The following is a 40481-nucleotide window of genomic DNA, read 5'->3' as shown; positions in this document are numbered from 1 at the left end:
GAGCCGCGTGGCGGCGGGGCTCCGCGGTCCGCCCGGTCGCCGCGCGGCGCGGGTGCGCTGTCGTCCAGCCGGCAGGTCAGGGCGATCCGCTTGCGCGGGATGTCCACCTCGAGCACTTTCACCTTGACCACGTCACCGGCCTTGACCACATCGCGCGGGTCCTTGACGTAGCGGTCGGCCAGCGCCGAGATGTGGACCAGGCCGTCCTGGTGCACGCCGATGTCGATGAACGCCCCGAACGCGGCGACGTTGCTGACCACGCCTTCCAGGATCATCCCGACCTGGAGGTCCTTGATCTCCTCGACACCGTCGGCGAAGCGCGCGGCCTTGAACTCCGGACGCGGGTCGCGGCCGGGCTTCTCAAGCTCCTTCAGGATGTCGCGGATGGTCGGCACGCCAAAGCGCTCGTCGGTGTACTGCTCGGGCCGGATGCCGCGCAGGAAGCCGGCATCGCCGATCAGCTGCTTCACCTCGCGGCCGCAGTCGCGCACGATGCGCTCGACCACCGGGTAGGCCTCCGGATGCACCGACGAGGCGTCCAGCGGCTGGTCGCCGTCGGCGATGCGCAAGAAGCCGGCGCACTGCTCGAACGTCTTGTCGCCCAGGCGCGGCACCTTCAGCAGCTCCTTGCGGCTCTTGAATGCACCGTTGGCGTCGCGGTAGACCACGATGTTTTCGGCCACCGTCGCCGAGAGCCCCGACACCCGCGAGAGCAGGGCGGCCGACGCCGTGTTGACGTGCACGCCGACCGCGTTGACGCAGTCCTCCACCCGCGCGTCGAGCGCGCGCGCAAGCCGGTAGCCGTCGACGTCGTGCTGGTACTGGCCGACGCCGATCGCCTTGGGCTCGATCTTGACCAGTTCGGCCAGCGGGTCCTGCAGGCGACGGGCGATCGACACCGCGCCGCGCAGCGACACGTCCAGGCCCGGGAACTCCTTGGCCGCGAACTCGGACGCCGAATAGACCGATGCACCGGCCTCACTCACGACGATCTTCTGCAGTTTCAGCGCCGGCGCGAGCTTGATCAGGTCGCCGGCGAGCTTGTCGGTCTCGCGGCTGGCGGTGCCGTTGCCGATGGCGATCAGCTCGACCTCGTGCTTCCGGCACAGCGCGTGCAGCGTCTGCAGCGAGGCATCCCACTGGTTGCGCGGCTGGTGCGGGTAGATGGTATCGGTCGCGACCAGCTTGCCGGTGCGGTCCACCACGGCGACCTTGACGCCGGTGCGCAGGCCCGGGTCCAGCCCGAGTACCGCACGCGGACCGGCCGGTGCGGCCAGTAGCAGGTCCTTGAGGTTGTCGCCGAACACCGCGATCGCCTCGGCCTCGGCCTTTTCCCGGGCCTGTCCGAACAGGTCGAGCATCAGGTGCAGGTGCAGCTTGGCTTTCCACGCCAGCCGGCAGGCGTCCATCAGCCATTTGTCGGCCGGCCGGCCCGCATCGCGGATCCCCGCATGGTGGGCGACGCGGCCGGTCGCCTGCAGGTGGCCAGCCTCGGCGTCGGCACCGGGCTCCAGGTCGAGGAACAGGATCTCCTCGCGGCGGGCGCGGAACAGGGCGAGCAGGCGATGCGACGGGATCTTCGCCAGCGGCTCGGCATGGTCGAAGTAATCGCGGTACTTGGCGCCTTCGTTCTCCTTGCCTTCGGCGACCCGCGCGCGGATCCGGCCGACCTCGTGCAACCACTCGCGCAGCCCGCCCACCAGCGCGGCGTCCTCGCCCCAACGCTCCATGAGGATCGCGCGGGCGCCGTCGAGTGCGGCCTTGGCGTCTGCAAACCCCTTGTCGGCGTCGACGAAGCCGGCAGCGAACGACTCGGGGGCCAGCGTCGGGTCGGCCAGCAGGCCGTCGGCGAGTGGCTCCAGCCCCGCCTCGCGCGCGATCTGCGCCTTGGTGCGGCGCTTGGTCTTGTAGGGCAGGTAGAGATCCTCGAGCCGCGATTTGGTGTCGGCCGCCTCGACGTCCGCGCGCAGGGCGTCGGTCAGCTTGCCCTGTTCCTCGATGCTGGCCAGCACCGCGGCGCGGCGGTCTTCCAGCTCGCGCAGGTAGGTCAGGCGGGACTCCAGGTCGCGCAACTGGGTGTCGTCGAGGCCGCCGGTGACTTCCTTGCGGTAGCGGGCGATGAACGGCACCGTCGCGCCCTCGTCCAGCAGCGCGATGGCCGAGCGGGCCTGTTCAGGCCTGGCGCCGATCTCGTCGGCGATGGTGCGGGCGATCTGGTTCGCCAACGTGGCGGCGGCCGTCCGGGGCTGTGACGGGGAGGATTCATTCATTTCGGGAGTGCCTGTCGACGCGGCCGCGGGGGCCGTCGGGAAAGAGGCGATTGTGGCGTCGCCGACCGGGAGGGGGAACCCGTTGACAGCGCCACTTTCGAGGCTCCGGTACCCGGACCGGGCCATGCGTCCCTGTCCGTCGGGTGACGCCTGGACATCGCGGCCGCCGGGGCCGTCCGCCCGCGGGCGCCTGGGCGGTTTACTTCTCGACGAACGCGCGCTCGAACACGTACTGCCCGGGCACGCCGATCCGCGGGGCGGCGACAAAACCGCGCCCATCGAGCAGCGCGCGGAAGTCGGCCAGCATCTGCGGGCTGCCGCAGACCATCGCGCGGTCGTGCTCCGGGTCCAGCGGCTCGATGCCGAGGTGCTTCGTCATCGCGCCGGTCGCCATCATGTCGGTCATGCGCCCGCGCTGGTCGTGCCCGCGGTACTCGAACGGCTCGCGCGTCACCGCCGGGAAGTACAGCAGCTGGCGCGACACCATCTCGCCGAGGAACTCGTGCCGCGGCAGCTCGTTCTCGATGTAGTCGCGATAGGCCAGGTCCTGCGCGTGGCGCACGCCGTGGCACAGGATGACCCGCTCGAAGCGCTCGTAGGTTTCCGGGTCCTTGATGACCGACAGCCACGGCGCGAAGCCGGTGCCCGTGCCCAGCAGGTACAGATTGCGGCCCGGGTGGAGGTCGTGGATCAGCAGGGTGCCGGTGGGCTTGCGGCCGACCAGTACCGGGTCGCCCGGCTTGATGTGCTGCAGGCGGGAGGTGAGCGGGCCATCGGGCACCTTGATGCTGAAGAACTCCAGCTGCTCCTCCCAGTTGGCGCTGGCGATGGAGTACGCGCGCAAGAGCGGGCGCGTGCTTCCATCGGCCTGCTCCACCGGCAGCCCGATCATGACGAACTGGCCGTTGTCGAACCGGAAGCCGTCGTCGCGGGTGGTGGTGAAGCTGAAGTAGTCGTCCGTCCAGTGACGGACGTCGAGCACGGTTTCGGTGCCGAAGGCAGAGGACATTCTGGGAGGGGCAAGGCGTGGGAGCCCGCCATTTTAGCCGAGCGTCACCCGCCGGGCTTGCCGGCACCCGTCGCTGCGTCGACCGAGGCTTCCACCTGCTCCTTGACCTGCGTCGCCGCCTCGTCCGTCGCCGCCTCGCCCGGGGTCGGTCGGGCGCGGTCACGCTGCACCTCGGCGGTGATCGCGGGGATGCGCGCGCGGTCGATCAGGCCGAGCCCGGCTGCATGGTCGGCAATGGCCAGGCTGTCGCGACTGCGCAGCATCGGTACGGAAGTACCGGCGACCTTCTCGATGAAGCTGTCCACCTTTAGGTCGAGCGGGGACTCGGCGCCCGGGTCGACATCGCGGATGTAGATGGCCGCGATGCGGTCGCCGAACTCGCGCGCGGCTTCTGCGTACAGCTCGGCGTCGGCCTGGCCGGAGTCGCCCAGTAGCACCCAGCGCAGGGTCGGGAAGCGCTGGATCAGGGTGCGGGCGCGCTCGAGCTTGTGGCCGTGGCCTTCGGTCTTGATGAACTTGCCGGTGTCGGTGCCCAGGTCACGCAGGAAGATCGGCCCGCACGGGATCGCGTTGAGGTCCATGAAGTCCTCGAGCAGGTCGTACAGGTTCCACGGCGAGGACGACACGTAGAACACCGGGTGCCGGCCGCTGCGGTCGGCGCCTTCCTGCAGGGCCTGGTACAGCTGCGCTACGCCTTCCAGCGGTTTGCGGGTGCGGGCGTTGTGCAGGAACGTCAGTTGCGCCGCGGTCTTCCAGTCGGTGATGGAGCTCTGCAGCACGGTGTCGTCGATGTCGGAGATGATCCCGAAGCCGGCGTCGGCACGGACCTGCATTACCGGCTGTGCGGTGGCCAGGGTGCCGTCGGCGAGGGTTATCGTCGCGTTCTCCCAAAGCGCGTCGGTGGCGGGGGCCGCGCCGGAGGAGGGCTCGAGTGGGAGCGCCGCGGTGTAGTAGCCCTCGTGGTCGCTGACCGCATCCACCGATGCGCCGCGGAAGTGCGCCCGCAGGCCCACACCCGGGACCTCGTCGCTCTCGAAACGGCGGTAGGTGTTGAGCAGGTTGTCCCACCAGGTGTCGTCGTCCTCCGGTCCGCCCAGCGGCTTCTCGGCGAGTACGCGGCCGAACAGCTCGGCGCCGCGTTCGTCGGCGTAGCCGCGGTAGGCGGCGAGGTGGCGGGGTTGGCCGCGTCCCAGCCGGGCATCGAGCCGGCGCCACGCGACGTCCAGGTGGTCATCGGCGTCGATCACCCAGTGTTCCAGCTGATTGCGGATGGCAGCGGGCCAGCGGCGGGAGGTCGGGGTCCGATGCATGGTCGGTCAGCGCGGCGCGCGCTCCTCGTGGGGTTTCGCGCGCCGGTCGCTGAAAAGCGCGCTGAACACGATCGTGATGCCCAGTGCGGCGCCGATCAGGAACAGCACGAGCGCGATCGCCGGATAGCCGAACAGCTGTGGCCCGGCGTCAACCTTCATCATCAACGCCGAGGCAAGGATGAGCGCTGCAGTCACGACGCCGGCCGCGACCCGGTTGGCGATCTTCTGCAACGCCTCCAGGATCTGCGAGTCCTCGAATCCGCTGATGCGCACCTGCATGCGGTTGTCGGCGAGCAGGGAGAGCACGTCGGACAACTTTCGCGGCGCGTCGCGCAGCAGTCCGTGCAGTTCGATCATCTCCCCGGCGAGGTTGGCCGGCGAAAGCGACTTGCGCAGCCGCTCGCGCATGACATGGTCCAGGTGGTCCTCGACGATGCGCTTGACGTCCATCTCGGGGTCCAGCGCGTGGCAGACCGACTCAAGGCTCAGCAGCGTCTTGCCCAGCAGGCTGAGTTCGGGCGGCGTGCGCAGGCCGCAGGCGGTGGCGATGCGGGTGAGGTCCAGCACCAGCCGCCCCTCCGACAGCGTATGCATCTGCGCCGCGCCGCCGCCGGACTGGTGCGCGGCGTAACGCGAGACCAGCTGGCCGATCTCGCGCATGTAGCGCTCTTCGTCGAAGTCCTCCAGCCGGGTGCCCATCGAGATGGCCTCGCCGGCGACCTCCTCACCGCGCCCGTCGACCGCGGCGAACAGCAGCTTGAGCAGGTGGTCGCGCTGGCGCGGCGGCACGTGCGCCACCATCCCCAGGTCGAAGATCGCCAAGCGGCCGTCGGGCGTGACCAGGAGGTTGCCCGGATGCGGGTCGGCGTGGATCTCGCCGTACACGAACGTCTGGTCCAGGTAGCCGCGCATCAGTGCCTCGGCCAGGTTCTCCAGCGGTTCCTCGGCGCGGCGCATGCCACTGATGTCGGTGACCTTGGTGCCGGTGACCAGGTCCATGGTCAGCAAGCGGGTCCGGGTCAGGTCCCACACCGGCGCCGGGACCGTCAGCTCGGGGTAGGGTTCGAAATGGCGGGCGAAGCGGTCCAGGTTTTCCGCCTCGGTGCGGTAATCGAGTTCGGCCAGCAGGGTCTTGCGGAACTCGTGGACCCAGTCGCCGAAGCGCATGCGGCGGCCGAGGCGGGTGGAGTGGTCGACCCGGTCGGCGATCGACGCCAGCGCGTCGAGGTCGGCGCGGATCTGTTCGACCGCATGCGGCCGTTGCACCTTCACCGCGACCTCGCGGCCGTCCCGCAGGGTCGCCCGATGCACCTGTGCCAGCGAGGCGCAGCCCAACGGGGTCTCGTCGAAGGTTGCGTAGGCCTTGTTCAGTCGCACACCGAGTGCGTCCTCGACCGCCTGGCGGATGACCGGGAACTCCACGGGCGCGACGTCGTCCTGCATCCGCTCGAGGGCTGCCAGGTACTCGGGCGGCACCATGTCGGGCCGCGTCGACAACGCTTGGCCGATCTTGACGAACGTGGGGCCAAGCGCCTCCAGGTCGCTGACAAACTGCTCGGGGCGCCCTTCCGTCTGGGGCGGGATGCCGTGCTCGGCCGTGGCCGCGTCGAGGTCCAGCCCGCTGAAAACGCCCGCGTTCCGGTACTTGAGCAGGAACCGCAGGATCTTGGCCGTCCGCGCGAGCCCGCCCTCCGGCACGTACTCGCCCGCTTCCCGGGCCTGCGGTCCGTCCTGCAATCCCTGCGTGTCGCGGGCATCGTCCGCACCGGTGCCGGCGGCGGTCCCGGGGGCGGGCCCGGGGGCGGCGTGGCGGGCGTTTCCATCGTTGACGGGTCGGCTCATTTCAGTCTCCACGGGGGCCCACGGAGCCTAGCCCGCCGCGCGTCAACGCCACTTCACCGCAGTGCTTCGGCGTGCACTTCACGTCTGCAGCGGCACGATGCCGCCCATGGACGATGTCGCCGCCGGCACTGGCACGCTGTGGACGATCGGCCACTCCACCCGGGAGTGGACGGTGTTCACGGCGATGCTGTCCGACGCGGGCATCCAGGTGCTGGTCGACGTGCGCCGTTTCGCCGGTTCCCGCCGCAACCCGCAGTTCTCCGGCGAGACGATGGCGCGGACACTGCCGGAAGCCGGTTTCCGCTACCTGCCAATGCCCGACCTGGGCGGGCGGCGCAAGGCCGACCCCGACACCCGCAATACCGCATGGCGCAACGCGAGTTTCCGCGGCTATGCCGACTACATGGAAACCCCGCCGTGGCAGGCCGCCTGCGGCCGACTGGCGGAACTGGTCGCACGCGAGCGGGTGGCGATCATGTGCGCCGAAGCCTTGTGGTGGCAGTGCCACCGCGGGTTGATCGCCGACCGGTTCAAGGCCGACGGCTGGCAGGTGATGCACCTCACCGCACCCGGCCGGAGCGAGCCGCACCCGTACACCTCGGCCGCTCGCATCGTTGATGGCGAACTNCGACGGCTGGCAGGTGATGCACCTCACCGCACCCGGCCGGAGCGAGCCGCACCCGTACACCTCGGCCGCTCGCATCGTTGATGGCGAACTGGATTACTCGGCGCCGGAGCCCCCGCAGGCGTCGTTGTTCTGAGCGGCGTTGCGCCTCCCCCTGTAGGAGCGGCGTGAGCCGCGATCGGCTGTAGCGCGGGCGGGTCGATTTCAGATCGCGGCTCACGCCGCTCCTACAAGGGCTTGGCACGCGCGTCCGGTAGCCGAACCCGGCGAGCAGACGCGGCCCGCGCACGTGCGACGCTTCAATTGCGCCCCCCGCGCCGCCGTCGCGCCCGCCCTATGCCGTCCACCGTCCGGACGCAGGAGTGCTCTTTGATCGATCTTCCCCAGCTGCGCCAGGACTGGCTCGGCAACGTACGCGGCGACGTGCTGTCAGGCCTGGTGGTGGCCCTGGCGCTGATACCGGAGGCCATCGCGTTCTCCATCATTGCCGGGGTGGACCCGAAGGTCGGCCTGTACGCCTCGTTCTGCATCGCGGTCGTCATCGCCTTCACCGGCGGCCGGCCGGCGATGATTTCCGCGGCGACGGGGGCGATGGCGCTGGTCATGGTCGACCTGGTCGCCGACTACGGCCTGCAGTACCTGCTGGTGGCCACACTTTTCACCGGAGTGCTGCAGATCATTGCGGGCCTGCTGAAGCTTCCGGCACTGATGCGGTTCGTATCGCGCTCGGTGATCACCGGCTTCGTCAACGCGCTGGCGATCCTGATCTTCATGGCGCAGCTTCCGCAGCTGATCGGCGTGCCGTGGATGGTGTACCCCATGGTGGCCGGCGGGCTGGCGATCATCTACCTGTTCCCGCGCATCACCCGCGCGGTGCCGTCGCCGCTGGTCGCGATCGTGGTGCTGACCGTGCTGGCGCTCACCGCCGGCATCCGCGTGCCGACGGTTGGCGACATGGGCGAGCTGCCCGACGCGCTGCCGATGTTCCTGCTGCCCCAGGTGCCGCTAACGCTGGAAACCCTGCTGATCGTGCTGCCGGTATCCGGCACGCTGGCGGTGGTGGGCTTGCTGGAGTCGATGCTGACCGCGCAGATCGTCGACGACCTGACCGACACCCCCAGCGACAAGAACCGCGAAGCGCGGGGGCAGGGCATTGCCAACATCGCGTCGGGGCTGCTGGGTGGCATGGCCGGCTGCGCGATGATCGGCCAGTCGGTGATCAACGTGAAGTCCGGCGGGCGCGGCCGGCTCTCGACGCTGGTGGCCGGCGTGTTCCTGCTGGTGCTGGTGGTGTTTGCCGGGCCGTGGGTGGCGCGCATCCCGATGGCGGCGCTGGTGGCGGTGATGATCATGGTCTCGATCGGCACCTTCAGCTGGTCGTCCATCCGCGACCTGCGCAAGCACCCGCCCACGTCCAGCATCGTGATGATTGGCACCGTCGTGGTGACGGTACTGACGCATGACCTCGCCAAGGGCGTGCTGACCGGGGTGCTGCTGTCGGCGCTGTTTTTCGCGCGCAAGGTGGGGCAGGTGCTGCATGTCGCTTCGGTGTCGGCCGACGCGGGACGGGCACGCCACTACACCGTGACGGGGCAGGTGTTCTTCGCCTCCGGCCAGGATTTCATCAACCGCTTCGACTTCAGGGAAGCCGTCGATCGTGTTTTGATCGACGTCAGCGGCGCGCACTTCTGGGATTTGACTGCGGTAGGTGCGCTCGACAAGGTGGTCATGAAGTTCCGCCGCGAAGGCGCGCAGGTGGAGATCGTTGGTCTCAACGAGGCCAGCGCGACGCTGGTCAGCCGACTGGGCGTGCACGACAAGCCCGGTGCCGAACGCCTCATGGGCGATGCCGGCAACCACTGAGGAGTCCGTGATGAGCGCAGTTCCCGGCAGTTCCCCGCACATCCACGCCGGCGGCCGCGTTCTGGCGGCGATCGACGCTTCCGCCTACACCGAGAGCATTTGTCGACACGCTGCCTGGGCCGCGACGCGGCTGGGCGCGCCGCTTGAGATTGTCCACGTCATCGACCCGACGGAGCAGACCGCACCCGTCGATCTCAGCGGCAACCTGGCGCTGGGCGAGCAGGAGACCCTGTTGTTGCAGCTCAGCGCGCTCGACGAGGAGCGTTCGAAGTTGTCACGGGAGCGTGGCCGCCTGCTGTTGCAGCAGGCCCAGCAGTTCGCCGCCAGCGCCGGCGCCGATGCCGTGGTCCGGATGCGACACGGCGGGGTGTCCGACACCCTGCTGGAGTTGGAAAACGACGTGCGCCTGTTCGTGGTCGGAAAGCGCGGCGAGCATGCCGACTTTGCCCGTGGCCACCTGGGCAGCGAGGTGGAGCGCATCGTTCGCTCGGTGCACCGGCCGCTGCTGGTCGCTTCGCGCGAGTTCCGGCCGATCAAGCGCGCGCTGATCGCCTTCGACGGCAGCGCCACCACGCGCAAGGCCGTTGAGATGGTGACTGCCAGCCCGCTGTTTCGTGGACTGCAGGTCCATGTGGTGACGGTGGGGAAGGGCGACCCCGGCGCCAGCGCGGCCGGGCTGGACTGGGCCCGCGGGACATTGGCCGATGCCGGTTTCGACGTGACCGCCCGCGCGATCGCGGGCGAACCCGAGGACGCCATCGCCGCCTACGTGCGCGACGAGGCCGTGGACCTGCTGGTGATGGGGGCCTACGGCCACTCGCGCATCCGGCGCCTGATCGTCGGCAGCACCACCACCGAGATGTTGCGCAACTGCCAGATCCCGGTGCTGTTGCTGCGCTGAGGGCAGGACCTACTTCTTCCGCGCCTTGTCACCCGCCTGCGTGTTGGCGACGTGTCGTTCGGGCGCTTCCGATTCGGTGCCCGCGCGCCCAACCCGAACCGCATCGTCCGACAACGGATCACTGATCCGGCCGGAACTCGAAAACGCGCTGCCGACCTGGTTCTGGCCGCTGCGCACGCCTTCTCCGGGCGGCCCGAACGACGACGAACCGTTGTCGACCCGGATGCGGTTCTCGATCTCGCGCACACCGCGCACCTCGTCGGCGATGTCCTCGGCCAGGTGCTTCATGCGGCGCTCCGGCACCTCGCCGGTCAGTGTCACCACGCCATCCTCCACGATCAGCAGGATCTCGGTCGCATCCAGGGCCTCATGCTCCGTCATGCGGTCGATCAGCTCGTCGACGATGCTCGCGTCGGGGCGGGTGTAGTTGCGCGGGCCTCGCCCGCTGTGGCTCACGCCACGCGAATGCCGGCTGGTGTTGGCATACTCCGACCCGCCGCGTCCGTGCCCGCTCTGCGCGTGCCGGCCCTGGTCCTCGCCGTAGCCGCCCTGGTTGAAGTCGGCGTTGGGGAACTGGTGGGTGAAGTCGCCCCAACCGCCCTGGCCTTCGTAACCGAACGAGTCGTTCTGGCCCGACGGCGCACCCCAGCGGCGGTTGGTCGCCGATGGCATGTCGCGGTATTGCCGCTGGCGCGGGTCGAAATCCTGGTCGCGGCGCGGGCCGCTCGGGTTGCCTCGGTTCATCGGGGGGAACTCCGCTGACGGGGAGTTCCAACGCTAGACCCGGCATCGTTAGCGCGGCGGCAATGATGCGTTTGCCGGCCGCACCACGGCCGCAGGCTCAGCGGTACCCGGCCGCCTGCAGCTCGAACAACTCGGCATAGCGCCCGCCGGCGGCCATCAGCTCGGCGTGGGTGCCGCTGGCCTCCAGGCGGCCGTCCGCCAGCACCAGGATTCGGTCGGCCATCCGTACGCTGCTGAACCGGTGGCTGATGAGCACCGCGGTGCGCTGGTCGGAGAGCTCCTTGAAGCGCTGGAACACCTCGAACTCGCTGCGCGCATCCAGGGCCGCGGTCGGCTCATCAAGGATCATCACCTGGGCGTCGCGCATGTACGCGCGGGCGATCGCGATCTTCTGCCACTGGCCGCCCGACAGGTCCACGCCGGTCTTGAAGCGGCGGCCGATCAGCTGGTCATAACCCATCGGCAGGCTTTCGATCACGCCGTCCGCCATGGCCCGGCGTGCGGCCTCGCGGATGCGCACCTCGTTGTCCATGGCATCGATCTGGCCGACGCCGATGTTCTCGCCGGCGGTCAGGTGGTAGCGCACGAAGTCCTGGAAAATCACGCCGATGTTGGCGCGCAGGTCGTCGAGGTCGTAGTCGCGCAGGTCCCGGCCATCCAGCAGGATGCGGCCCTCGTCAGGGTCGTAGAGGCGGGCCAGCAGCTTGACCAGCGTGGTCTTGCCGGCGCCGTTCTCGCCCACGAGCGCCAGCACCTCGCCCGCGCGCAGCTCGAAGTCGAGTCCGCGCAATGCCCACTTCTCGGCGTCGGGATAGCGGAAGCCGACGTTCTCGAACACGAAGCCCTGGCGGATCGGCTTTGGTACGGGCAGCGCGTCCGCGGGGGAGACGATCTCCGGTTCGATCTCGAAGAACGAGAACAGGTCCTCCAGGTAGAGCGCCTGCCCGGCGACCTGCGAGAACCCGACCAGCAGTCCTTCCAGTAACTGGCGCAGGCGCCGGAAGCTCGACGCCAGGAAGGTCAGGTCACCGATCGTGAAGTCGCCGCTGACCGTGCGCCAGGCGATGTACGCGTACGCGATGTAGTAGCCCAGCGTGCCGAGCGCCGCCAGCAGCGTGCCCCAGAACGCGCGTCGCCGCGCCAGCGCACGGTTGGCGCGGAAGAACCCGTCGGCCAGTACCCGGTAGCGTTCGATCAGGTACTTGTGGAGGTTGAAGATCTTCACCTCCTTGGCCGTCTCGACGCTGGCGCCCATCTGCCGCACGTACTCCAGCTGGCGCCGTTCGGGTGTCCAGGCGAAGTTGAGCGAATATCCCAGCGCGTTGAAGTGCGACTCGCCGACAAAGGCCGGGATCAGCGCGATCGCCAACAGCAGGATCAGCCAGGGCGCGTAGACCAGCAGGCCGATCGCGAAGCTGACCACCGTGATCGCATCCTGCACCTGGCCGAACAGCTGGCTCATCAGGTTCATCCGGCCCATCGTCTGCCGGCGAGCGCGGTCCAGCTTGTCCTGCAGGTCGGGGTCCTCGAAGTCCTCAAGGTCGAGCGTCGCCGCATGCTGCATCAGCCGGATGCTGGTCGCGTTGGTGAACAGCTCCGACAGCAGCGAGTCGCCGTAGCTCACCAGCCGGCCCAGCAGGTCCGACACGATCGCCAGGGCGAACTCCAGCGCCAGCAGCCACAGCAAGGTGTCGAGCACGCCCGCGCGCCATGCCGCCTCCAGCGTGTCGAAATCGACCCCGACGCCGACCAGCCGCACCGCCTCGTCGATGATCAGCTTGCCGATGTAGAGCGTGGCGATCGGCAGGAACGCGCGCACCACCCGCAGCCCGAGCGTGGCGATGGTGAGGGCAGGGCTGGTGGCCCAGATCTGGCGCAGGAACGGCGGCAGGTTGCGCAGCGCGTTGAAGCGGTCGCGCAGGCTCGGCTTTGCCTGCGGTCCGGTGGGGGAATGCGTGGAAGCGGGTGAAGACGGCATGGATCGATTCTGCCCAGTCAACTTGATGAACGCATGAACGCCAATGATTTCCTGTCGTGTAGCTCACCAGTGCGTAACCGCACCGATGCTTATCTGGCCCTGCAACCCCGCCGGCGTGCCGGCAACTCCCTCCCCCCAAAGGAGATACACCGTGAAAGACCGTCAGAACCAGGACAACCAGAGCCAGAACCAGAATCGCACCCAGGGCCAGAACCAGGGCCAGCAGGCGCAGGGCCAGCAGGCGCAGGGCCAGAACCAGGGCCAGCGCACCACCAACCAGGCCCAGGGTGGCAACCAGCAGGGTCAGCAGGGCCAGCAGCAGGGCAAGCAGAGCCCGGGCCAGGACCGCAACCAGCAGTAACCCGATGTTCTTCTCCCAGGAGCAATACGCCCCGGCTGGTTGCCGGGGCGTTTCCTTATGAGCTCGGTGATGAGCGCAAAGACCGCGGTCTACCTGTTGCCCGCGGCGGGTCGCGCCGGCGCGCGCGACCACACGGCATCGACCCGGCATGATCTTGCCCAACGGCTGGCCGCACTGCTGGGCCACGAGTTTCGTGGCGAGTACGGCCCGACCGCTCCGTTGCCCGGGGGACCTTGCTATTTCATTCCGGCCGACACCCTGTGCGCTGCCGAGGCCGAAGCGCTGGGTATCCACGGCGAGCACGACCTGTTCGGTGGCGTCGTGCCGCACCCGTTTCTTACGACCAAGACGATCAGCCATCCCGCCATCGGCCCTGACGCACGCGTGCCGGAGGGCTGGTCGCACGCCCTGTGGCAACACATGGGTGATGCGGTGTTGCCTGGCTTCTCTGCATTCACGCCGGCCGACGTGCGCGAGGCCGGCCGGCGGCTACTGGGCCGCGGCCCGGTGCGGTTGAAGCTGGCAAACGGGATTGGTGGTAGCGGGCAGAGCACCGCGGCTGACACTGCGGAGTTGGACGCCGCGATCGCCGCCCTGGACCCGGGAGATGTGCACCGCCATGGCGTCGTGGTTGAGTTGAACCTCGACGCGCCAGTGACCTACAGCATCGGCTGCGTCACCGTCGGCGATTGGCAGATCGCCTACCACGGCACCCAGCAGACCACGGTCGACCACCGTGGCAACGAGGTGTACGGCGGTTCCGACCTGGACGTGGTACGGGGTGGCTTCGATGCACTGCTCCGGCTCGACCTGACAGCCGCCCAGCGGCTCGCGGTCGAGTACGCGATGCGCTACGACGCCGCCGTGAGCCGCGCCTATCCGGGCTTCTTCGCCTCGCGGCGGAACTACGACGTCGCCTCCGGCACTGACCGCACTGGTGGGGACCAGTGCGGGGTGCTCGAGCAGTCGTGGCGCATTGGCGGCGCCAGTCCGGCCGAGATCGCCGCGTTGGATGCATTCAACCGTGATCCGGCGTTGCACCGGGTGCGCGTCCACTGCTGCGAGCGTTACGGCGACCAGCCGCCGCCGACGGGTGCCACCGTGCATTACCGCGGTGATGACGGGCAGGCCGACATGCTCTGCAAGTACAGCCTGGTCACGGAGCGCCGCGCCGCATGAGCATCCGCCTGGACACCGTCGATATTCCGGTCGCGCGCCAAAAGCTGGAGGGCACCGTGCTGTCGCCCACCACGCAGTTCCCGGGCGTGCTGTTCGTTCACGGCTGGGGTGGCAAGCAGGAGCACGACCTCAGCCGTGCGCGCGAGGTTGCCGGCCTTGGTGCGGTGTGCCTCACCTTCGACCTGCGTGGCCACGAGCGCAATGCAGGCCAATGGGAGACGGTCAACCGCGAAGAGAACCTGGCCGACCTGTGCGCGGCCTACGACTGGCTGGCGGCCGAACCCAACGTGGACCCGGGCGCGATCGCGGTGGTCGGCATCAGCTACGGCGGTTACCTCGCGTCGATCCTGACGACCCACCGCGACGTGCGCTGGCTGGCGCTGCGGTCCCCGGCGTTGTACCCCGATGAGGGCTGGGAGCTGCCCAAGCGCAAATTGCACGAGCAGAACGACCTGGACGCCTACCGTCGCAGCCGCATCCACTGGCGCGACAACCGGGCGCTGGCGGCTGCGGCCGGGTTCCGCGGCGACGTGCTGGTGGTGGAGGCCGGCAACGACGAGGTCATCCCGCACCAGGTCATCGAGAATTTCGTCGCGGCCTTCCAGCAACCCCGTTCGCTGACCGCACGCAGGCTGACCGGCGCCGACCACGCGCTGACCGAGAAAAGTTTCCAGAGCGACTACAACGCCGTGCTCGTGAAGTGGCTGACCGAAATGATCGTCGGTGCCCGCGCGGGCGACGCGGCGTCGGAGGTCGAGCGCCACAAGCAGGCGACCTCCGGACACGAAAGCGCGCGGCATTGACCGCGCCCGGCGTTGCAGGCGCGCCGCTGCCCGCCTGCCACACATTGCAGGAGAACCGAGCCATGACCCACCACACGGCAGAACACCACGACCCGGCGATGAACGAGTGCATCGACAACTGCACCCGCTGCCATGCGATCTGCCTGGAAACCATCAACTACTGCCTTGGCAAGGGCGGTCGCCATGCGGAGCCACAACACATCGGCCTGATGGGCGTGTGCGCCGACATCTGTGCCACCAGCGCCGATGCGATGCTGCGCGGGGTATCCGCCCACACCGCTACCTGCGGCGCCTGCGCCGAGATCTGCCGCCAGTGCGCCGAATCCTGCGCGGCGATGGGCGACGACCCGGAGATGCAGCGCTGCGCAGACATGTGCCGCCGCTGCGCGGGCAGCTGCCAGCGGATGGCCTCCGGCGCCTGACGGCTTCCAATGCCCGGACCGGGGGGCGCCGGTAGAATGGGCGGGTTTTCCGCCATCCAGTGCCCGCCGTGAACCTTTCCGCCCGTCCCGCCGCGTTCCCGTCCACCCGCCAGCCGGTCTCGATCCGCCAGGCCGACCTGATCCAGTCGGTGGCCGATGCGTTGCAGTACATCAGCTACTACCACCCGGTGGACTACATCAAGAGCCTTGCCGCCGCTTACGAGCGCGAGGAGTCGCCGGCGGCGAAGGACGCGATCGCGCAGATCCTGATCAACTCCAGGATGTGCGCCGAAGGGCACCGGCCGATCTGCCAGGACACCGGTATCGTCACCGTGTTCCTCGAGATCGGCATGGACGTGCGCTGGGACGACGCGACCATGAGCGTTGAGGACATGGTCCACGAGGGTGTGCGCCGCGCCTACGCGCATCCCGACAACAAGCTGCGCGCGTCGGTCCTGGCCGACCCGGCCGGCAAGCGCGTCAACACGAAGGACAACACGCCGGGCGTGGTCAACGTCAAGGTGGTGCCGGGCAACACGGTTGACGTGATCGTGGCGGCCAAGGGCGGCGGCTCGGAGGCCAAGTCGAAGTTCGCGATGCTCAACCCGTCCGACTCGATCGTCGACTGGGTGCTCAAGACCGTGCCGACCATGGGCGCCGGCTGGTGCCCGCCGGGCATGCTCGGCATCGGCATCGGCGGCACCGCCGAGAAGGCGATGCTGCTGGCGAAGGAATCGCTGATGGAGCCGATCGACATCACCGAGCTGCAGGCGCGGGGGCCGTCCAACCGCGCCGAGGAGCTGCGGCTGGAGCTGTACGACAAGGTCAATGCGCTCGGCATCGGTGCGCAGGGCCTGGGCGGCCTGACCACGGTGCTCGACATCAAGGTCAAGGACTACCCGACCCACGCGGCCAACCTGCCGGTGGCACTCATCCCCAACTGCGCGGCGACGCGCCATGCGCACTTCACCCTCGACGGCAGTGGCCCGGTGATGCTGGATCCGCCCTCGCTGGCGGACTGGCCCGAGCTGACCTACAGCCCGCAGAACGCGCGCCGGGTGGACCTGGACGCGGTGACCCGCGAGGACGTTGCCAGCTGGAAGCCGGGCGAGGTACTGCTGCTCAACGGCAAGCTGCTGACCGGTCGCGACGCCGCGCACAAGCGCATCGTCGGGATGCTGGACGCGGGGGAGCCACTGCCGGTCGACCTGCGCGGGCGCTTCATCTATTACGTTGGCCCGGTCGACCCGGTCCGTGACGAGGTCGTCGGCCCGGCCGGCCCGACCACGGCGACGCGCATGGACAAGTTCACCGGCCAGGTGCTGGCGCAGACTGGCCTGCTGGGCATGGTCGGCAAGGCCGAGCGCGGCCCGGTCGCGCGCGAGGCGATCCGCGAGCACCAGTCGGCCTACCTGATGGCGGTCGGCGGCGCGGCGTACCTGGTGTCGAAGGCGATCAAGGCCGCGCGCGTGGTGGCGTTCGAGGACCTCGGCATGGAGGCGATCTACGAGTTCACCGTGCAGGACATGCCGGTGACGGTCGCGGTCGACAGCACCGGTGCATCGGTGCATGAAAGCGGCCCGCGCGAGTGGCAGGCCCGGATCGGAAAGATCCCGGTGGTCGTGGCCTGAGGAGCAACCCCGTCACTCCGCGGTAGGAGCGATGTAAGTCGCGATCTGTACATCGCCCCGGAGTTTGGCGGGTCGCGCGTCGCTCCTGCGAGAGTTCCTACAGCCGCGCCACCAGCGCATTGAGCTTCCCGCGCGTGGCCTCCTGCTCCAGGTAGCCGGTTGCCAGCGTCTCCAGGGCGGCGATGTTGGTGGCGCTGGTGTCGTCGAGGTCGTCCAGGCCGACCAGCAGCTCGGCCTGCATCCGGCAGTAGGCGTCTCCCACGAGTTGCCGGGCGATGTAATCAACCGAGTCGGCGTTGCCGTCGAACAGCACGTCAATGATCGGCACCGCCCACTCCAGCGCGCCCCATTCGCGCGCGGACTGCAGCGGGATCGGGCGGTTGCGCTCGCCGGTACCGATCGACAGCACCACGAGGTTGCCGCAGTGGCTGATCTGGCGGTCGTGCCGCAGCGCCTCGGCGATCGCGCAGGCGGTCGGGTTGTTGGCGACGATGCCGCCGTCGATCAGTGACGACGCGCGGCCCCCGATGGTCATGCCGTGCGCCGGGAAGTAGGTCGGCGCCGCGGTTGAGGCGCGGCAGATCTCCCACACGGGCAGGTCACGGTGCTCGGGATGGAAGCTCTTGAAAACCACCGGCTTGCGCGCCAGCGTGTCGTAGGCGGTGATGACGGTGGGCACCGGCAGCTGGCCGAAGGTGGTGTTGCCGAAGACCTCGCGCAGCACCTTTTCCAGGCCCTTGCCGTCGTACCGGGGTGCCGACGGGCCGGCGGTAAACAGCCGGGTCGCGCGCGACCAGAGCCGGCCGGTCATGCCGGGGAAGATTTCGTGGCGGCGCGCCTTGTAGAGCTCGCCCATGGCGTCGGGCGAAAGGCCCACGCCGAGCCCGCAGGCGATGATCGCGCCGGTCGAGCTGCCGGAGACGAGGTCGAAGTTCTTCAGCAGCCCGGGCTTGCCGGCCTGGGCCAGCACGTCCTCGACCCCGCCCAGCCAGATGCAGCTGACCAGCCCGCGGATGCCGCCGCCGTCGAGCGATAGGATGCGTCGTGCCTGCATGGCGTGGTTCCTCCTTCGGGTAGACGGCTGCAGCCTAGCGCAGCGACGTCACACCTATTGAGACGCCTGCCGCGTCAGAACCACTCCAGCAGCGACACGCCCAGCCCGATGTGCGTGGCACGGTGGTCGTAGTCGATCAGGCTCTCTCCGTAGCCGTCGAACACCTGCACGTGGCCGCGTAGGGTGCGTGTCAGCGGGAAGCCCCAGTCGAACTGCACCGCGCCGCGCGAGTCGTCCCCGCCGCGCAACGAGTGGCGTGCGGTCAGTGCGAACTCGTGGCCGTTACGCACGTGGACGAGGGTGGCGTCGCCGCGGCCGATGTAGTTCTCGATGCCCGGGTTCTCGTCCTCGTCACTGTCCGACAAACGCCACCACGGGCGCAGCGTCAGCGCCCAGTCGTCGCGGTCCAGCCCGATGTTGACCATCACCCGGTTCCAGCTGCGCGACAGCGGGTCGGCCCGGCCGTTGGACTGGTGGTTGATGCCGATCGCGGCCATCCGCCCGCGCCAGCCGGCGATGCTGTAGCCGGTGCGGAACACCAGCAGCACCTCGGGCTCGTAGTTGGACTCGCGGAAGGGCCGCGACGCGTCGCCGCCGTTGTAGACCTGCCACCGCGAACTCTGGGTGTAGCCCATCCAGATGTCGCCGTTGTCGCCGAACAGGTTCTCTACCGCCTTGGTCTTGAAGCTCAGCTGGAACTTCGCCTCGGTGTCCTTGAGCGACTGGGAGACCGGCGGTGCGTCCGGGGTCGAACTGGTGGGCAGTTCGTTCGGGTTGTCCGTCCACACCGCCGGAAGCAGGTACACCGGCTTGTAGGCGCGGAAGTTGAAGATGCCCAGCTTGGAGTCGTGCGCCAGTTCCCAGCGGCTGTCCAGCAGGCTGCCCTTGCCGGCGTTGGCGATGCGCGCCTCGAGCGAAGCGAGCACCGGCTCGGCGCTGTAGAGGTCGCTTGGGACGCGCCGCTCGTCGTCGGGCTCGGGGAAGGCGTCCGATTCCAGGCGCTCGTACTTGGCGATCGTCGCCTTGGTCTCCTTGGCGCGGATCGCCGCCGCATCGGCGGTCGCCGGGCTGTCGCTGGCCCGCCGGTGGACGGCGTCGTAGCAGGCCAGACGTTCGACATCGATCTCCATCCGGCTGCAGGCTTCGGCCGTGGGCAACGCGGTGGTGCCGTCCTGCGCGGCGGCCAGCGGTACGGCGAGCGCCAATGCGGCTGCAAGGATCGCCACCGCTGGACGGCGGCTGCAGGGCAAAGGCGCGCGGGGGATGCGGCGGTCGGTCGCAGGGCTCATTCCAGGGTTCCGCGGAGGGGTTTCAGATGAGGTTATCGCCGGACAGCGCCCGCTGCTCGGCGGCAAGCTGGGCGTCGATGTCCCGGTTGACCGAAGTGTCGCAGTCGGCCGGGTCGTTCTCGACGGAGGAGGGCACGCGCGGTGCGGTGCCGGTGTCCGGCAACTGGTGGACGAACTGGACCGAGCGCGGCCCTTCGATGCCCGCTTCGGCCAGTGCCGACTTGACCTGGCGAATCGCCTCGCTGCGCGCGCGGCCCAGGTCGGTGCTGCGCTGGTCGACCCAGCCGAAGAACTGAAGGTCGATGCCGACACCCTCGTATCCGCGGACCTGCCACGAAGGCCCGGGGTCCGCCAGCACGCCCGGAACGGCGGCGACGCGCGCCAGCCCGAGCTCGCCCGCGTCGCCAACCGACTCGCCGGTGTCGATCGGGATCACGAAATCGAAGCGGCGGTTCGGGTTGCGGGTGAAGTTGAGCACCACCGACTTGAACACCAGCGCATTGGGCAGGCTGAGGTGGTTGCCCTCCATGGTGACCATGATGGTCGCGCGCGAGGTCAGCGCCGCCACCTTGCCCTCGAAGCCTTCGATCCGCAGGTGCTCGCCCGGCGCGAACGGCCGGCGCAGGCTCAGCAGCACGCCGGCGACGTAGTTCTCGGCGATGTCCTTGAACGCGAAGCCCAGCACCAGCCCGAGTACGCCGGCCGAGCCCAGCACGGCACCGACCAGTGCGGTCGCGCCCAGCAGGTCGAGCGCGATCAGTACGCCGATGAGCAGCACGATCCACTGCACCAGCCGTCGCACCAGTCCGTCCAGGTAGGGGTTGTCCTCGCCGAGCCGGTTCACCCGTGCACGCCGACCGAGCCAGCGGCCCACCCACCAGGCCAGGCCGACGATGGCCAGGGCGACCGCCAGCAGTGGCGTTGCCGCGAGCAGGCGCACCAGCTTGCCCGTCACCTGGCGCACCGCGGCATCGAAGCGGTCCGAAAGCCGTGTACTCAGTTCGACCTGGTTCTCGACGGCCTCGACACCGGGCTGCTGGCTGGCGATCTGTGCGGCCAGCACGCGGTCCTCGACGTCGATGACCTGGCCCTCGAGCCGGGCCACGCCGTCGCGGACGGTGACGGTCACGCCTTCCAGTCCATCGATGCGCTGCAGGCGCCGTGCCAGCGACTGGCTGGCAGCGAGTTCGGTGGATGTCTCGACCGTGGACACCACGTCGTCGACCGTGCCCGGGGTGGCCGGCGCAGGCGGTGCGGCGGCCGCGGCGAACGGCGGCGCGGCCATCACCAGGGAGAGCGCCAGCGCCGCTACGATCTTCAACGGTTCCATCAGGTCTCCTACAGTTGCGACTTGATCGGCAGCAGCACGCGCTCGGCGAGCTTCTCCTTCCACGGGCGCTGCTGCCACATCTCCAGCGTATAGCGCTTGGTCGGCTTGAGGTCCTGCTCGAACGTGCGCGTCATTTCCTCGGCGAATGCGTGGTCGTAGACGTTGAGGCTGGCCTCGTCGTTCAAGCGGAAGGAGCGGATGTCGAAGTTGGTCGAGCCGACCGAGACCAGTTCCTGGTCGATGATCAACAGCTTGGTGTGCAGCATCGTTGGCTGGTACTCATAGACCTCGGCCCCAGCGCGCAGCAGCGGTCCCCAGCTGGCCTTGGAGGCCACCCGGACCGCGCTGGAGTCGATGTACTTGCCCGGCAGCAGGATGCGGATGCGGACCCCGCGTTCCAGCGCGGCCAGCAGCGCACCCATGATCAGCTCGTCGGGCACGAAGTACGACGCGGCCAGGTCGATGGAATGCTCGGCCGCGGCGATGGACATCAGGTACATCAGGTGCATGCTCTCGCTGCCGCCGGCCGGGGAAGCGATGAACAGGTGCGCGTCGGCATCACCCGCCGGTTGCAGCGGCGGGAAGTACTTCGGTCCGTTGAGCACCTCGCCGGTGGTCTTGATCCAGTTGTCGTTGAAGGCGGCCTGGATCTGCGCCACCGCCGGGCCTTCGATCCGGAAGTGCATGTCGCGCCAGTGCTCGGGGTCCTGCGCCTTGCCGGTCCACAGGTCGGCGATGCCCACGCCGCCGGTGAACCCGATCCGCCCGTCCACCACCAGCAGCTTGCGGTGGGTGCGATTGTTCATGCGACTCAGGTTGTACCAGTGGAGCGGACGGTAACGCTCGACCTCGACCCCGGCGTCTTCCATCTGGTCCAGCAGCGACTGGTCCATTTTGATGCTGCCGACCCAGTCGATCGTGACGTGGACCGGGATGCCGGCGCGGGCGCGCTCGGCCAGCGCCGCGGTGAACTCCTCGCCGATCTCCCCGGACCAGTAGATGTAGGTCTCGAAGGTGATCGACACCTGCGCGCCGCGGATCGCCTCGAGCATCGCGGGGAAGATCTCCACGCCGTTGTCGAGCGCGGTGATCCGGTTCCCGGGCATCACCGACGGCCCCATCATCACCGACATCTCGCGGCGGAACTGGGGGTCGGAGATCGCGTAGTGATGCTCGATCTTGCGTTCGAGTTCCTTCTCGGGGGTGGCGAAGTTGAGTGCCAGTACCACCAGCAGTGCGGTCGCAAGGACCGTGAACACGATAATTGCGGTCATGCGCTTGCGGCTCCAGCGTGGCATGGGCTTCCCCCGTTCAGACGGCGTACTCTGGGCTGAAGGTGAACAGCGCGACGTGAAATCGCGGTCAGCCGTCCCGGCGCATCCCGTTTAGACGAACCAGGCGAACGCGAACAGCCCGAGCATCGCGAACGCCAGCCCGATCTTCAACACGGTCCCGACCAGGATCCCAAGCCAGGTCCCTACGCCGACTCGGGTCGCCTTGCCCACCTTCCGCCCGTGGATGAGCTCGCCCGCCAACGCGCCGACGAAGGGGCCGGCGATCAGGCCGATCGGACCGAAGAACAACCCCGCGAAGGTGCCTATGACCGCGCCGACCACCGCCAGCCGGCTGGCGCCGACCCGCTTGGCGCCCATCGCGGTAGCCAGGAAGTCGATCCCGAGGGACAGCAGCGTCAGCGCTCCCAGCAGCACCAGCATCCCGACACCCACCTGTTCGAAACCGCCGGCCCAGGCCGCCAGCAGCATGCCGCCGAATACCAGCGGAAGGCCGGGCAGGGCGGGCAGCACGGTGCCGGCCACGCCGACCAGGATCAGCACGGCGGCAATCACGTAGTACAGGGTCTGCATGTCCATCGGGTTTCCTTGGGCGGTTCGTGCGCAGCCTAGCCGGCAATGCCACGCATACGAAGAGCCCGGCATTACGCCGGGCTCGGTGGTCGCTGGTGTGCGAGGTGGATCAGCGGACCCAGGCCCGTCCGTTGTAGACGCGCACGTAGGTGCCGACACGGATGCCGCCCAGGTCGTCCTGGGTCACGGTGGTGGTACGGCCGTCATCCATGCGCACATACACGTTGTAGCGGTCACCCTGGACGCGGTTCTGGATGGCGTTGCCGGCGACCGCGCCGGCCACTGCGCCCGCAACGGTCGCGGTGTTCTGGCGACCCTTGCTTTCGTCATCGGCGAGCTCGCGCCCGGCGGCGGCGCCCACCAGGCCGCCGAGGACGGCACCGGTGGCATTGGGCACGTTGCTGCCGCCACCGACCTGTTCGATCCGGGTGACGGTGCCGCAGTCGTAGCACGAGGCGGTGGTGCCATAGCCCGGCGACGAGGTGCCGTAGCCGGAGTTGCTGTAGCCCGGGGTGGCGCAACCGGCAAGCGCCAGGGAGGCGGACGCGGCCACGCCGAGCAGACGAAGACTCTTCGTATTCATTTGGATCTCCTGCATGGAGGGGCGGTGGCGTGTCGCCACGCGCCAACGCTAGGCGCGCCGTCGTGAATACGTGATCAACCCGTCGGGAGTCGTTCAGCCTCCGGACGGGCGATCGCGTGCCGCTACGTCAGCCGCGGAAGTCCTGGTGGCACGCCTTGCAGGCCTGTCCGATCGCGCCAGCGGTCTCGCCAAGGGCGACGCAGTCGCCCGGCGGCGACGCCATCGCGGTGTCCAGCGCACCGCGCAACTGGCTGGAGGCCTTGGTGAACCGCTCGTCGTCGCGCAGGTCGGGGAATGCCGGGTCGATATCGTTCGCCATCACCCGCAGCGCCTGCAGGTGCGGCAGGCTGTCGGTCGTGGCGCAGCGGTTCTGCTCCACCGCGTCCCGCAACTTGCCCAGGTGCCAGCCCTGCACGTGCATCACCGCGCCGGGGAACGGATCGGACCGCGCCTGGATGGCGCGCATCGCCATGACCGTGCATACCGCGCCGATCACCAGGCCGAGCAGCAGCAGGGCGATGTACTTGGCGCCATTGCCGTGGGTGTCGGGGCGGGTGGTCCGTGGTTCACTCATGGCGGGGCTCCGTGGGGTTGAATGCGCACGGATATATAGCACGCAGGTCGCGGCGCGACGCGCCGTGTCCCGGTGGGACGTCCCATTACAATGTCGCGATGGATGCACCCGAGCTCGACCCCGCACTTCGGGAACGCTTTTCCGGTATCGACCGCCTCTATGGCGCCGGTACCCTCGCGCGCCTGGCCGGCAGCCGCGTGGCCGTGGTCGGCATGGGAGGCGTGGGGTCGTGGGTGGTCGAAGCGCTCGTGCGCAGCGGAGTGGGGCACCTGACGCTGATCGACGCCGACGACATCTGCGTGTCCAACAGCAACCGGCAGTTGCCGGCGCACACGGGGCAGTTCGGCCGTGCCAAGGTCGAGGCGATGGCCGAACGCTGCCGCGCGATCAATCCGATCGTGCAGGTGGTGGCCGTACCGGTCTTCCTGGTGTCGTCCAACATCGAAGCGCTGCTCGACGACGGGTTCGATCTGGTGCTCGACGCCTGCGACAGCTTCCGCAGCAAGGTAGAGCTGATCGCCTGGTGCCGACGCCGCAAGCTTCCCTTGGTGGTGTGCGGTTCGGCCGGTGGCCGTATCGACCCGACCATGGTGCGCGTACGCGACCTGTCGCGTACCGAGCACGACGCGATGCTGGCACTAATCCGCAAGAAGCTGCGCAGCGAGTTCAATTTCCCCAAGAGCCCAAAGCGCTACTTCGGTGTGCCCGCGGTGTACTCCCTCGAAAACGTGCGCTATCCGCAGGCCGACGGCACCGTGTGTGGCATCCGTCCGGCCGTCGATGGCGATGCGGCCCTCAAGCTCGACTGCGGTAGCGGACTGGGCGCAGCCACGCACATCACCGGCGCCTTCGCGTTCGCAATGGTAGGGCGTGCGCTGCAGATGCTACTGAAGGACTAGGGCGGCCTGACCGGGCCGCGCCTGTGAGTTGCCTCAGGGCTTTGGAGCTTCGGGCAGGCGGAACAGCCGTTCGGCGTTTGCGGTGGTGGCTGACGCCACGATCTCCGGTGCGACCCCGCGCAACGCGGCGATCGTTTGGAGCACGGTGGTCAGACGGGAAGGCTCGTTGCGTTGGCCCCGGTTCATCGCGTCGGGCTGGTCGGGCGCGTCGGTTTCCAGCAGCAGCCATTCGATCGGCACCTCCGCCGCCAGGCTGCGTAGCCGACGCGCGCGTTCGTAGGTGACCGGCCCGCCGAGCCCGAGCAGGAACCCGTTGTCGGCGAGCTGCTCGGCCTGCTGGCGGCTGCCCGAGAAGCTGTGCACCACGCCCCGGAGCCCACCAATCCGGCGGATCGCCGCCAACACGGCATCCACCGCGAGCCGCGCATGGACGATCACCGGGAGGTCGAAATCACGCGCCAGCCTCAGTTGCGCGTCGAAGTACTGCAACTGCGTGTCGTGGTCGAGTCCCTCGACAAAATGGTCCAGCCCGCATTCGCCGACGGCCACCGGGCGCTCCCGCTCAAGCCAACGACGCAGCTCGGAGAGGTGGACCTCGCGATGGGATGCCAGGAACATCGGGTGCAGGCCGTACGCCGGATGGAGCCCGGTATCCTCCGAACAGACCGCCTTGAGCTTGGGCCAGCCGGCAGCGTCGATCGCCGGAACCACCTGGCGGAGCACGCCCGCGGCCCGGGCGCGGGCGATCACCCGCGCGCGATCCGGATCGAACCCGGCGGTGTCGAGGTGGCAGTGGGTGTCGACCAGCATGGGTGCCGGGTGCCGCGGGCGACTCAGCGCCGGCGCGCGTCGCCGTCGATCACGTCTCGCTCGGCTTTCGCCGAATCCGGGTCCTTGCGCTTCTTCCAGTTGGCCAGCAGCAGCGTGCCGAGCCCGAGCAGCAGCTCGTCGACGAACGGCACCATGTCCGGCACCAGCATGTCGAGGACGAACAGCGCCGCGGCCACCATGAACAGACGCGGGTAACTCAACTTGCCGAGGAAACGCATCAGCGGGGCGAGCAGCAGGGTGCGCATGGCGGGATTCCCATGTGGAACGACGTAATTGCAACGTCGATCACGCTAGCACGCGCATTTGTTTATGGCGCGAACAGGAAATTGTTAAAGAATTGGCAACCCGTTCAGGTGGGCGGTGGTGCAATGCGCCCACCACACCGACGGGTCCACGAACGACCCTTGCAGGAGGCTCTCAATGAACAAGAATCTGATCGCAGTTGCCCTGGCTTCGCTGCTTGTCGGTGGCGTCGCCGTCGCGGCCTACCAGAGCTTCCAGGGCGATGCGCCCGACAACGCGCTTGCCAACCCGGACGCCCCGGCGTTCGTCGGCGCCGAAGGCGACTTCGCCACCGACGGCAGCATCCAGGGCATCGAATACGCCGATGTCGTCGAAGTCGAGCCGGTGACCGAGAAGCGCGAGCTGTTCGCGACCGTGGTCAGCAGCGACCCGGTGCGTTCGACCAGTACCACCTCCACGCCGCGCCAGGTCTGCGAGGACGTGGTGGTGCAGGAACGGCTGCCCGAGCGCGACGGTAACGTCGGCGGCACCGTCGCCGGTGCGGTGATCGGTGGCCTGATCGGCAACCAGGTGGGCGGCGGCAACGGCAAGAAGGTCGCGACCGCGGCCGGCGCCGTGGCCGGCGGCTACGTCGGCAACCGGGTGGACCGCAACCATGTGGGCGGCCGGGTTGTGGAGCGCGTCGAGACCAACTGCCGCACCGTCACCGACACCTCCGAGTCCTCGACCGTGGTCGGCTACGACGTGACCTATCGCAACGCCGACGGCACCACCGGCACCATGCGCAGCAACAGCAAGCCGGCGGACCGCATTTCGCTCGGTACCAAGGACCAGGTGGTCGGTTACGACGTGACCTACCGCTACGACGGCCAGGAGCAGACCGTGCGCATGGACGACGAGCCGGGCGAGCGCCTGCCGGTCATCGACGGCGAGGTGGTAGTGCAGACCGCTGCCGCTGCGAGCGCCACCACGAAGGGCTGATCCAGGCCTGCCGTGCAGTACCCCGCGGGGCCGGAGCAATCCGGCCCCGCTTCGTTTGGGGCCGGCACCACGCCGGCGCGTGCCTTCGCCGCGGGGCGGCCCGTACAATGGCCGCTTTCCCGACTCCGAGCGCACCATGGCCCTTCACCCCTACGACCTGTACGACGTCCGTTCCCTGCTCAGCGAAGAGGAGCAGGCGGTGCAGGACACGGTGGCGCGGTTCACCGATGAGCGCGTGCTGCCGATCATTGGCGACGCATTCGACCAGGGCCGGTTTCCGAAGGAGCTGGTCGCCGAGATCGCCGAACTCGGCCTGCTCGGCTCGACCCTGCCGGAGCAGTACGGCGGCGGCGGGCTCAACTCGGTCAGCTACGGCCTGATCTGCCAGGAGCTCGAGCGCGGCGACAGCGGCATCCGCAGCTTCGTGAGCGTGCAGTCCTCGCTGTGCATGTACCCGATTTTCGCCTACGGCACCGAGGAGCAGCGCATGCGTTGGCTGCCCGACATGGCCGCCGGCAAGGTGATCGGCTGTTTCGGCCTGACCGAGCCGCACGGCGGCTCCGACCCGGCCAACATGAAGACCCATGCCAGGAAGGACGGCGACGACTGGGTGCTCAACGGCGCCAAGATGTGGATCACCAACGGCAACCTCGCCGACATCGCGATCGTCTGGGCGCAGACCGACGACGGCATCCAGGGGTTTGTCGTCGAGAAGGGCATGACCGGCTTCGCTGCGCAGGAGATCAAGCACAAGATGTCGCTGCGCGCGTCGGTCACCTCGTCGCTCTTCTTCGACAACGTGCGCGTGCCCGAGGCCAACCGCCTGCCGAACGTGAAGGGCCTCAAGGGTCCGCTCGGCTGCCTCACACAGGCGCGCTACGGCATCACGTGGGGCCCGATCGGGGCGGCCATCGCGTGCCTGGACGAGGCGCTCAACTACAGCAAGGAGCGGATCCTGTTCGACCGTCCGCTTGCCGCCAACCAGGCCGCTCAGCTGCGGCTGGCCGACATGGCGCGCCGGATTACGTCCGCGCAACTGCTGTCGCTGCAGCTGGGCCGCCTGAAGGATGCCGGCAAGATGGCGCCGACGCAGGTCTCGCTCGCCAAGTGGAACAACTGCCGGATGGCGATCGACATCGCCCGCGACTGCCGCGACCTGCTGGGCGGTGCCGGCATCACCACCGAGCACGCCGCGATCCGCCACGCGCTCAATCTCGAGTCGGTGATCACCTACGAGGGCACCGAGACGGTGCATCAGCTGGTGGTCGGCCGCGAGCTGACCGGCATCAACGCGTTCTGATCCTGCCGATACCGACGGAGCACCGTGATGGCTGCGAACCCGCTTGGCCCCACGCTTGAAACAGAACGCCTGATCCTGCGTCCGCCGGTCCTCGAGGACTTCGAGGGCGTGGCCGAGCTGCTGGCCGACGAGGAGGCCGCGCGGCACATCGGCGGCCACATGCCGCGCGAGGCGGCGTGGCGGAGGTTCCTGCAGATGCCGGGCGCCTGGGCGATGCAGGGGTTCGCGATGTTCTCGGTGGTCGACAAGGCCAGCGGTCGCTGGCTCGGCCGGGCCGGACCGTGGCAGCCGGAGGGTTGGCCCGGGACCGAGGTCGGCTGGTCGTTCCTGCGCTCGGCGTGGGGCAAGGGTTACGCGCGCGAAGCGGCGATAGCCGCGATCGACTGGTCGTTCGACCATCTCGGCTGGACCGAGGTGATCCACTCGATCGCGCCCGCCAACACGGCCTCGCAGGCGCTTGCCGCCCGCCTCGGCTCGGTCAACCGCGGTCCCGGCCGGTTGCCACCGCCGCACCAGGATTCGCCGGTGGATATCTGGGGACAGAGCCGTGAAGAGTGGCGCGCCCGGCGCGCGTCGCTTTAGCACGGCCTCGTTGCATCGCGTGGGGCGTCGTCCTGCGTTCGATTCACTTCGCGGCTGAAGCCGCTCCTACAGCACGCATCCATGTCAAACATCGCCCAGCCCATTCCCACCCGCATGCGTGGCCTCAACCGCGCCGAGATCTGCGACGTCAACTTCAGTGAGTTCGTGCGCGGGTGGGACGGTCGCGTCGACGCGGCGCCCGCCGCGGGCGAGGCGATCCTCGAGGGCAGTGCGCTGGATGCGCAGGGCTTCCGCGAGCTGTTCGAGTCGCAGCTGGTCAGCCGCCACCTGGACCTGATGGCGCGCGTGCTGCGTGTGCAGAACAAGGTCTTCTACACGATCGGCTCGTCCGGGCACGAGGGCAACGCGATGGTCGCGCGCGCCACCCGGCACACCGATCCGGCGTTCCTGCATTACCGCAGCGGCGGGTTCATGGCCGAGCGGTTCCGCAAACTGCCCGGAATGGATCCGGCGATGGATTCTGCGCTGTCATTCGCTGCCAGCAAGGACGACCCGGCCAGTGGTGGCCGGCACAAGGTCTGGGGCAGCAAGCCGTTGTGGGTGTTGCCGCAGACTTCGACCATCGCGTCCCACCTGCCGAAGGCGCTTGGCACGGCGATCGCGATCGAGGCCGGGCGTCGCCTCGGCCACGCGCTGCCGATTCCCGACGACAGCATCGCGATCTGCTCCTTCGGTGACGCCTCGAGCAACCATGCGACCGCCCAGACCGCCTTCAATGCCGCGGCGTGGACGGCTTACCAGAAGCTGCCCGCGCCGGTGCTGTTCGTCTGCGAGGACAACGGCATCGGCATTTCCGTTAAGACCCCGAACGGCTGGATCGCGCGCAATTTCTCGCAGCGCCCCGACCTGGATTACTTCTACGCCGACGGGTTGGACCTGGCGAACGGCTATGGCGACGTCCAGCGCGCGGTCGAACACTGCCGCCGCACCCGCCGCCCCACCTTCCTGCACCTGCGCACGACCCGGATCATGGGCCACGCCGGGACAGACTTCGAGATCGAGTGGCGCTCCATCGAGGAGTTGTGCGCCGTCGAGGCCAGCGATCCGCTGCTGCGTTCGGCGTCGATCGCCCTCGAGTCGGGCTTGATGTCAAAGGACGAGGTGCTCGCGCTGTACGAAGCCACCCGCAAGCGCTGCTTCGCCGCCGCCGAAGCCGCCGACCGCACGCCCAAGCTGGACCGGCTCGACGAGGTGATCGCACCGCTTGCGCCGTATACGCCGGCGGCCGTCCGTGCCGAGGCCGAGCGAGCCGACTTTGCCGGGCGGCGCCTCGAGGTGTTCGGCAGCGAAGAGAAACTCCCCGAGCACCAGCCTCCCAGGCACCTGGCGATCCAGATCAACAACGCGCTGCACGACACCTTTGCCAAGTACCCCGAGGCATTGCTGTTCGGCGAGGACGTGGCGCAGAAGGGTGGCGTCTACACCGTCACGAAGGGCCTGCAGAAGGCGTTCGGCCCGCGGCGGGTGTTCAACACGCTGCTCGACGAGACGATGATCCTCGGCATGGCGCAGGGGTTCGCCAATGTCGGCCTGCTACCGATCCCCGAGATCCAGTACCTCGCGTACTTCCACAACGCCTGCGACCAGATCCGCGGCGAGGCGGCGAGCCTCCAGTTCTTCAGCAACGACCAGTACCGCAACCCGATGGTCGTGCGTATCGCCGGACTGGGTTACCAGCGCGGCTTTGGCGGCCACTTCCACAACGACAATTCGATCACCGCGCTGCGCGACATCCCCGGCCTGGTGGTCGGTTGCCCGTCGCGCGGCGACGACGCGGTCACCATGCTGCGCACGCTTACCGCGCTGTCCAAGGTCGACGGTCGGGTCAGTGTGTTCCTGGAACCGATCGCGCTGTACATGACCAAGGACCTGCACGAACCGGGCGACGGCGGCTGGTTGACCACGTACCCGGCACCGGGCGAGGCGATGACGCTGGGCGAGGGTAGGGCGTACCTGCCCGCGGACGGAGACGGGGATGACCTGGTGATCCTCACCTACGGCAACGGCGTGCCGATGAGTCTCCGCGCGGCGCGCACGATCGAGCAGCGCCATGGCTGGAAGGCGAAAGTGGTCGACCTGCGCTGGCTGGTGCCGCTCAACGACGCCTACATCGTCGAGCAGGCACGCAATGCGAAGCGGATCATCGTGGTCGATGAAGGGCGGCACAGCGCCGGCGTCGGCGAGGGTGTGATCACCGCGATCGCCGAAGGCGGGTTCGCCGCGCGCCCGTTCCAGCGCGTGGTGGGTACCGATACCTACACGCCGCTGGCCGGAGCCGCGTTCCTGGTGATCCCGGGTGAACAGGACATCGTCGATGCCGCCGACCGGCTCGCGGCGGGTCAGGGCGGTTAAGCCGGCCCGAAGCGATCAGCGGGCCAGGCCCTCGCGCAGCGGGCGTTCGCCTACCGGACTGTCTCCAACCGACAGCGGCGTCGCCTCGCGGTCCAGCGGCATCACCGCCAGTGACAGGTGGCGGCCGTCCTGTCCCGCACTGGCCACCACGGTGCCGACCGCCCGTGCATCGCCAGTGACTTCTGCGCCCGGTGCGATGGCGCGGTCTGATTCAAGCAGTGCGAGCCCCCGCTTGGCCTTCCCGAGGAAGTGCGTGCGGGCGACGATCTCCTGCCCCGGATAGCAGCCCTTCTTGACGCTGAAACCGCGAATCCGTTCCAGCGAGAGTTGTTGCGGTGTCCACTGGCCGGACTGGTCCGGTCCCAACCGGGGAAGGCCGTGCTCGAGGTCGAACATCCGCCAACGTTGCAAGGCGGCATCGTCCACTGCGGGTGCCGGGCAGCCCACGCGCAGCAGGCGCGGCATCTCGGGTGTGCCGAGGTCGAACTCGGCCACGCCGTCGTGCTCGACAAACCTGTTCCGTTCCGCCCGCTCCGGCTTCGCGAAGGCTCCGCCGACAACCAGGTCGTCGCGCACGGTCACGGCCACCTTGCTGCGGAACACGAACCGGCGAAGCGCTTCGGCCAGCCCGCTCGGATCGAGGTCGGGCAGCAAGAGCCAGATCCGGTCATCCGACCACTTCGCCAGCGCAAACAGCGCGACCGTGCGCCCCTTCGGTGTCAGCCAGCCGCTCCACTGCCAGTGCCCGGGCTGCAAGCCGTTGAGATCGTTGATGAACTGGGCCTGCGCGAAGGTTGTCGCGTCGCGTCCGGCCAGCTCCACCACGTGCAGGTCCGGCATCGCAAAAAGCGCGCCAGGCAATGGCTGAAGCTTGTCATGCATGGGGTCGGGATTTAAGCTTGGACGCTGTGATGATAGGCCAAACCACTCCAGAACCTGCTTCGCCGACGGACTCCGACGTGCCTTCTCAGGCAGTGGAGAACAAGCCGGACGAGGTCGCGACGGAGTACGGTGGTCGCGACGGCCCCGAGCCCACCCGCTACGGCGACTGGGAAAAGAACGGTCGCTGCATCGATTTCTGATCGTCACCCGCAAGCGTCTCCCGATCCACTTCCGCCACGCGGCACAGCCGCCCAGCCGAGACAGCCATCGCATGGCCAACCAGCAACGCGTCAGCGACCGCCCCCGGGCGCGGCCACTCTCTCCGCACCTGCAGGTCTACAGCTGGCAGGTGCAGATGGTCACCTCGATCCTGCACCGCGGCACCGGCATCGTGCTGGTGCTGGGCAGCCTGCTGGTCGCCTGGGGCCTGGTTGCCCTGGCCGCGGGTCCGGTGCAGTGGGCGGACTTCGCCGAGTGCGTGCGTTCGCCACTCGGCTTCCTGGTGATGTTCGGCTGGAGCTGGTCACTCGCTTACCACCTGATCAACGGCATCCGCCACCTCGCACAGGACGCCGGCTACGCGTACGAGATCAGCAGCTTCGTGCGCAACAGCTGGATCTCGATCTTCGGCAGCCTGGTGCTCACCGCGATCATCTGGCTGCTGGCCATGACCCAGTGGGGGAACGCATGAGCATCCAGAATCCCGGCCGCCACACGCCCAACCTGCGCCACCCGCTCAAGCGCGCCCGGGGCCTGGGCTCGGCGAAGGACGGTACGCACCATTTCGCGATCCAGCGCATCACCGCGATCGCGCTGGTCTTCCTGACGATCTATGTCGCGTGGCTGGTGCTGTCGCTGGTCGGCGACGACTTCGCCACCGTCCGCGCCACCGTCGCACGGCCGTGGAACGCGACGCTGCTGGTGGCCTTCCTGATCGCGTCCTTCTGGCACGCGAAGCTGGGCCTGCAGGTGATCATCGAGGACTACGTCCACACCCCGTGGCTGGCGGCGACGTCGCAGCTCTCGGTCATTTTCGTCTGCGTACTCGCGGCCATTGCCAGCGTGCTCGCCGTCATCCGCATCGCGCTCGGGGGCTGATCCGCAATGCCTGCTGCATACAAGATCCAGGAACACAAGTTCGACATGATCGTGGTCGGTGCCGGTGGCGCCGGGCTGCGGGCCACCTTCGGGCTGGCCCAGAAGGGCCTCAAGACCGCCTGCATCACGAAGGTGTTCCCGACCCGGTCGCATACGGTCGCCGCACAGGGCGGCGTGGCCGCGGCGCTCGGCAACATGGGCGAGGACGATTGGCGCTACCACTTCTTCGATACCGTCAAGGGTTCGGACTGGCTGGGCGACCAGGACGCGATCGAGTACATGTGCCGCGAAGCCATCCCCGCGATCATCGAGCTCGAGCACCAGGGCGTGCCGTTCTCGCGCACCGAGGATGGCCGCATCTACCAGCGTCCGTTCGGTGGCATGACCACCAAGTTCGGCGAAGGTCCGCCGGCACAGCGCACCTGCGCGGCCGCCGACCGTACCGGCCACGCGATCCTGCACACCCTGTACCAGCAGTCGCTGGCGCATGACGCGCAGTTTTTCGTCGAGTACTTCGCACTCGACCTGATCATGGACGCTGACGGCGCCTGCCGCGGCGTGCTTGCGCTCGAGCTCGAGACCGGCACGCTGCACCTGTTCCGTGCCCAGGGCACGGTGCTTGCGACCGGCGGCTACGGACGCGCGTACTTCAGCGCGACCTCGGCCCACACCTGCACCGGCGATGGCGGCGGCATGGTGCTGCGCGCCGGCCTGGCACTGCAGGACATGGAGTTCGTGCAGTTCCACCCGACCGGCATCTACGGCGCCGGCTGCCTGATCACCGAGGGCGTGCGCGGCGAAGGCGGCATCCTGCGCAACGCCAACGGCGAGCGGTTCATGGAGCGCTACGCGCCGAGCGTCAAGGACCTCGCGCCGCGCGACATGGTCAGCCGTTCGATGACCATGGAGATCCGCGAGGGCCGCGGCGTCGGCGAGCACAAGGACCACATCCTGCTCGACCTGACCCACCTGGGTCCCGAGGTCATCCACGAGAAGCTGCCCGGCATCGCCGAGTCGGCCCGCATCTTCGCCAACGTCGACGTCGAGAAGCAGCCGATCCCGGTGATTCCGACCGTCCACTACAACATGGGCGGCATCCCGACCAATTACCACGGTGAAGTGGTGCAGTTGCGGGACGGCAACCCCGACGCGGTGGTGCCCGGCCTCTACGCGATTGGCGAGGCCGCCTGCGTGTCGGTGCATGGCGCCAACCGCCTGGGCTCGAACTCGCTGCTCGACCTGGTCGTGTTCGGCCGCGCGGTGGCCAACCGCTGCGCCGAGACGATCACGCCGGACGGCGCACACCCGACGCTTGCCGGCGACGCCTGCGACGAAGCGCTGTCCCGGCTGGACCGGCTGCGCAACGCCAACGGTGGCACCCCGACCGCGGTCATCCGCGACAAGATGCAGCGCACCATGCAGGCCGACGCGGCGGTGTTCCGCACCGGCGAGACGCTTGGCGAGGGCGTGGCGAAGATCCGCGAGATCCACGCGTCGTTCGCCGACGTCAAGGTTTCCGACCGCTCGCTGATCTGGAACTCCGACCTGGTGGAGACCTACGAGTTGTCCAACCTGCTCGGACAGGCGCTCGGCACGATCGTGTCCGCCGCCAACCGTACCGAATCGCGCGGCGCCCACGCCCGCGAGGACTACCCGGAGCGCGACGACGTCAACTGGCTCAAGCACACCCTGTGCTGGGTCGGCGAGGACGGCGGGACGAAGATCGATTACCGCCCGGTCCACATGCACACGCTGAGCGGCGACGTCGACGTCATCCCGCCCAAGAAGCGCGTGTACTGATCCGGCAGCAGGAAAACCGAAATGGCCGAATTCGCTCTCCCGAAGAACTCGCAGATCCAGCAGGGCCGTCATTGGCCGGCCGACGGTGCGAAGAACCCGCGCACCTTCAAGGTCTACCGCTGGAACCCCGACGACGGCATGAACCCGCGCGTAGACACCTACGAGGTGGACATGGCGGCCTGCGGTCCGATGGTCCTGGACGCGCTGATCAAGATCAAGAACGAGATCGATCCGACGCTGACCTTCCGCCGTTCCTGCCGCGAGGGTATCTGCGGTTCGTGCGCGATGAACATCGACGGTACCAACACGCTGGCTTGCACCAAGGCGATCGACGACTGCGGCAAGGCCGAGGTGCCGATCTACCCGCTGCCGCACATGGAAGTGGTGAAAGACCTGGTCCCGGACCTGACCCATTTCTACGCGCAGTACGCCTCGATCAAGCCGTGGCTGCGCACGCAGAGCGCGACGCCGTCCGACCGGGAGCGCCTGCAGTCCCCCGAGGACCGCAAGAAGCTCGACGGCCTGTACGAGTGCATCCTCTGCGCGTGCTGCTCGACCTCGTGCCCGAGCTACTGGTGGAACGGCGACCGCTACCTCGGTCCCGCCATCCTGCTGCAGGCCTACCGCTGGATCGTCGACAGCCGTGACGAGGACACGGGTGCGCGACTGGACGATCTCGAGGATCCGTTCAAGCTGTACCGTTGCCACACCATCATGAACTGCGCGCGCACCTGCCCGAAGGGCCTGAACCCGGCCAAGGCGATTGGCGAGATCAAGAAATTGATGCTCGCGCGCCGGACCTGACCGGCGCAGTAGCGTGCAGCACCCGATGACCGACGAGGACAAGGCGGAGCTGCGACGGCTCCGCTGGAAGTCCCGCCGTGGCATGCGCGAGCTGGACCAGTTGTTCGGGCGTTACCTCGACCGCCTGTGGTGGCAGGACCCGCCGGCCAGCCGCGGGATTTTCCTACAGCTGCTGGATTGCGAGGACGATAAGCTCTGGCACTGGTTCATGGGTCACGACACCCCCGCCGATGCCGAGCTTGCCGCACTGGTCCACCGAATCCGGGCGCTACCTCCCGCCGAATGACGTGGGCGCCACCTTCCGGTGGAAGCCCTCGCGCTGGCTGGTCGTGGGCCTCATCCTGCTCGGGCTGCTGGCCGCGCTGTCACTGGGCGCATCCGACCTCGACATCGTCTTCGCAGGCCCGGTTGCGGCGGCCGCTGCCACGTATGGGTCATTGCTGGCGTGGCGCGAGGCGAACCGGCCGGCCCGGACGCTGGTCATCGACGGCAATGGAGAGCCGATGATCGACGGCGTGCCGGTGGATGGCCTGCGGATCGCGTGGCGCGGCGCACTGGCCTTTGCCCGCTGGTCCAGCCCGACAGGCGCCGTCGAACGCTTGGTCTGGTGGCCTGACACGTTGCCCGCAGACCGGCGTCGTGAACTCCGGATGGCCATGCCGGTCGAAACCTCTCCGCGCGTGGCGTGTTAGGTGGCACCATACCGGGCTATGTTCAAACCCATCCCAGTCGCCATCGGCCTGCGCTACCTGCGCGCCAAGCGCCGCAATGGCTTTATCTCCTTCATCTCGCTTGCTTCCATACTCGGCATCGCGCTGGGCGTGGCGGCGCTGATCACCACTCTGGCGGTGATGACCGGCTTCCAGCGCGAGATCCGTGACCGCATGCTGCAGATGGCCGCCCACGCCACCGTCAGTGCCTACGGCGAACCGATTACCGACTGGCAGCGCGCGGTCGACCTGGCGCTGGCCGACGAGCGCGTCGCCGGGGCGGCACCGTACGTGGAGAAGGAGGCGCTGCTCAATGGCGCGCGGCAGCAGCCCGCGTTCGTGCGCGGCGTCATTCCTGCCGATGAGCGGACCGTCTCCGTGCTGGGCGACAAGATGGTGCAGGGCGAACTGGAGTCGCTCGAACCCGGCGGCTTCAACATCATCGTCGGACGAGAGCTCGCGGCGTGGCTGGGCGTCGGCATCGGCGACGACGTGGTGATGATGCTGGCCGATGCCCGCGGCTCGCCGATCGGGGCGTTGCCGCAGTTCAAGCGCTTCATCGTCAGCGGCGTGTTCGAGGTCGGCTACAACGAGTACGACCGGAGCATGGCTTTCGTCCACATGGAGGATCTGCAGCGGGTGCTCCGCATGGGTGAGGGCGTCACCGGCGTACGCCTGAAACTTCATGACATGAACCTTGCCTGGAACGTTGCCCGCGACCTGGCCATCGAGCTGGACGGGCCGTACCAGGTCAGCGACTGGACCACCGACAACGCCAACATGTTCCGGGCGCTGCGGATGGAGAAGACGATGATGGCGATCCTGCTGTCGCTGATCATCGCCATGGGTGCCTTCAACCTGGTGTCGTCGCAAGTGATGCTGGTTACCGACAAGCAGGCCGACATCGCCATACTGCGCACGCTCGGTCTGAGTCCGCGCGGGGTGATGACGGTGTTCGTGGTGCAGGGCAGCCTGATCGGCGTGATCGGCACGGTCCTGGGCGTGGTCGGCGGCATCCTGCTGACGCTCAACCTCGAATCGATCCTGTTCGCGATCGAGAAGGTCTTCGGCATGACCCTGTTGCCCGAGGACGTCTATTACATCACCGGCTTGCCGACCGAACTGAAGGGGAGCGACGTGGTCGCAATCGCCGCGGTGGCACTGGCGATGGCGCTCGTCGCGACGATCTACCCGGCCTGGCGGGCGGCACGGACCCCGCCGGCGGAGGCGCTGCGCTATGAGTAAGCCGATGGATGGGCGGGAAACGGTACTGAGCTGCGACAGTCTGGGTATGGTGTACGCCGAGGGGAAGATGCGCACGCCGGTGTTCGACGGGCTCCACCTCGACGTCCACAAGGGCGAGACGGTCGCGATCCTCGGCGCATCGGGCGCCGGCAAGAGCACGTTGCTGCACCTGCTCGGCGGACTGGATACGCCAACCTCGGGCGAGGTGTTGGTGGCGGGCAAGAAGATGAGCGCCCTGTCCGACACCGCCCGTGGCGCGCTGCGCAACAAGGCGCTGGGGTTCGTCTACCAGTTCCACCACCTGCTGCCCGAGTTCACCGCAATCGAGAACGTCATGCTGCCGGTCCTGCTCAACGGCACCGGCGTCACCGAGGCGGAGTCGCGCGCACGCGGGCTGCTGGAGTCCGTCGGGCTCGGGCATCGCCTTGGCCACAAGCCAGGTGAGCTTTCGGGTGGCGAGCGCCAGCGCGCGGCCGTGGCGCGGGCCCTGGTCAACCAGCCGGCCTGCGTACTCGGCGACGAGCCGACCGGCAACCTCGACGAGAAGACCGCTGCGACGGTGTTCGACCTGATGCTCGAGTTGAACCGCGAGCAGCACACCAGCCTGGTGCTGGTCACCCACGACCGCCGGCTCGCACGCCGGCTCGACCGCGTGCTCGAACTGCACGAGGGCAAGCTGCGCGAGCTGGCACCGGAAGAAGTCTAGACAGGGATGTAAACCATGGACGAAGCGGCAAGGATGCCGCCTGACCCCACTGCACCCACACGCATTGCCCGGACCTGGCCGACGACAGCGGCCGTACCTCCGTTCGGGATCGTGGTGGCGATCGGGTTGCTCTGCGGAGTCGCTGGCTGCCTGAGGCTGCCGGCATTGCCTCCTGAGTGGACGCTCGTGGTGCTGTTGTCGCTGGGACTTGCTGGCTGGTGGCGCCTGCGTCGACTGCGATGGCTGTGCGCGGCACTGGTGGGACTCGGGCTCGCCGGGTTGCATGCGGCATACGCGCTGTCGGTGCAGCTGCCACACGACTGGGAGCAGCGCGAGGTTCGGGTCGCCGGGCGGGTCGTGCAGTTGCCCGAGCACCAGGACCGGCGGACGACGTTCTCGTTCCGGGTCGACGGCGGGGCGGATCAACCGACGGAGCTCCAGGGACGGCTGCTACAGCTGGCCTGGTACGACGACTTCGACGGCACCCCGACCGGTCGCGACCGCCTGCACGCCGGCCAGCGCTGGGAGTTCTCCGTCCGTTTGAGGGCGCCCCGCGGCCTGCGGAATCCGGGACGGTTCGACAGCGAGAAGCACGCACTCGCCGATCGGCTTACGGCCCGCGGCCACGTGCGCGAGCAGCACGGCGCCGTGCTGCTCGGACCGGCACGCGGCGTGGATGCCTGGCGCGAGCGCATGTCGGGTCGCATCGCCGACGCGGTGCCTTCTGCGGCTTCGCGGTTCGTGCGGGCGCTCGCGCTCGGTGACACGCGCGGCTTGTCCGACGATGACTGGCTGGTCCTCCGGGCCAACGGACTGACCCACCTGATCGCGATTTCCGGGTTCCACGTGGGCCTGGTGGCCGGCTTCGCGGCGCTGCTCGCGTCGGCCGTCTGGTGGCTGCTGCCTGCACTGGGCCGGCGGTGGCCTCGACCGGTCGCGATGGCGGTGGCCGGCTTGGCGGGTGCGCTGGGGTACGCGACGGTCTCCGGCTTTGCGTTGCCCACGTTACGCACTGTCCTGATGATCGCGGTGGTCGCCGGCGTCCGCGCCAGCCGTCGGTCCACATCCATGTTCGAGGCGCTGGCCCTGGCCGCGATCGCCATCCTGCTGTTCGACCCGCTGGCGATCCTCGGGGCAGGGTTCTGGCTCAGCTTTTTCGGCGTGGCCTGGTTGCTGTGGTGCCTGCCCGATACCGGGCGACGCCCGGTACGCGACCTGCTGTCGGCCCAGGGGGTTGCCACGGTGGGACTGCTCCCGCTGGGCGTGGCGCTGTTCGGCGAGGCGTCGCTGGCCGGCCCGCTGGCCAACCTGGTGGCGGTGCCCTGGTGGAGCCTGGTGGTGGTCCCGCTGTCGCTGCTCGGTACGTTGCTGGACGCGTTGCAACCCGGTTGGGGCGGCTGGGCCTGGCGGCTCGCGGCCTGGTGCTTCGAACTCAGCTGGCCGCTGTTCGAACGCTTCTCGGACAGTGGATTGGCGCTGTGGTGGTTGCCGGAACCCCGCTGGTTCGCGTTGCCGCTGGCGATGCTGGGGGCGTTCTGGCTGCTGTTGCCCCGTGGCCTGCCAGGACGCCCGCTGGCACTGATGCTCTGGTTACCGCTGCTCTGGCCGGACCGCAACCTGCCGTCGCACGGCGAGGCCGAGCTCCAGGTGCTGGACGTCGGGCAGGGGATGTCGATCCTCGTCCGAACCGCCCGCCACGCGCTTCTGTACGACATGGGCCCGGCCACGCCCGGCTACGATGCCGGCGCGCGCGTGGTGTTGCCGGCGCTCCGTGCGGCCGGCGTGCGCCGGCTGGATCGCGCGGTGGCCAGCCACGGGGACAGCGACCATGCGGGCGGGTTCGGTGCTGTGGTCGCGGCGATCCCCGTGGGTCGGGCTGAAGCCCCGGACGGCGCACCCGTGGAGGGCACCCAGCCGTGTGTCGCCGGAACCGGGTGGGAGTGGGACGGCGTGGCGTTCAGATATCTCCATCCGACCCCGCATTTCCCGTACCTGGGAAACGAGGCGAGCTGCGTTCTGCGGGTCTCCACGCCGCACGGCAGCGCGCTGCTGACCGGCGACATCGGCAAAGTGATCGAGCGCGGTCTGGTACGGCGGGCCGACGAAGATCGCGCGGACGCCATTCGCGCCGAGGTGGTGCTCGTTGCCCACCACGGAAGCGGCAGCGCTTCCGACCCGATGTTCGTCGAAGCCACGGGCGCGCGCCACGCGCTCGTCTCCAACGGGCACGGCAACCGCTTCGGCCACCCGCGGGCGGACGTGGTGTCCCGCTGGGAGGACGCGGGGGCAAGCGTGCTGACGACCGCCGAGGGCGGCGCGCTGTCGGTCCGGCTGGCACCGGGCGGTCCACGGGTCGAAACGCGACGCGCCGCACATCCGCGGCTGTGGGATGCC

The 40481-nt window shown here is 68.6% G+C and carries 39 protein-coding genes; 23 read left to right on the top strand and 16 right to left on the bottom strand.

Annotated elements, in window-relative coordinates; all coding sequences use genetic code 11:
* From ACKVMH_RS05940 to ACKVMH_RS05925, 4 genes are all read right to left on the bottom strand, one after another.
* On the bottom strand, positions 1-2270 hold a 2270-nt coding region (locus ACKVMH_RS05940), incomplete at its 3' end, for a Tex family protein (RefSeq protein ID WP_412699611.1).
* A gap of 199 nt (positions 2271-2469) precedes the next feature.
* Positions 2470-3279, bottom strand: a complete 810-nt coding sequence (locus tag ACKVMH_RS05935; RefSeq protein WP_412699610.1) for a ferredoxin--NADP reductase — start codon at positions 3277-3279, stop codon at positions 2470-2472.
* Between the two features lie 44 nt (positions 3280-3323).
* Positions 3324-4526 (bottom strand): App1 family protein, encoded by a 1203-nt coding sequence (locus ACKVMH_RS05930; protein WP_412699609.1) that lies wholly within the window; start codon positions 4524-4526, stop codon positions 3324-3326.
* Between the two features lie 69 nt (positions 4527-4595).
* On the bottom strand, positions 4596-6431 hold the full coding sequence (locus ACKVMH_RS05925) for an ABC1 kinase family protein (RefSeq protein WP_412699608.1): 1836 nt from the start codon (positions 6429-6431) through the stop codon (positions 4596-4598).
* Between the two features lie 97 nt (positions 6432-6528).
* On the opposite strand from ACKVMH_RS05925, the gene ACKVMH_RS05920 reads away from it, so the two are divergent.
* The 3 genes from ACKVMH_RS05920 to ACKVMH_RS05910 all read left to right on the top strand — a co-directional run bounded on the left by ACKVMH_RS05920 (position 6529) and on the right by ACKVMH_RS05910 (position 9820).
* On the top strand, positions 6529-7140 hold the full coding sequence (locus ACKVMH_RS05920) for a DUF488 domain-containing protein (protein WP_412699607.1): 612 nt from the start codon (positions 6529-6531) through the stop codon (positions 7138-7140).
* Between the two features lie 285 nt (positions 7141-7425).
* Complete coding sequence (locus tag ACKVMH_RS05915; protein ID WP_459167101.1) at positions 7426-8919, top strand: SulP family inorganic anion transporter; 1494 nt, start codon at positions 7426-7428, stop codon at positions 8917-8919.
* Positions 8920-8929: 10 nt separating this feature from the next.
* The gene (locus ACKVMH_RS05910; RefSeq protein WP_412699606.1) at positions 8930-9820 is read left to right on the top strand and encodes a universal stress protein; all 891 of its coding nucleotides are present in this window, start codon (positions 8930-8932) and stop codon (positions 9818-9820) included.
* A 9-nt stretch (positions 9821-9829) separates the two neighbouring features.
* Here ACKVMH_RS05910 and ACKVMH_RS05905 read toward each other — a convergent pair whose 3' ends face one another.
* Together ACKVMH_RS05905 and ACKVMH_RS05900 are read right to left on the bottom strand one after the other, a co-directional pair.
* Positions 9830-10564 carry a BON domain-containing protein gene (locus ACKVMH_RS05905; protein WP_412699605.1) on the bottom strand — a complete coding sequence of 245 codons (735 nt, stop codon included), beginning with the start codon at positions 10562-10564 and terminating at the stop codon, positions 9830-9832.
* A gap of 97 nt (positions 10565-10661) precedes the next feature.
* Positions 10662-12542, bottom strand: a complete 1881-nt coding sequence (locus tag ACKVMH_RS05900; protein ID WP_215220166.1) for an ABC transporter ATP-binding protein — start codon at positions 12540-12542, stop codon at positions 10662-10664.
* 151 nt (positions 12543-12693) lie between these two features.
* Between ACKVMH_RS05900 and ACKVMH_RS05895 the strand changes: the two genes are divergently transcribed.
* The 5 genes from ACKVMH_RS05895 to ACKVMH_RS05875 all read left to right on the top strand — a co-directional run bounded on the left by ACKVMH_RS05895 (position 12694) and on the right by ACKVMH_RS05875 (position 16938).
* A complete protein-coding gene (locus ACKVMH_RS05895) occupies positions 12694-12903 on the top strand; it encodes a hypothetical protein (protein ID WP_412699604.1) in 210 nt (69 codons plus the stop codon).
* Between the two features lie 69 nt (positions 12904-12972).
* Positions 12973-14082, top strand: coding sequence for a DUF3182 family protein (locus ACKVMH_RS05890; protein WP_412699603.1), 1110 nt, complete (start codon positions 12973-12975; stop codon positions 14080-14082).
* A complete protein-coding gene (locus tag ACKVMH_RS05885) occupies positions 14079-14885 on the top strand; it encodes an alpha/beta hydrolase family protein (protein ID WP_412699602.1) in 807 nt (268 codons plus the stop codon). Before ACKVMH_RS05890 ends, ACKVMH_RS05885 begins: the two co-directional genes overlap by 4 nt.
* A 62-nt stretch (positions 14886-14947) precedes the next feature.
* Positions 14948-15307 carry a four-helix bundle copper-binding protein gene (locus tag ACKVMH_RS05880; RefSeq protein WP_412699601.1) on the top strand — a complete coding sequence of 120 codons (360 nt, stop codon included), beginning with the start codon at positions 14948-14950 and terminating at the stop codon, positions 15305-15307.
* A gap of 68 nt (positions 15308-15375) precedes the next feature.
* Positions 15376-16938, top strand: a complete 1563-nt coding sequence (locus tag ACKVMH_RS05875; protein ID WP_215220170.1) for a fumarate hydratase — start codon at positions 15376-15378, stop codon at positions 16936-16938.
* Between the two features lie 97 nt (positions 16939-17035).
* On the opposite strand, the gene ACKVMH_RS05870 is transcribed toward ACKVMH_RS05875, so the two are convergent.
* The 7 genes from ACKVMH_RS05870 to ACKVMH_RS05840 all read right to left on the bottom strand — a co-directional run bounded on the left by ACKVMH_RS05870 (position 17036) and on the right by ACKVMH_RS05840 (position 23633).
* Positions 17036-17992: a patatin-like phospholipase family protein gene (locus ACKVMH_RS05870; RefSeq protein WP_412699600.1), complete on the bottom strand. Its 957-nt coding sequence runs from the start codon at positions 17990-17992 to the stop codon at positions 17036-17038.
* 74 nt (positions 17993-18066) lie between these two features.
* On the bottom strand, positions 18067-19281 hold the full coding sequence (locus tag ACKVMH_RS05865; protein WP_412699599.1) for a phospholipase A: 1215 nt from the start codon (positions 19279-19281) through the stop codon (positions 18067-18069).
* A gap of 22 nt (positions 19282-19303) precedes the next feature.
* On the bottom strand, positions 19304-20611 hold the full coding sequence (locus ACKVMH_RS05860; RefSeq protein ID WP_412699598.1) for a mechanosensitive ion channel domain-containing protein: 1308 nt from the start codon (positions 20609-20611) through the stop codon (positions 19304-19306).
* Positions 20612-20619: 8 nt separating this feature from the next.
* Positions 20620-21885, bottom strand: a complete 1266-nt coding sequence (locus tag ACKVMH_RS05855) for a phospholipase D-like domain-containing protein (RefSeq protein WP_412699597.1) — start codon at positions 21883-21885, stop codon at positions 20620-20622.
* A gap of 111 nt (positions 21886-21996) precedes the next feature.
* Positions 21997-22482, bottom strand: a complete 486-nt coding sequence (locus tag ACKVMH_RS05850) for a DUF456 domain-containing protein (RefSeq protein WP_412699596.1) — start codon at positions 22480-22482, stop codon at positions 21997-21999.
* Between the two features lie 103 nt (positions 22483-22585).
* Positions 22586-23059: a glycine zipper 2TM domain-containing protein gene (locus ACKVMH_RS05845; protein ID WP_215220176.1), complete on the bottom strand. Its 474-nt coding sequence runs from the start codon at positions 23057-23059 to the stop codon at positions 22586-22588.
* Between the two features lie 127 nt (positions 23060-23186).
* Positions 23187-23633 carry a cytochrome c gene (locus ACKVMH_RS05840; RefSeq protein ID WP_215220177.1) on the bottom strand — a complete coding sequence of 149 codons (447 nt, stop codon included), beginning with the start codon at positions 23631-23633 and terminating at the stop codon, positions 23187-23189.
* A 98-nt stretch (positions 23634-23731) separates the two neighbouring features.
* Here ACKVMH_RS05840 and ACKVMH_RS05835 point away from each other — a divergent pair, with 98 nt between their 5' ends.
* Positions 23732-24532 carry a tRNA threonylcarbamoyladenosine dehydratase gene (locus tag ACKVMH_RS05835; RefSeq protein ID WP_215220178.1) on the top strand — a complete coding sequence of 267 codons (801 nt, stop codon included), beginning with the start codon at positions 23732-23734 and terminating at the stop codon, positions 24530-24532.
* Between the two features lie 33 nt (positions 24533-24565).
* On the opposite strand, the gene ACKVMH_RS05830 is transcribed toward ACKVMH_RS05835, so the two are convergent.
* Together ACKVMH_RS05830 and ACKVMH_RS05825 are read right to left on the bottom strand one after the other, a co-directional pair.
* Positions 24566-25342: a TatD family hydrolase gene (locus tag ACKVMH_RS05830; RefSeq protein ID WP_412699595.1), complete on the bottom strand. Its 777-nt coding sequence runs from the start codon at positions 25340-25342 to the stop codon at positions 24566-24568.
* Between the two features lie 23 nt (positions 25343-25365).
* Entirely contained in the window at positions 25366-25608 is a 243-nt protein-coding gene (locus ACKVMH_RS05825; RefSeq protein ID WP_412699594.1) for a DUF6116 family protein, read from the bottom strand.
* Between the two features lie 175 nt (positions 25609-25783).
* On the opposite strand from ACKVMH_RS05825, the gene ACKVMH_RS05820 reads away from it, so the two are divergent.
* The 4 genes from ACKVMH_RS05820 (at position 25784) to ACKVMH_RS05805 (ending at position 30842) form a co-directional block, all read left to right on the top strand.
* A complete protein-coding gene (locus ACKVMH_RS05820) occupies positions 25784-26587 on the top strand; it encodes a glycine zipper 2TM domain-containing protein (RefSeq protein WP_412699593.1) in 804 nt (267 codons plus the stop codon).
* A 136-nt stretch (positions 26588-26723) separates the two neighbouring features.
* Positions 26724-27887, top strand: coding sequence for an acyl-CoA dehydrogenase family protein (locus ACKVMH_RS05815; protein ID WP_412699592.1), 1164 nt, complete (start codon positions 26724-26726; stop codon positions 27885-27887).
* A gap of 27 nt (positions 27888-27914) precedes the next feature.
* On the top strand, positions 27915-28469 hold the full coding sequence (locus ACKVMH_RS05810) for a GNAT family N-acetyltransferase (protein WP_412699591.1): 555 nt from the start codon (positions 27915-27917) through the stop codon (positions 28467-28469).
* A gap of 81 nt (positions 28470-28550) precedes the next feature.
* The gene (locus ACKVMH_RS05805; RefSeq protein ID WP_412699590.1) at positions 28551-30842 is read left to right on the top strand and encodes a thiamine pyrophosphate-dependent enzyme; all 2292 of its coding nucleotides are present in this window, start codon (positions 28551-28553) and stop codon (positions 30840-30842) included.
* 15 nt (positions 30843-30857) lie between these two features.
* Here ACKVMH_RS05805 and ygfZ read toward each other — a convergent pair whose 3' ends face one another.
* Positions 30858-31667 carry a CAF17-like 4Fe-4S cluster assembly/insertion protein YgfZ gene (gene ygfZ / locus ACKVMH_RS05800; protein WP_412699589.1) on the bottom strand — a complete coding sequence of 270 codons (810 nt, stop codon included), beginning with the start codon at positions 31665-31667 and terminating at the stop codon, positions 30858-30860.
* A gap of 35 nt (positions 31668-31702) precedes the next feature.
* On the opposite strand from ygfZ, the gene ACKVMH_RS05795 reads away from it, so the two are divergent.
* The 10 genes from ACKVMH_RS05795 to ACKVMH_RS05750 form a co-directional block, all read left to right on the top strand.
* Positions 31703-31924, top strand: coding sequence for a DUF1674 domain-containing protein (locus ACKVMH_RS05795; RefSeq protein WP_412699588.1), 222 nt, complete (start codon positions 31703-31705; stop codon positions 31922-31924).
* 71 nt (positions 31925-31995) lie between these two features.
* Complete coding sequence (gene sdhC / locus ACKVMH_RS05790) at positions 31996-32415, top strand: succinate dehydrogenase, cytochrome b556 subunit (protein ID WP_215220185.1); 420 nt, start codon at positions 31996-31998, stop codon at positions 32413-32415.
* Positions 32412-32822: a succinate dehydrogenase, hydrophobic membrane anchor protein gene (sdhD, locus tag ACKVMH_RS05785; RefSeq protein ID WP_412699587.1), complete on the top strand. Its 411-nt coding sequence runs from the start codon at positions 32412-32414 to the stop codon at positions 32820-32822. The genes sdhC and sdhD overlap by 4 nt, the downstream gene beginning before the upstream one ends.
* Positions 32823-32828: 6 nt before the next feature.
* A complete protein-coding gene (gene sdhA, locus ACKVMH_RS05780) occupies positions 32829-34622 on the top strand; it encodes a succinate dehydrogenase flavoprotein subunit (RefSeq protein ID WP_215220187.1) in 1794 nt (597 codons plus the stop codon).
* 21 nt (positions 34623-34643) lie between these two features.
* A complete protein-coding gene (locus ACKVMH_RS05775) occupies positions 34644-35426 on the top strand; it encodes a succinate dehydrogenase iron-sulfur subunit (protein WP_215220188.1) in 783 nt (260 codons plus the stop codon).
* Between the two features lie 25 nt (positions 35427-35451).
* A complete protein-coding gene (locus tag ACKVMH_RS05770) occupies positions 35452-35712 on the top strand; it encodes an FAD assembly factor SdhE (protein WP_412699586.1) in 261 nt (86 codons plus the stop codon).
* A 1-nt stretch (position 35713) separates the two neighbouring features.
* On the top strand, positions 35714-36118 hold the full coding sequence (locus ACKVMH_RS05765) for a hypothetical protein (RefSeq protein WP_412699585.1): 405 nt from the start codon (positions 35714-35716) through the stop codon (positions 36116-36118).
* An 18-nt stretch (positions 36119-36136) separates the two neighbouring features.
* A complete protein-coding gene (locus tag ACKVMH_RS05760) occupies positions 36137-37381 on the top strand; it encodes a lipoprotein-releasing ABC transporter permease subunit (RefSeq protein ID WP_215220191.1) in 1245 nt (414 codons plus the stop codon).
* Positions 37374-38087, top strand: coding sequence for a lipoprotein-releasing ABC transporter ATP-binding protein LolD (lolD, locus tag ACKVMH_RS05755; protein WP_412699584.1), 714 nt, complete (start codon positions 37374-37376; stop codon positions 38085-38087). Before ACKVMH_RS05760 ends, lolD begins: the two co-directional genes overlap by 8 nt.
* Before the next feature lie 33 nt (positions 38088-38120).
* A partial coding sequence (locus ACKVMH_RS05750) for a DNA internalization-related competence protein ComEC/Rec2 (protein WP_412699612.1) occupies positions 38121-40481 on the top strand: 2361 nt, incomplete at its 3' end.

Source organism: Lysobacter zhanggongensis, assembly GCF_046638635.1.
Lineage (GTDB): Bacteria > Pseudomonadota > Gammaproteobacteria > Xanthomonadales > Xanthomonadaceae > Novilysobacter > Novilysobacter luteus.
This window is presented reverse-complemented; position numbering and strand designations above follow the sequence as displayed.

Excerpts from the sequence above, each read along its gene's own strand:
- ACKVMH_RS05935 (WP_412699610.1), bottom strand. The coding sequence starts at position 3,279 with ATGTCCTCTGCCTTCGGCACCGAAACCGTGCTCGACGTCCGTCACTGG.
- ACKVMH_RS05925 (WP_412699608.1), bottom strand. The coding sequence starts at position 6,431 with ATGAGCCGACCCGTCAACGATGGAAACGCCCGCCACGCCGCCCCCGGG.
- ACKVMH_RS05910 (WP_412699606.1), top strand. The coding sequence starts at position 8,930 with ATGAGCGCAGTTCCCGGCAGTTCCCCGCACATCCACGCCGGCGGCCGC.
- ACKVMH_RS05905 (WP_412699605.1), bottom strand. The coding sequence starts at position 10,564 with ATGAACCGAGGCAACCCGAGCGGCCCGCGCCGCGACCAGGATTTCGAC.
- ACKVMH_RS05900 (WP_215220166.1), bottom strand. The coding sequence starts at position 12,542 with ATGCCGTCTTCACCCGCTTCCACGCATTCCCCCACCGGACCGCAGGCA.
- ACKVMH_RS05890 (WP_412699603.1), top strand. The coding sequence starts at position 12,973 with ATGAGCGCAAAGACCGCGGTCTACCTGTTGCCCGCGGCGGGTCGCGCC.
- ACKVMH_RS05885 (WP_412699602.1), top strand. The coding sequence starts at position 14,079 with ATGAGCATCCGCCTGGACACCGTCGATATTCCGGTCGCGCGCCAAAAG.
- ACKVMH_RS05880 (WP_412699601.1), top strand. The coding sequence starts at position 14,948 with ATGACCCACCACACGGCAGAACACCACGACCCGGCGATGAACGAGTGC.
- ACKVMH_RS05870 (WP_412699600.1), bottom strand. The coding sequence starts at position 17,992 with ATGCAGGCACGACGCATCCTATCGCTCGACGGCGGCGGCATCCGCGGG.
- ACKVMH_RS05865 (WP_412699599.1), bottom strand. The coding sequence starts at position 19,281 with ATGAGCCCTGCGACCGACCGCCGCATCCCCCGCGCGCCTTTGCCCTGC.
- ACKVMH_RS05860 (WP_412699598.1), bottom strand. The coding sequence starts at position 20,611 with ATGGAACCGTTGAAGATCGTAGCGGCGCTGGCGCTCTCCCTGGTGATG.
- ACKVMH_RS05855 (WP_412699597.1), bottom strand. The coding sequence starts at position 21,885 with ATGACCGCAATTATCGTGTTCACGGTCCTTGCGACCGCACTGCTGGTG.
- ACKVMH_RS05850 (WP_412699596.1), bottom strand. The coding sequence starts at position 22,482 with ATGGACATGCAGACCCTGTACTACGTGATTGCCGCCGTGCTGATCCTG.
- ACKVMH_RS05845 (WP_215220176.1), bottom strand. The coding sequence starts at position 23,059 with ATGAATACGAAGAGTCTTCGTCTGCTCGGCGTGGCCGCGTCCGCCTCC.
- ACKVMH_RS05840 (WP_215220177.1), bottom strand. The coding sequence starts at position 23,633 with ATGAGTGAACCACGGACCACCCGCCCCGACACCCACGGCAATGGCGCC.
- ACKVMH_RS05835 (WP_215220178.1), top strand. The coding sequence starts at position 23,732 with ATGGATGCACCCGAGCTCGACCCCGCACTTCGGGAACGCTTTTCCGGT.
- ACKVMH_RS05830 (WP_412699595.1), bottom strand. The coding sequence starts at position 25,342 with ATGCTGGTCGACACCCACTGCCACCTCGACACCGCCGGGTTCGATCCG.
- ACKVMH_RS05825 (WP_412699594.1), bottom strand. The coding sequence starts at position 25,608 with ATGCGCACCCTGCTGCTCGCCCCGCTGATGCGTTTCCTCGGCAAGTTG.
- ACKVMH_RS05820 (WP_412699593.1), top strand. The coding sequence starts at position 25,784 with ATGAACAAGAATCTGATCGCAGTTGCCCTGGCTTCGCTGCTTGTCGGT.
- ACKVMH_RS05815 (WP_412699592.1), top strand. The coding sequence starts at position 26,724 with ATGGCCCTTCACCCCTACGACCTGTACGACGTCCGTTCCCTGCTCAGC.
- ACKVMH_RS05810 (WP_412699591.1), top strand. The coding sequence starts at position 27,915 with ATGGCTGCGAACCCGCTTGGCCCCACGCTTGAAACAGAACGCCTGATC.
- ACKVMH_RS05805 (WP_412699590.1), top strand. The coding sequence starts at position 28,551 with ATGTCAAACATCGCCCAGCCCATTCCCACCCGCATGCGTGGCCTCAAC.
- ACKVMH_RS05795 (WP_412699588.1), top strand. The coding sequence starts at position 31,703 with ATGGCTGAAGCTTGTCATGCATGGGGTCGGGATTTAAGCTTGGACGCT.
- sdhC (WP_215220185.1), top strand. The coding sequence starts at position 31,996 with ATGGCCAACCAGCAACGCGTCAGCGACCGCCCCCGGGCGCGGCCACTC.
- sdhD (WP_412699587.1), top strand. The coding sequence starts at position 32,412 with ATGAGCATCCAGAATCCCGGCCGCCACACGCCCAACCTGCGCCACCCG.
- sdhA (WP_215220187.1), top strand. The coding sequence starts at position 32,829 with ATGCCTGCTGCATACAAGATCCAGGAACACAAGTTCGACATGATCGTG.
- ACKVMH_RS05775 (WP_215220188.1), top strand. The coding sequence starts at position 34,644 with ATGGCCGAATTCGCTCTCCCGAAGAACTCGCAGATCCAGCAGGGCCGT.
- ACKVMH_RS05770 (WP_412699586.1), top strand. The coding sequence starts at position 35,452 with ATGACCGACGAGGACAAGGCGGAGCTGCGACGGCTCCGCTGGAAGTCC.
- ACKVMH_RS05760 (WP_215220191.1), top strand. The coding sequence starts at position 36,137 with ATGTTCAAACCCATCCCAGTCGCCATCGGCCTGCGCTACCTGCGCGCC.
- lolD (WP_412699584.1), top strand. The coding sequence starts at position 37,374 with ATGAGTAAGCCGATGGATGGGCGGGAAACGGTACTGAGCTGCGACAGT.